We start from the raw sequence: 56081 nt of genomic DNA, 5'->3' as shown, positions 1-56081 counted from the left end.
CTGGTGCGCAGCCAACGGCTGGGAGTTGGAGAACTTCAGGTGCAGCCAGGCCGAGCTCAGGCTGCCCAGCGCCCATTTGCGCATCGACTTGCCGGTGTGGTTGTAGTCGGTGGACATCAGCGCATTGGCGCTGGCCCAGCTGCTCAGCCACTCCAGGGTGCAGTCGAGCTGCTGCGGGCGGCCATCGCGCATGTACTGCATGACCTGTTTGCTGACCCCGCGCTCAAGGGTGGTGATGCTCGCGGTGGAATCGCGAAAGGCTTGTTCCGAGGCCTTGTTCAGGGTCGCGCGGGCTTTGTCCGAGCCTTCGTACTTGCTGCGAAACTGCAGCTTGCCGGTGTAGGGACGGGGGATGGCTTCGCACTTGAAGTCGCTGCCGCCGCTCTTGAGTTTCTCGATCCCGGCGTAGTAACCCTGGGGAGGGACCAGCCCGGCGGCCTGCACGGCCGGGCCGAACAGGGCCAGGGCCAGCGCGAGCACCTTGAAGCCCGCGCCTACAGGGGATGTGCTGAATGTGTTCATAAGCACCTCACTTGCGTTTGCACAGCGTGGCTGCGACTTTCTGGCTGCCGCTCTGCGGCCCCTGAACTTCCACGGCGAGCAGGGTCTGGGCGGCCCAGTCCTCGTCCTCGCGCAGCTCGAAGGCAAAGCGGCCATCGGTGTCGGCGGTCTGCGGCTTCTCGATCTTCAGGTCCTCGTGGCGGCCGTTCATGTACCAGAGGGTGGCTTGCAGGGTCTTGACCGAGGTGTCCTCGAACTGGATGTCCAGTTGGTGACGGCCATTGGTCAGGTCCTTGATCACGCCGTTACGGCCGTTGACCATCAGCTCGTTCTTGCCTGGCTTGAGTGTGGTGCTGGCGCTCATCTGCGCGGGCTTGCCTGCGCAGCCGTTGTCGACCAGGGCGAGCATCTGCCGCCAGATGGTTTCCTGGTCCAGGCGGTACAGCGGCGAGAACTCCCAGATGAGGATCTTCGGTGGGTTTTTCTGGAACGCTTCGCTGCCCAGGTACTGGATCATCGAGCCTTCCAGGCCGCCGCCAGGGAAGGCGACGTTGAGCACGTCGGCGCCGATGTACTGTTCGAGAAAACCCGAGAAGTTGTAGTTCTTGCCGCTGTGGCTGGTGCCAACCAGGGTGATCTGCGGGTTGCCGGAATCGCCGAACAGGTCATCGCTGCCACTCTCGCCCTTGGGTTCGGTGACGAACTGGTCCATGTACTGCACCGCGTAGCTGGTGCCGCACAGTTGCCCGGCGACGTTGTGCAGGGTGCCGGTCTTGCCCATGCGCCCGGACTTGTGGCTTTCGAACTCACGCTTGGGCACCTCGGCGAAGGCTGCCATCTTGTGCACGCTGTCGGCGACGATCTTCGCCGCGCGCTCGGCGCCGTAGGGGGTCCAGTGCTGATCGCCGCGGAAGTAGAAATCCTTGCCCTGGTCGGCGGCGGCCAACTGTTCGTTGGTCAGCGGCGACAGGTCGGGCACGGTGTAGCCCATCTTGCTGAAGCGCCCGAGCATGGCCTGGTAGTTGTGCAGCGCCTTGGTGTAGTTGAAGGCGGCCTTGTCGGCGGGTTTGAGCATGTTGCGGTTCACCAGGCCACGGGTCGGCTGGTAGACGATCACCAGTTCCACGCCCCTGGCCTTGAACGCATCGTGCAACTGCTGCAGGCGGCGGTAGCCGGCCGGCGTGGTGTCGAACTCGGTGCGCAGGTCTTCGCGGGTGCGGAACAGCCAGTCGCCCTGGGCTTGTATCAGGGTGGTGAAGTTCTGCTGGTAGCGGGTGGTGTAGCGGCTGGCGTCGTGGGCCTGCGGGCACAGCTGGCAGCACGGTTCGGCGCTGAAGCGGGGTGCCTGGGCCTGCTCGGCCGACGCCTGGGCACTGATCGCCAACAGGGCGGCGGCAAGGCCGGAAAGGCTCAGCAGCTTGGTCAGTTGTGGTTGCATAAGATTGGCTTCCTCAGTCCAGCATTTCGGTCTGGCGCTCGACCGGATCGATCAGCACGGCTTTGCCCTGGCGCACCATCAGGTCGAGAATCTCGTCCTGGCGCTCGCCCAGTACCCCGGAAAAACTGATGCCGCTGGCCTTGCTCGGGGCCAGCATCGAGACCCGGTACAGTTCCACGCTCAGCGGCGAGTCGATCGACAGCGGGCCGCTGCCGTTGGCCGCCAGCTCACCGCCGACGACGATCAGCGAGACCTTGGTGTCGAACGGGTCGAGGGCGATGTCGCGGTCGGTTTCCGACAGGTCTTTGATGTGCCCGTACACGCCCACCAGGCCGTTGGCCATGGCGACGTTCTCGTACAGGCGGATGTTCACGCTGTTGCGCACGCGAATGCCGTGGCGGCGGTTGTTGATCAGCTTGTTGCCCCAGATCAGGTTGTCGCCGCTCTCGTACAGGGTGATGCCGTCGGTGTGGTTGCGGTAGATCTCGTTGTAGGCGATCAGGTTGTTGACGCTGTTACGGTCGATCACCACGCCCGAGAGTTTGTTGTCATAGCTCTTGTTGTTGATGATCCAGCTGTCGTTGACCTCGCGCGAGACGATGATGCCGTGCTTTTTCTTGGTCCCGTACACGGTGTTGCCGGCGATGATCAAGCGGTGCGAGCGGTCGTGGGGGTCGATGCCGTAGACGATGTTGTCGCGGTAGGTGCTGTCCTTGACCACGAAGTCGCTGGTTTCGTAGCAATAGAAGCCGTACCACATGTCGCTGAATTCTGAGCCGATGATCCAGCCGGTGGGTTCCGAACGGCCCATCTGTTTGGCCATGTTCGGCGTGTACTGGGAGATGCTCACGCCGTAGGACTTACTCTTGGCGTAGCCGAAGCTGGCCATCTTGCTGTTGACGATGTAGGTCTCGGTGCCGCCCCAGGACAGCAGGAACGGGCGAAACTCCTTGGGCGTGCGGAAGGTCGCCGGGCCGTTGTCCTGCTCGCGCCAGCCGGTCACCCGGGTATCGCTGACGAACAGCTTGCCGTCGTTGACGATGAACGCGCCGCCCTCCTGGGACAGGCGCAGTTCCTTGACCTTGGCGTCGATCTCGAGCACGCCTTTTGGCCCGACCACGATCGGCAGGCGCGCCAGGTACACGCCCGGTGCGGTTTCGCGCAGGTACTGGCTGGGCACCTGCTTGCTCAACTCGGTGAAGTCGACATGGCCGTCGTCGATGAAGATCGCCTGGGGGATGCCATGCTGGCGTGCCACCCACTCGGCCATCTTGTTGTCGCCGCCGATGAACTCCTTGAGGCTGTTTTCCTGGAGCATGCGCCGCACCGAAACCTTGCCCTTGTGGCTGCGGACGATCTTTTTCTGCACGGCATCAACGGTGTAGCCGGACAGGTCCGGCAGGGTCGGTGCCGGGATCTGCAGCGGCTCGATCGGCGCGCTGCTGACGGTGTAGGTCTTGGCCTGCTGCAGCTCCTTGGCCACCGGCGTCGGCGCCTGGCCGTTGGCCAGGGCGATGCTGCTGGCCAGCAGCAGGGTGCCGGCCAGCAGGGCATGGAGCGTGTTCGGAGGAAGGCTCATTTCATTGCACCCCAGGCGTCAGAAGCGCCAGATCACGTCGACGAAAGCGCGGTGCATGTAGGAGTCCGCTTCCTTGCCATAGGCATCACCGGGCTTGAACACGCCGCCACGAAAGCGCACCAGCGCCGACGGCTCGTCGATCGACTGGCTCAGCGAGGCCGGTAACAGGCCTTGCTTGAAGTACTTGGTGACCACCAGGTCCATCTCCTGGCCGAGGTCTTTCTCGCCCTGGACCAGCGGCCGGTTGATGCCGTTGTCCTCGACCACGGCATTGATGCCACTGCTGCCGATGTTCTGGTCGCCATCGACGCGCCAGAACTTGTGGTAGATCAGGCTGGCGTCGTAGTCGTCGCGCAGTTGCCAGGAGGTGAACAGGGTCGCCGCCTGTACGTTGCCCAGTTCGCCGCGGAAGGCTTCGCCAAAGCGATGGACCCGCGAGCGGGTGCCGGTGAAGTTGGAGCGGTTGCTCTCAAGGCCGGTCTGCTCGTAGTTGCCCGAGCCATCGCTGCCACCGCCGCCGCTGCCGCGGGCGTAGGCGGCACCGACCTGCCAGTTGGGATCCAGGCGCAGGCGGACACCGAGGTCGGTGGCCCAGGCATTGACGTCGCCACTCTGTTTGCCGCTGGCCACCTGCTCGCCGTTGACCGTGGTGGTGTTGAGGCTGTCGCGATCGCCGGTCAGCCAGGTCATGCTGCCCCAGTAGTTGACGCGGTTCTGGTTGCGCCAGTTGTAGGCGTCGCTGTTGGCTTCCAGGCCCAGCCAGGTGAGGTCGCCGGTGCGGGTCTTGTCCAGGGCATCGACGGTTTCGCCCGGGTTTTTCAGCTTGCCGTCGTCGTGGCTGTGGTGAGCGCGCAGGCCGACCCAGTGGCCGGGTGTCCACTGCGTGGCGACGTCGCCGTAAACGTGCAGGCGGTCCTTGTCTTCCGGGGCCAGCTCGGTGAGGTCGGTGCGGTACTCGCTGAAGCGCTCGGCCACGCCCAGGTTGGCGCGCAGCAGGGTGGTGTCGAAGGTCCAGTTCAGCGCTTCGATATTGGTGTCGCGCCACATGCCGTCGTCGTTGCGCAGGCGCTGGCGGCCGAAGCGCAGCTGCTCGCCGGGGTAGGCGGTCAGGCCGCTGTAGCCGACCCAGAACTCACGCATGGCCAGGTAGTTTTTGTCCGCTTCACGGCCATTGGTGCGGCCGCTGTCGGCCTCGGCCTGGTCGCCGGACTGGCGCAGGGTGTCGGTCTCGATGATGTCGGTAGCCGCCACCGCCTGGCCCATGGCGAAGGCGCTCCAGTTGCCGCGCTCGCCGTACACCCAGGGGCGCAGGTCCAGGCCCAGGCCGTTGACGTCGCCGCCGGAACGGGTGCCCAGGTCGCGGTCGTCTTCGGACTGGCCGGTGATCTTCACGTCCAGGCCGAAGTTCTTTTCAGCAGTCATCGCTGCCAGGGTCGGGCAGGACCAGAGCAGGGCAAAGCCCAGGCCTACGCCTGCTTTCATCCACGGATTGAGTGTCATAGGGAGTCCTCGCCTTGTTCGGGTTGCGCTTGCAGGGCCAGGGCAGCGGGGCCCATGGCGCCACGGGCCTGGCGTTCTTGTTGCAACAGGCGTTGAGCCTGGGCCTTCTGCGCCGGGGTGAGTTGCTGATCGAGTTGGGCTGCCAGCTCGCGTGACTGGTCGCTGGGATTGGCTTGTGCCAGTTGGCTGAACACCCAGGCGTTGACCAGGTCCTGGCGGATGCCGTGGCCTTCGCTGAACAGCTGGGCCAGGGCGTAGTCGGCACTGAGCTGGCCGCCGCGGGCGGCGCTGAGCAAATGATCGACGGCTTTTTGCGGGTCGACATTGCCCAGGTAGCCACGGCGGTACAGCTGGCCCAGGTAGTAATGGGCGCTGACTTCGCCGGCGTTGGCGGCGCTGAGCAGATGGGTTTCGGCTTTCTGCGCGTCGGCCGCTACAGTCTTGCCTTCGTAGTACAGGCGGCCCAGCAGCAACTCGGCACGCGGCTGTTCGGCGGCGCGGCCCTTGTCGATGTACTCCATCAGCTTGTCGGTGTCGCCAAGCTCGGGGAAGTCATAGAGCAATTGCGCCAGGCTGACCCAGGAGCCGGGGTTGACCGGCGCCACCTGCTCAAGCAGGGCCTGGGCGGTTTTCTCGTCGGTCTGGCCGAGGCTGCGGTCGGCCAGTACGCGGGCAACGCTGTCGACCCGGGTGGCGGGGATCGCGCCATGCTGGTAGGCACTTTTCAGCTGTTCGATCAGTGCCGCCCGTTGCTCGGGCTGGGCGCGTTTCTGGTAGACGGTGGCCAGTTCCACATAGCAGATGTCGGTGCTGCTCAGCGCGGTCTTGCAGATGCGCTCGACCTCGTCCAGGTGCTGGTCATAGGTGTTCTGGGTGCGGTACAGCAGGACCTGGGCCAGGCCGGCTTCGGGGTAACCGGCGGCACGCCACTTATCGATCTGCTGCTGGGCGTTGGTGCCGGGGAAGCTCTGCGGGTATTGCAGGTAAAGCATCGCCAGCGGGATCAGGGTATTGCCCTCGCCATTGGCGAAGGCTTTTTTCAGCAGGGTTTCGGCTTCCTGGCGCTCGGCTTCGGTAGCGTCCGGCTTGGCGGCCAGCAGGCGTCCGAGGCGGGCTTGGGCACGCGGCGAGATATCGGCGGCAGCGCGGTAGGTGGCCTCGGCCTCCTTGAGCTTGGCCGGGTCGCGGGTTTCGATCTGGATATCGGCCAGGCCTACCTGCGCTTCGCTGTAACCGAGGTCGGCGAGCTGGCGGTAGTTCTGCTCGGCCAGGGCGGTGTCACCGCGCTTGAGCGCCTCGTTGGCCAGGCGCTGGTCGGGCAGGCCGGCACAACCGGCCAGGCTGATGGCCAGGGCCAGGCCGCAAATTTTAAGGGCATCGCTGGCAAGCCAGCTCCCACAGGGGACTGTGGTGTTACCCGGATCATTGTGGGAGCGGGCTTGCCCGCGATCGAGTGCGTAGCACTCGCCGGCGTTTAGCATATTCACAGGCAGACCCTCATCAAAGCCCACGGGCCACGGCTTTATCGATCAGCCAGTCCAGCGACGGGCCACGGTTGCTGTCCACCGCCACCGGGCGGCCGGCCAGTTCGCTGGGCAGTGCACCCTCTGGCTTGATCTGCACGCGAATATCCGAAGACAGGTCTTCGCTGTTCAGGCTGGTGCTGCTGACGATCTCGCCCTTGCGCCAGTCGTCTTCACCGGCGATCTGGAAGTTGACGCGCGAGCCTGGTTTGACGTCGTCGAACTGGCGATAGCTGAAGCGCGCTTCAATGGTCGGATTGCTGGTGCGCGGAATCAGTTGGAAAATCACCTGACCCTTGCTCGCGTACTGGCCGTTATCCACCAGTTGGCGGGCGACCACGCAATCACAGGGGCTGGTCAGGGTGCCGCTCATCTGCTTGCCGAACAGCTCCTCGACCTTGGCCGGCTCCAGCTGCTGGTCATCCAGGTGGCCCTTGAGCATGTCCAGCATGCTGGTGCTGAACGAGGCCAGCGGCGCGCCCTTGACCACCTGGCCGCCGTTTTCCACCAGGCCCTGCACGGTGCCGTCGCGCGGCATGGTGACGTTGCTGGTCGGCACGCTGACCACCCCGGCCTGGGCATGGCTGACGAAGTACAGGCCATACACCGACTTGGCAATAAAGCCGAACGCCGCCACGCCGACCACGAACACGCCGAGGCTGAAGGTCACTGCGCGCAGGCGGCCGAACGCGCTCATGTCGCCGCTGGCATCCTTCTGTTTGCGCGCCTTGGTGAAGTTGTCGCGCTGCAGGGTGCTGAGCACATCACCGATGGTGATCAGCTCGCCGGACAGGTGCGAGGTGATGATGTGGCGCAGGGTGGCGATGTCACGCGGTTCGAGGTTCTGGAATTGCACGCCGGTGCGGCCGCTGGACGGGTCGAAAGAGCGCACCTGGATCTCGATGTCCATGGCCAGGCCGAGCTTGTCGACGGTGAACTGCAGGCGCCCGCGCAGCACTTCGCCAACCTTCAACGGGTGCTTGGCGTGGAAGCTCAGGCCGCCGGCGGAGAGGTCGTCGACCTTCACTTCCAGGGTTTCGCGGTTACCCCCCAGGTAGCGCAGCTTGGCCGGGATGCGCACCCGCGCGTGCTGACGCTGGGCTTCGGACTCATGCACGACATTGACGTTGACGGCGGTATTCATGGCGATTTGTTCCTGTTTAATCCAATCGGGTTCCGGCTCACACGACCATGAACAGCACAGCAATGAAGATGCTGGCCGCCGAGAAGGTCATGGTCCGGGAGGACCAGGTGTTGAACCATTGTTGAAAGCTGGCGAGGTCGCGCTTGAGGGCAGTGGGCTGGCGGGTCCAGGACTGCTTGTCGAGGCGGAAGAACACGTAGATCTTCATGATCGCGCCGACGATCTGGTTGTAATAAAGAATCAGCGGGTAGGCCGGGCCGATGTTGTGACCCGAGCACAGCAGCATGATCGTCAGGATCAGCCGGGTGATGCCGATCCACAGCAGGTACACCAGCAGGAACGCCGGGCCGAACTTGAGGCTGGCGATCACTGCGACGGTCAGGCCCAGCAGGCTGGTCCACATCGACACGCGCTGGTCGAACAGCACCACGCTGGTGAACAGGCCGAGGCGGCGGATACCCAGGCCCAGGGCCCGGGAGTTCTGCCGCAGGTTGTTGCCGTACCAGCGGTACATCAGTTTGCGGCTGGCCTTGATGAAGCTTTTTTCCGGCGGGTGCTCGACCGTGTTGATCGCCGCATCCGGCACGTAGAAGGTGTCGTAGCCCAGGCGCATGAGGCTGAACCAGCTGGACTTGTCGTCACCGGTGAGAAACTTGAAGCGGCCCAGGCGCCAGTGCTGCAGCGAGTCGTTCTCGACGTCGGCGATGAACTCGGGGTTGGTCACCACGGCGGCGCGGAACACCGACATGCGCCCGGTCATGGTCAGCACGCGCTTGGACAGGGCCATCGAGCACATGTTGATGTGGCGTTGGGCGAAGCGCAGCTTGTGCCATTCGCTCATGATGTAGCCGCCACGCACTTCACAGAATTCGTTGGTGGTCAGGCCGCCGACATTGCCGAACAGCTTGAACCAGGGCACGGTCTTGCGGACCACGCCTTCGCCGAGCACGGTGTCGCCATCGATCACCGCGACCACTGCGTTCTCATCCGGCAGGTGGCGGGAGATGGCACGAAAGCCGTAGGCCAGGCCGTCGCGTTTGCCGGTACCGGCGATGCGCACGAAGTCGAGGGTTACACGCTCCGGCGGGTTGTATTTTTCCCACAGGCTTTTCACCAGCAGCTCGTCGGACATTTCCACCAGTGAACAGACCACCGTCGTCGGGTAACCGCAGTCGATCGCCTCGCGGATCACCGAGCTGTAGACCTGGGCGGTAGTCAGGGCATCGATGCGAAAACTGGTGACCATCAGGTACACGTGGGACGGGTCGGCCGCGCTACCGAGCTTGCGCACTTTGCGCCGCAGGTAGGGGTAGACCACGTAGAGGAACAGCATGCCGCGCACAAAGTGCGTGGCTCCCATGGAATAGCGCCAGATGCCGACGGCGCCGACCAGGAAAATGAAGTCCTTCGAGTCGGGGTCGAAAATGGAGTTGGGCAAGGCCAGGGCGATCAACATGAGCAGGCTCACGTAGAACAGCCAACCGGCGACCTGTAACAGGCCGTGCTTGAGCCTTTGCATGTTCTGCATCCGTATCGAATGGAAAGGGCGTTGATGGCGCGCGGGGCCGGGTAGCCCCGCGCAGCCTGTGGTTACCAGCAAATACCTTCGGTACGGCTGGCCGGGCAGGATGGTTTGTTCATGAAACCGACCAGGTCGATGACCTGTTTGCCTTCCGGAGCCTGTTGGGCCAGGGCACGGAATTTCTCGTCGCGGTTGCCCAGGACGATCACGTCGGCGTGCTTGATCACCTGGTCGAAGTCGGCATTGAGCAGCGACGACACGTGCGGGATCTTCGACTCGATGTAGTCCTTGTTGGCGCCGTTGACCCGCGCATACTCGACGTTGCTGTCGTAGATGTTCAGGTCGTAGCCCTTGCCGATCAGGCGTTCGGCCAGTTCCACCAGCGGGCTTTCACGCAGGTCGTCGGTGCCGGCCTTGAAGCTCAGGCCGAGCAGGGCGATCTTGCGCTTGTCGTGGCTCTCGATGATGTCGAAGGCGTTCTGCACCTGCGATTCGTTGCTGGTCATCAGCGAGTTGAGCAGCGGTGCTTTGACGTCCAGGCTGCCGGCGCGGTAGGTCAGGGCGCGCACGTCCTTGGGCAGGCACGAGCCGCCGAAGGCAAAGCCCGGGCGCATGTAGTACTGCGACAGGTTCAGGGCCTTGTCCTGGCAGACCACGTCCATCACTTCACGGCCATCGACGCCGACAGCCTTGGCGATGTTGCCGATCTCGTTGGCGAAGGTGACCTTGGTGGCGTGCCAGACGTTGCAGGTGTACTTGATCATCTCGGCCACTTCGATGTCCTTGCGGATGATCGGTGCGTCGAGTTCTTCGTACAGCGATTGCAGAAGGTCGCCACTGGTCTTGTCCAGCTCGCCGATGACGGTCATTGGCGGTTGGTCGTAGTCTTTGATCGCGGTGCTTTCGCGCAGGAATTCCGGGTTGACCGCCACGCCGAAGTCGACGCCGGCCTTTTTCCCCGAACAGTCTTCGAGGATCGGGATGACCACGTTCTTCACTGTGCCCGGCAATACGGTGCTGCGCACCACGATGGTGTGGCGGCTGGATTTTTCCCGCAGCACGAAGCCGATTTCGCGGCACACCGACTCGATGTATTCCAGGCCCAGGTCGCCGTTCTTCTTGCTTGGCGTACCGACGCAGATCATCGACAGGTCGCTGTCGCGGATGGCGGCGGCAAAATCGATGGTGCCACGCAGGCGGCCATTGTCGATACCCTGTTGCAGCAGGGCTTCGAGGCCCGGTTCGACAATCGGCGATTTGCCTTGGTTGATCAGGTCGATCTTGGTGGTGGATACATCGACGCCAATCACTTCATGACCCCGTGCCGACAGGCAGCCAGCACAGACTGCACCCACATAACCCAAACCAAAGATGCTGATACGCATCGCATTCACCTCATGTGTTTATCACGCCGGCTCAATAAGAAGAGCCAGACCGGGTTGATTAACCAGCAGTTATCGGGCACACGGCGGCGTGGCAAAAAGATGTCACTTCGCCGTGTGCAGGCATATAAATATCAAGTGCAAAAGTCTTTGCACTTAAACTTGGCAGCCAAAGGCCAATAATTATGGGCGTGCCCTGTTATGCAGCCGTCTTTATTGCAGATCGGTTACCCGGAACTGCAGTGCTTGTTCTTTCAAGTGAATAAAATCCTTTGAAATCAACCACAAGGACGATTTATAGGGGCGCGTTTCTCCTGGGTTCAACTGTAGGTCGGGCGACCGACACTCAAGTCAAAGTTGTCTGGATGCACAATGGCTGTGCGCTCCAATCAGTGATGTAAGTCATCTCTCACCTGTCGCTCGAGAATCGTTACGGGTGGTATGAGCGACGGCTGAGGGGATAAGTTCCGGGGCGAGTTCAAAGGCCGTGAAAGATTTTTTAATATTTTATCTGATGGCCATACTTTCACTTTGATAGCACTTGGCAGTTTCATCCCTGTATATAAAGGGCGAACGCGAGGGGGGATGTTTTTGTGCCAGTACCGGAAATTATTTTTCGAAATTCGTCAAAAAATTACGAACGGTCTTATGGCATTTTGCAATAAAACTAGGTGGGTGGTTTTTTGACGTCAGGATTGTGGCGATTATTCAGGCGTCATCGCTGGCAAGCCAGTGCCCACAAAAACCTGTGGGAGCTGGCTTGCCAGCGATTGGGCTGTGAAGCGGCCCCAGAGGGTTACTCGTCCGGATGATCGCGCAGGAACACCAGGTTATCGGCCTTCGACAGCTCGGCACTGTAGTAGTAGCCCTGCACATCGAACTGCTTGAGCTGTTCGGGATCGTTGATGCGTTCCTGGATCACGAAACGGCTCATCATGCCGCGGGCCTTCTTGGCGTAGAAGCTGATGATCTTGTACTGGCCGTTCTTGAAGTCGCGAAATTCGGTATTGATCACCCGCGCCTTGAGGGCACTGCGCTTGACCGCGCTGAAGTACTCGTTGCTGGCCAGGTTCAGCAGCAGCTCGTCGCCTTGCTCGGCCAGGGCCTGGTTCAGCCATTCGCTGATGCGCGTGCCCCAGAAGGCATACAGGTCCTTGCCACGGGCGTTGGCGAGCTTGGTGCCCATTTCCAGGCGATAGGGCTGCATCAGGTCCAGCGGGCGCAGCAGGCCGTACAGGCCGGAGAGCATGCGCAGGTGATCCTGGGCGTAGCTGAAGTCGTCTTCGCTGAGGGTCTGGGCATCGAGACCGGTGTACACGTCACCCTTGAACGCCAGCAGCGCCTGTTTGGCGTTTTCCGGGGTGAAGGCCGGGGTCCAGCTGCCGAAGCGCGCGGCATTGAGACCTGCGAGCTTGTCGGAGAGGTGCATCAGTTCGCTGATCTGCGCAGGCGACAGTTCACGCAGTTGCACGATCAGTTCCTGGGAGTCGTCCAGGTACTGCGGCTGGGTGTAGCGTTGGGTCACCGGCGGGGTGTCGTAGTCGAGGGTCTTGGCGGGGGAAATCACCGTCAGCATCAGGTCGGCTCCTTTATTCGTGGCGCCGATTCTACGGGGCGGGGGCGGCGATCTCCAGCTATCAAGGTAATAGCCACAGACCATCCCGACACTTGGCGCTATAGTGCGCGGCGAGGAAAACGGAGAGCCCGATCGTGCGCATTGCCCTTCTCTTACTGGCCGGACTGTTCAGCGTTGCTGCTGGTGCAGCGCCTGCCCCGGTCGCCACCTTTGACCGCAGCCACTGGCCTGAGCCGCTCGACAGCCCGGCGTTGTTCGATGTCGCCTCGCGCGCCGAGATCCTCGGCTTCGCCCGGGTGCTGGGTGAAAGCGAGGTGCTTGATCAGGGCATCCTGGCGGCGCGGCTGAACCTGCGGCAGATCAACCTGGTGTCGATCAACAGCCTGCGCCAGCGCCTTTGGCAGCGCTTGTGGCGCAACTACGACCTGGCCCAGAAGAGCTGCGAGCAGGACGCCTCATTCTGCTATGCCATCGACGACCTGGCTGATTTTCGCAAACAGACGGCGAGCTTCGAGGTTGCCGCCGATTCCTTTTATGGCGGTTGGGCCGAGCCCGGCCGCGCTTTTCACGAGCGCTACCTGGACGAGTTGCTGCGCAAGGCCGCGCTGTTCCCGCAGACTGCCAGCGAGATCGAGCGCTTCTCCGACCTTGAGCGCAATGGCGACGAGCTCAACGACCGGCTGTTCATGCTGACCTTCGATGGCGGCCCGTCATTGGCGGGCGGTAGTACCGACGGCCTGGCCGAGTTCCTGCGCCGGCAACGGCTGTCTGCGACCTTTTTTGTGTTGGGCAACAGTCTGCAGAACCGGCGCGACAAGACCTCGCTGGCCGACCTGAGGGCGCTTTACCAGGACCAGTGCGTGGGCTTGCAAGGCTGGCAGTATCGCTCCCACGGGCAGTGGCAGGGCTGGCAGGACTCGGTACTGCGCAGCCAGGCGCGGGTGCAGGGCGACTTGCCACAGCAGTATGTGCCGTTGTTCCGGCCGCCTTACGGCCAGCGCCGTGCCGACAGCCAGGCATTCTTCGCCGGCCAGCATTTGCAGGTGGTGTTGTGGGATATCGACGCCCAGGATCAGGGCGCGTTGAACAGCGAGCAGTCGGCCCAGCGGGTGCTGACCTTGATGCTGCTGTGGCGCAAGGGGCTGATCCAGTTTCACGACGCCCAGCCCAAGGCGCAGGAAGCACTGGCCTGGTTGCTCAAGCAAACGGCGCAGAGTGGAATTGGCTGGGAAGATTGCCGGAATTTCGGCGAAAAGCTGTGAAGATGTGAGGATCGCTTGGCGCCCGGGAATAAAACGCCGCAGGCATTTCACATGACTGGATTTATGACTGTAGCGGTGCTTTGCCCCTGCGCCAAGGGCTAATTGGCCGATCGAAAAATAAACTTCAAAAAAACGTAAAAACGCTTTTTTCGGTCATGGGTTTTGCGGTATTACGAAGACAGACCGCCGAACCCTGCAGCACAGGTGGCGTCCTACGGCCCATTCTTTGTTCGCAGCTCCCTACCCGTAACGACGCGGGCCCGGGGAGAACCGGCGGCCACTTCGCGGCGCAGCACCGTTCAGGTATTGCGTCGTCTGGCTCCCACAAAGGTGACCGAGTATGGATGATCAAGGACGCACCACTTCCTCCAACCAGCCAATCCTTTATGTGCTCGATACCAATGTACTGATTCACGATCCCAACGCATTGCTCAACTTCGAGGAGCATCACGTCGCCATCCCGATGACGGTGCTGGAGGAGCTCGACAAACTCAAGACCGGCAAACACACGATTGCCGCCGAATGTCGCCAGGCCATCCGCCTGATCGACCAGACCCTGGGCGATGCCACGCCGGCCGATGTCGAGCAGGGCGTGCCGATCCAGCGGGGCAAGAGTGGCCCCAAAGGCTTTTTGTCCATTCTCATGAGCCCGCGCAACGAGCCCAACCGCCTGCTGCCGGAAAACCTCGCAGACAACATCATCATCAACCAGTTGCTGGAGCTGCGTGGTCGACGCAAGGAAATGGACGTGGTGCTGGTCACCAAAGATATCAACATGCGCCTCAAGGCCCGCGCCTGTGGGATCGCGGCCGAGGACTACAGCACCGACCAGTTGGTTGACGACGTTTCCCTGCTGTCCAAGGGCTATCACAGCGTCACCGGCTCGTTCTGGGACCGCGTCAGCAAGGTCGAGACCCGCCAGGACCATGGCCGCACCTGGCACCGGGTGCAGATGATCGATAACCTGCCGGCCGTGCATATCAACGAGTTCATCATCGACGAACAGGGCTTCGTCGGCTGGATCAAGGGCATCAAGGATGGCGAGCTGGTGCTGCTCGACCTGCACCAGGAGCCACTGCTGCACCAGGAGGCCTGGGGCCTCAAGCCCCGGGACATTCATCAGAGCCTGGCGCTGTTCGCCTTGCTTGACCCGGACATTCACCTGGTCAACCTGACCGGCGCCGCCGGTTCCGGCAAGACCATCCTGGCCCTGGCTGCCGCCATCGAGCAGACCATGGTCAGCAAGCGCTACCGGCGCATCATCGCCACCCGCAGCGTGCAGGGGCTGGACCAGGAAATCGGCTTCCTGCCGGGTACCGAAGCAGAAAAAATGGAGCCTTGGCTCGGGGCAATCACCGACAACCTCGAAGCCTTGCACATGGATGACGAAAACACCCATGGCAGCGTCGAGTACATCCTCGAGCGTGTACCGCTGCAGTTCAAATCGCTGAACTACATTCGGGGCCGCAGCTTCCAGCAGAGCCTGATCCTGATCGACGAATGCCAGAACCTCACCCCGCACCAGATGAAAACCATCATCACCCGTGCCGGCACCGGTTCCAAGGTGATCTGCCTGGGCAACCTGGCGCAGATCGACACCCCTTACCTGTCCGCTACCAGCTCCGGCCTTACCTACCTGACCGAGCGCTTCAAGGACTTCCCCAACGGCGTGCACATCACCCTGCAGGGCGTGCCGCGCTCGATTCTGGCCGAATACGCCGAATCGCACCTGTAACCATCACGGAGGTTGTAAAAAAGCCCGCATCAGTCGATGCGGGCTTTTTCATTGCCGGTGACTTCATTTCCAGCCACGGCCAAAACCGCTCCAGCCGGTGAAAATCACGCTGATGATGGTGTCGTCCCCGTCGAGAATCAGCAGGTAAGGGCTTTGCCCGGTGTAACCAATGACCCCCGGCCGAATCTCGGTGACTTCACCCCCGCCTGCCGTTTCGCTGATCTGTTTGGCTAGCTGCTTGCTGAATGTTTTGCCAATGTATGGAGCAAAGACGGGTTGCAACTTTTCGTAGTCTTTCGCGTTAATGACCATAGCGGTGCCTCCTGGCGTCGGGTAATGGTGTCTTCAAGTGTGCAGCGTTGCCAGTTTCTACCTGCCCGAGCGCCAGCGTGTAATAGATGAATAACGCACATTAAAAGACGCTGGCATTGCCCGCGCTTGTCGCTAAGGCCTGACTCGAGGGTTTACAATCGGCTGTCCTGAAGCAGGAGTAACGCTGTGCTGACTCATCTCGATTCCCAAGGTCGCGCCAATATGGTCGACGTCACCGATAAAGCCGTGACTTCGCGTGAGGCCGTGGCCGAAGCGCGGGTGCGCATGCTCCCGCAAACCCTGCAGATGATCGTCGAAGGCGAGCACCCCAAGGGTGACGTGTTTGCCGTGGCGCGCATTGCTGGCATCCAGGCGGCAAAGAAAACCAGCGACCTGATTCCGTTGTGCCACCCGTTGCTGCTGACCAGCGTCAAGGTCGAGCTCAGCGCTGAAGGCAACGACACCGTTTACATCGTCGCCCGTTGCAAGCTGGCCGGGCAGACCGGCGTGGAAATGGAAGCCCTGACCGCTGCCAGCGTCGCGGCCCTGACCATCTACGACATGTGCAAGGCGGTCGACCGCGGCATGATCATCGATGGCGTGCGCGTGCTGGAGAAACTGGGCGGCAAGAGCGGCCATTACCAGGCGGATGAAGTCAAATGAACATTAAGGTGATGTATTTCGCCCGTTACCGGGAGGTTCTGGGTATCGACGTCGAGAAGCTCGACGGTTCGTTCGCTACCCTGGATGACGTACGCAAGGCACTGGTCGCAAAGGGCGGCAAGTATGAGGTGCTGAGCGAACAGAACCTGATGTGCGCGCGTAACGAAGAGCTGTGCAAGCTGGACGAGCCGCTCGAAGACGGTGACGAAGTAGCGTTCTTCCCGCCAGTGACCGGAGGCTGAGATGAGCGTTCGAGTCCAGGCCGAGGCCTTTGATCCGGGTGTCGAAGTCAACGCCATGCACGCGGCCAATGTTGGCGTGGGCGCGGTGGTGGGTTTTGTCGGCTACGTGCGCGACTTCAATGATGGCCAGGACGTGGCGGGGATGTTTCTGGAACACTACCCGGGCATGACCGAAAAGGCCCTGGGCAAGATCGTGGTTGAAGCCGAGCAGCGCTGGCCACTGCTCAAGGTCGAGGTGCTGCACCGTATCGGCGGCCTTGAACCGGGTGAGCCGATCGTCTTCGTCGGTGTCGCCAGTGCTCATCGCCAGGCCGCGTTCGACGCCTGCAATTTCATCATGGACTACCTCAAGACCCGTGCGCCGTTCTGGAAGAAGGAACAGACCGGGGACGGCCCGCGTTGGGTCGAAGGCAAGCAGAGTGATGAGGACGCTGCCGGGCGCTGGTAACCCTGTGGGAGCTGGCTTGCCAGCTCCCACAATGCTTTTGCTTGTTGAGTTTTAATACGAAAAAGTCCAGTATGGAATTATGAGTACAAAATAGTTCCAGGCCGCCCCTTGCCTGCCCGCCTTTCCCTCTGTCTTGCAACACACCTCCAACAACGAGCGAGAGAGACCCGTCATGAACAAGTTCACCCTGATCAGCGGTCTGGCCATGAGCCTGTTGGCCAGCAGCAGTCTGTACGCCGCTGGGGATACCCTGCGCATCGGCATCGAAGCCGCCTACCCACCCTTTGCCTCGAAGAATGACAAAGGCCAGATCGTCGGTTTCGACTACGACATCGGCAACGCCCTGTGCGCGCAGATGCAGGTCAAGTGTGAATGGAAAGAAGTCGAGTTCGACGGCCTGATCCCTTCACTGAAAGTGAAGAAAATCGACGCCGCGCTGTCGTCGATGACCATCAGCGAAGAGCGCAAGAAGTCCGTGGACTTCACCCACAAGTACTACTTCACCTCATCGCGGCTGGTGATGAAAAAAGGTGCGGTGGTCGATGACCAGTACGAAAGCCTCAAGGGCAAGACCGTCGGCGTGCAGCGGGCGACCACCACTGATCGCTACGCCACCGAAGTGTTCGAACCCAAGGGCATCAAGGTCCAGCGTTACGGCAACAACGAAGAAATCTACATGGACCTGGCATCCGGTCGGGTCGATGCGATTTTTGCCGACACCATTCCCCTGGAAGACTTCCTGTCCATGCCCCGCGGCGCGGACTACGCCTTTACCGGCCCAGAGCTCAAAGATCCGAAATACGTCGGTGAGGGCGCGGGGATTGCCGTGCGCAAGGGCAATGGCGAGCTGGTCAGCCAGCTCAACCAGGCCATCGACGCTATCCGCGCCAACGGCGAATACCAGAAGATCCAGGCCAAGTACTTCAAGTCGGACATCTACGGCGACTGATCGCCGACTCACTCAAGGCCTGGAGCCAGTCAGGCCTTGAGTTCCTTCAGGTGTTTGTACACCGTCGCCCGTCCCATCCCCAGCACATTGGCCACATAGTTGGCCGCACTCTTGCCTTTGAACGCGCCTTCGGCGTGCAGGGCCAGCACCAGTTCGCGCTTGTGGTCGCGGCTGAGCAGGTTGAGGCTCAGTTGCCGTTGACGCAGCCAGCTGTTGAGGAAGGTGTTGATGCGTTCTTGCCAGTCATCGCGAAACAGCGCATCGGGCTGCGGGATCAACTTGCTTGGCGAGAGGAACAGGTCCAGCGCCGCCTTGGCGTTCTCGAACAGAGAGATATTCAGGTTGATGCACAGCACCGCCAGCGGCTTGCCGGCCGGGTCGCGCAGCACGGTGCTCAGCGAGCGGATCTTCTGCCCGTCCCAATTGAGTTTTTCGTAGGGGCCGATGTTGGTCTCGTCGGTGCCTGCCTCGAGCATGTCCTCCAGGGCCGCCTCATCGCCAATCTCGCGCTTGGACAGGTTGTTGGCGATGTAATCGATCTTCTGGCTGCGCAGATCGTGCAGCACTACTTCGGCGTGGGGGAAGAACAGGGTGGCGATGGCGTCGGCGATGGCCCGGTAGTTTTGCAGGGCGGGATCGGGGCGGGGTGTGGGCATTCGGGCAGGCTCCAGGCGGTGTCAGCGCCCTTGGCGAAAGGGCGCTGGGAGTGTGCCGCAATCGCGGCCGGGCGTCACCCTTGCAGGCGGCGCGGCGACAGCATTGCGGCGTTCAGGCCAAAGCCCTTGAGTGCTTCGGGCAAGTCCTCGCCACGCACCAGGGCGGCGCTGGCCTGGCCCATGGCCGGCGAGGTCTGGATGCCATAGCCGCCTTGCGCGGCAACCCAGAACAGGCCCGGTACCTGTGGATCGAAGCCGGCTACCAGGTCGCCGTCGGCAACGAAGCTGCGCAACCCGGCCCAGGTGCGGGTCGGGCGGCGAATGCTCAGGGTGGTGGCTTCTTCGATCTGGTAGATGCCCATGGCGATGTCCAGTTCTTCGGCCTGCACATCATGGGGCTCGACCGGGTCGGCATTGGCCGGAGAGCCGAGCAGCATGCCGGCGTCGGGTTTCATGTAGAACGATTCATCGAGGCTGACCAGCATTGGCCAGGCTTGGCTGTCGATACCTTCGGGGCCGGCGAAGATGAACGCGGCGCGGCGCTTGGGCTGCAAGCCCAGCGGCTGGGCGCCGGCCAGTTCAGCGATCTTGTCGGCCCAGGCACCGGCGGCGTTGATCAGCACGGGGGCGCTGAAGCTGCCACGGCTGGTCTGCACCTGCCAGAGACCGTCGGCGTCGCGGCGCAGTTGCTGAACCTCGCAGTCGCTGTGCACCTCGCCCTGCTGGCGGCGAATGCCGCGCAGATAGCCCTGATGCAGGGCGTCGGTGTCGATGTCGCTGGCGCTCGGGTCATACAGGGCGCCATGCACCTTGTCGCGGCGCAGCACCGGCAGGCGCGCGCAGGCCTGCTCGGCGCTGAGCAGCTCGACTTCCGGCACGCAGGCCTTGGCGCTCTGGTACTGGCGCTGCAACTCTTCAGGGTCGCCGTTGAGGTCGACTGTCATTTCCCCGCGCGGGCTGAGCAGCGGGTGCTCGGCGAAGCCTGCTGGCGGGTGGTCGAAAAACGCGCGGCTGGCCAGGGTCAGCGCGCGCACTTGTGGCGTGCCATAGGCGGCGGTGTACAGCGCCGCCGAGCGGCCGGTGGAGTGGTAGCCCGGCTGCGACTCGCGCTCAAGCAGCAGCACCCGGCCGTGGCCGGCCAGCCAGTAGCCGGTGGAGGCGCCGGCAATACCGGCGCCGATGATGATGAAATCAGCCTGTTGCATGGAGGTTTCCTCAGTCGGCGCGTGGCAGGCGGTACAGGGCGTTGGCCAGGGCGATGTCTTCAAGGCCCAGGCCGATGGAGCGGAAGAAGGCGTGGCGCTGGTAGGTCGGTTTTTGCGCTGCGCCACTGATCAATTGCGCCAGATCGCCGACGATCGCTTCGGCTTGCCAGCCATGTTGCTCGGAGGCGATGCGCATCTCACCGGCGCTGCCCGGGGTGGTCACCCGGTAATCGCAGTAGACGTCCATCTCGTTCAAGCTCGCTGGCGGCACTTCATGGGCGCGGACGGCATTGGTACTGATCGAGGTGATCAACGCGGGCTTGCTCAACTGGCGTGGGTCGAGCACCGGGCTGGCCGAGGAGGTGCACAGCAGGATCACGTCGGCATCCGCCACGGCCTGCTCCAGGCTCGCGCAGAGCACCAGACGTGGATCAAGATCGGTCAGGGCCTGGCGCTGCCCGGCCGACTGTTCGCTAAGGCTTGGCGAGTACAGGCGGATATCCTGCCACTCGCGCAGGCCGCGGGCGTAATGCAGGTGCGCGCGGGCAATCGGGCCGCTGCCGACCAGGGTCAGGCGCCGGGCGTCAGTGGCCGCCAGGGCGTCGACGGCCACGGCGGTGGTGGCGGCGGTGCGCGCGGTGGTCAGCTCGCCGGCATCGCACAGGAGCAGGGGTTGGCCGCTGTCCATGGACATCAGCAGGGTCCAGGCGGTGACCAGCGGGCCTTGCTCACGGACGATGTAGGGCGAGGTCTTGACCCCGTAGACGCGCTCCTGGGCCAGTACGCCGCCATAGTTGATGAAGTCGCCTTTGCCTGCCGGAAACTCCACCAGTTGCTGGGGCGGTTGCACCGCTTGCCCGGCTGCCAGGTCACGGAACAGGTTGCGCAGGATCTGCGGGACATCCACCTGGGCGAGCAGTTGGCGAGCGTGCTGTTGATCGATGACGAGAGGCGCAGACATGCGAAGCTCCAAATGAACTATTTTGTCTATTATGGACTTTTTGTTTATTTGGGCAATATCGGAAGGATTAAATGGACGAAAAGCATCGCGGGGCAAGCCCGCTCCTACAGGTTGGTGTAGGAGCGGGCTTGCCCCGCGATAGGTTCAGCGTTATCAGTGATGCTTGCGCGGTACCGGCTTGAGCAGCTCGGTTGGCGGCATCTCGCAGCTGATCTTGCGTCCCAGCAGCGCTTCGATGGCCGGCAGCTGGTAGGAGTCGTCTTCACCAGCGAAGCTGATTGACACGCCGCTGGTGCCGGCACGGCCGGTACGGCCGATACGGTGCACGTAGTCGTCCGGGTCTTCCGGCAGGGTGAAGTTGATCACATGGCTGATGCCGTCGATATGGATACCGCGGCCAGCCACATCGGTGGCCACCAGCACGGTGATGCGCCCTTCGCGGAAGCTCTCCAGGGTCTTGATCCGCTTGTGCTGCGGCACGTCGCCCGACAGTTGGGCGGCGTTGACGCCGTCGCGCACCAGGCGCTCCTCGATGCGCCGCACTTCGTCCTTGCGGTTGGCAAAGACCATCACCCGTTCCCACTTGTTCTCGGTCACCAGGTTGTACAGCAGCTTGTACTTGTCACTGCCGGCCACGGCATAGACGTGCTGCTCGACGGTTTCGCTGGCGACATTCTCCGGTTCGATCTCGACGATTGCCGGGTCCGTGGTCCACTGCTTGGCCAGGTTCATCACGTCTTCGGTGAAGGTAGCCGAGAACAGCAGGGTCTGGCGCTCGCTCTTGGGTGGGGTCTGGCGGATGATCTGCCGAACCTGGGGGATGAAGCCCATGTCGAGCATGCGGTCGGCTTCGTCCAGGACCAGCACTTCGACCATGTCCAGGTGCGCTTCGCCGCGCTGGTTGAAGTCCAGCAGACGGCCCGGGGTGGCCACCAGGATGTCGCAGTGGCGGGCTTCGAGGGCCTTGAGCTGCTTGTCGAAGTCCATGCCACCGACGAAGGTCATGACGTTCAGGCCGGTGTATTTGGTCAGTGCCGCGGCGTCTTTGGCGATCTGTACGACCAGTTCGCGGGTCGGGGCAATGATCAGCGCCCGAGGCTCGCCCATGTAGCGCTCTTTTGGCGGCGGGGTCTGCTGCAGCTGGGTAATGATCGAAATCAGGAAGGCTGCGGTCTTGCCGGTGCCGGTCTGGGCCCGGCCGATGGCGTCTTTGCCACGCAGGGTGTAACCCAGGACCTGGGCCTGGATCGGCGTGCAATACGGGAAGCCGAGGTCGTGGATCGCATGCATCAGCTCGGGCGAGAGCTTGAAGTCATGGAAGCGGGTCTTGCCTTCCTGCGGCTCGACGGCGAAGTCTTCCAGCTTCCAGGTGGAGGCTGCGGGTTTTGGCTTGCGCTCACGGCGCGGCTTGGCCTCAGCCGGTTTTTCGGCGCGAACCGGGGCAGGGGCCTCGGTCTTGAGCGGTGCCGACGGGGCAGGGGCCTGGGGTGCTGCGGGCGGCTGCTTCACGGGGGCAGCGGTTTCGGTGGCGAGTTGCTCAACCTCGCTCTTGCCGAACATCTTCTTGAGTGCTTTGAGCACGGTCATCTCATCAATTGGTTAAGGAATGTACGCCGGGCAGTGTAATGCAAGATTCGGGCGCGGCGTAGTGGATTGCACTGACAACTACAGGGAAGTCTGCTTTTAGCGCAGGCGTTCGCTCAGCCATTGGCCGATATCGTGGATCTCCTTGGGCAGCACCTCGTGCTCCATCGGGTATTCCTTCCACTCGGCGTCGACACCCCAATGCTGGAGGTGCTCAAAGGCGGTACGGCCCATCGCCGGCAGCACCACAGGATCATAAACACCGTGCAGGCACAGGGCCGGGGTCCGTTGCTGGCAGGCGCTCAGTTCGCGTTCCTGGGCGAAGGTCGGGGCATAGGTCGACAGGGCGATAACGCCACCCAATGCTTCCTGCCACTTTATATAGGCAGTGTGCAGCACCACCGCGCCGCCCTGGGAGAAACCGGCGAGGATGATGCGCGCCAGATCCACCCCCTTAGCCTGTTCGGCCTTGATCAGTTCGATCACCTGGTCGGCTGACGCCTGCAGTTGCTCTTCATCGATGGCCCGTGCCGGGGTCATGGCCTTGATGTCGTACCAACTGGGCATTTCATAGCCACCGTTGATGGTTACCGGGCGGGTGGGCGCCTGGGGCATGACGAAGCGGGTGGTCAGCAGCACTTCCTGCAAGGCCTCGGCGACCGGCATGAAGTCGTAACGATCGGCCCCCAGGCCGTGCAACCAGATCACACAGGCATCAGCGTTTTTTTGTGGTTCGAGAATCAGCGGGTGGGTCATGACTGCTCCGAAAGTGTGCGCGCGCTCTTGTTTGCGTGCATGAAATGAAGGCGCGTCGGGTAAATCCGGGAAAAACCTGTCGCAACGCTGCAAGTTTCCCTCTTGACGTGAACTGAAACGCTTTAGCCCCTCAGTGTGGTACGCGCTTTGCTATGAAACTCCTGATGCGAGGTTACACGTTTTGGACGGTAACACCCGTTAGCGGTCCCCAAGGCTGTCACAGAACAGCGCATTGCGCCAATTGACCCAAAAACAAGCCAACACGGGTCGGATGCGCCTCATAAGGGTGCGGTGCAATCCCGGCTCACACAACAAGAGCAAAACTGGAGGTTTGAATGAAGATGTTGAAATCCACACTGGCAGTGGTTACCGCTGCTACCGCGTTGAGTATCAGCGGTTTCGCACAGGCAGGTGCGACCCTGGACGCAGTACAGAAGAAGGGATTCGTTCAATGTGGTGTCAGTGACGGTTTGCCGGGCTTCTCGGTGCCGGATGCCAAGGGCAACATCGTCGGGATCGACGCCGACGTCTGCCGCGCGGTGGCCGCTGCGGTGTTCGGTGACGCCAAGAAGGTCAAGTTCAGCCAGCTCAACGCCAAGGAACGCTTCACCGCGCTGCAGTCCGGCGAAGTCGATGTGCTGTCGCGTAACACTACCTGGACCAGCTCCCGTGACGCCGGCATGGGCCTGGTGTTCGCCGGTGTTACCTACTACGACGGCATTGGTTTCCTGGTCAACAAGAAGCTGGGTGTTTCCAGCGCCAAGGAACTGGACGGTGCAACCATCTGCATCCAGGCCGGCACCACCACTGAACTCAACGTCTCCGACTACTTCCGCGCCAATGGCCTGAAGTACACCCCGATCACCTTCGACACCTCCGACGAGAGCGCCAAGTCGCTGGAATCCGGCCGCTGCGACGTGCTGACCTCCGACAAGTCGCAGCTCTACGCACAGCGCTCCAAGCTGGCCGCCCCGGCCGATTACGTGGTACTGCCGGAGACCATCTCCAAGGAGCCGCTGGGCCCGGTGGTGCGCAAAGGCGATGAAGAGTGGTTCAGCATCGTCAAGTGGACCCTGTTCGCCATGCTCAATGCCGAAGAGATGGGGATCACCTCGAAGAACGTCGAGGCCGAAGCCAAGGCCACCAAGAACCCTGACGTGGCCCGTATGCTCGGCGCCGATGGCGAGTACGGCAAAGACCTGAAACTGCCGAAGGACTGGGTAGTGCAGATCGTCAAGCAGGTCGGCAACTACGGCGAAGTCTTCGAGAAAAACCTGGGCAAGGAAACCCCACTGCAAATCGACCGCGGTCTGAACGCCCTGTGGAACAACGGCGGCATCCAGTACGCGCCACCGGTGCGCTGACGGTTGCGGCCTGCGGCGGCATTCGGCCGCCGCAGGCTGTTCGGTTCCCTTCCTTTCGGGGCATTACATGCAAAATAATATCGGCGCACCCAAGGGACTATCCCTGAGCGATCCACGTGTGCGTGCGTGGCTGTTCCAGATCCTCACCGTGGTCGCGGTGGTTGGTCTGGGCTGGTACCTGTTTCACAATACCCAGACCAACCTGCAACACCGCGGGATCACCTCGGGCTTCGACTTTCTCGAACGCAGTGCCGGTTTCGGCATCGCCCAGCACCTGATCTCCTATACCGAACAGGACAGCTATGCGCGGGTTTTCGTCATCGGCCTGCTCAACACCCTGCTGGTAACCTTCATCGGCATCATTCTCGCGACCCTCTTGGGCTTCATCATCGGTGTGGCGCGACTGTCACCGAACTGGATGATCAGCAAGCTGGCCACGGTGTATGTCGAGACTTTCCGTAACATCCCACCGCTGTTGCAGATCCTGTTCTGGTACTTCGCGGTGTTTCTGACCCTGCCGGGACCGCGGGGTAGCATCAATCTCAACGACACCTTCTTTATCAGCAACCGCGGCCTGAACATGCCCGGTGCGTCCATGGCCGAGGGATTCTGGCCGTTCGTCGTCAGCCTGGCGCTGGCCATCGTCGCCATCGTGCTGATGGTGCGCCTGGCCAACCGGCGCTTTGAGGCCACCGGCGAGCCGTTCCACAAATTCTGGGTCGGCCTGTTCCTGTTCTTCGGCATTCCGGCACTGGGCGTGCTGCTGTTCGGCTCACCGCTGCACTGGGACATGCCGCAGCTCAAGGGCTTCAACTTCGTCGGCGGCTGGGTGCTGATCCCGGAACTGCTGGCCCTGACCCTGGCGCTGACCATCTACACCGCAGCCTTTATCGCCGAGATCGTGCGTTCGGGCATCCGCTCGGTGAGCTACGGCCAGACCGAAGCGGCCCGTTCCCTGGGCCTGCGCGAAGGGCCGACGCTGCGCAAGGTGATCATTCCCCAGGCCCTGCGGGTGATCATCCCACCGCTGACCAGCCAGTACCTGAACCTGGCGAAGAACTCGTCGCTGGCGGCCGGTATCGGCTACCCGGAAATGGTCTCGCTGTTCGCCGGTACCGTGCTCAACCAGACCGGCCAGGCCATCGAGGTGATCGCCATCACCATGAGCGTCTATCTGGCCATCAGCATCAGCATTTCCCTGCTGATGAACTGGTACAACAAGCGCATTGCGCTGATCGAGCGGTGAGGACAAGCGCATGAGTACCCATGTTTTCAAACCCGATATGCCGCCACCGGTCAAAGCCGTCGGCGTAGTCGCCTGGATGCGCAGCAACCTGTTCTCCAGCTGGCTCAACACCCTGCTGACGCTGTTTGCCGTGTACCTGGTATGGCTGATCGTGCCGCCGCTGCTGCAATGGTCGATCGTCGACGCCAACTGGGTCGGCACCACCCGCGCCGACTGCACCAAGGAGGGTGCCTGCTGGGTGTTCATCCAGCAGCGCTTCGGCCAGTTCATGTACGGCTACTACCCCAGTGAACTGCGCTGGCGTGTCGATCTGACTGTTTGGCTGGCGGTAATCGGCGCAGCGCCGCTGTTCATCTCGCGCTTCCCGCGCAAGGCGATCTACGGCCTGGGCTTCCTGGTGCTGTACCCGATCATCGCCTACACCCTTCTGCATGGCGGCTACCTGGGCCTGGCCACGGTACCGACCAGCCAGTGGGGCGGGCTGATGCTGACCCTGGTGATCGCCACCGTGGGCATCGTCGGCGCCTTGCCGCTGGGGATCTTGCTGGCGCTGGGGCGGCGTTCGAACATGCCGGCGGTGAAGGTGGTCTGCGTGACCTTCATCGAGTTCTGGCGCGGCGTGCCGCTGATCACCGTGCTGTTCATGTCTTCGGTGATGCTGCCGTTGTTCCTGCCCGAAGGCATGAGCTTCGACAAGCTGCTACGGGCCATGATCGGCGTGATCCTGTTCCAGTCGGCGTACATCGCCGAGGTGGTGCGCGGTGGCCTGCAGGCCATTCCCAAGGGCCAGTATGAAGCCGCCGCGGCCATGGGCCTGGGTTACTGGCGTTCGATGGGCCTGGTGATTCTGCCGCAAGCCCTGAAGCTGGTGATCCCCGGCATCGTCAACACCTTCATTGCCCTGTTCAAGGACACAAGCCTTGTGATCATCATCGGCCTCTTCGACCTGCTCAACAGCGTCAAGCAGGCCGCTGCCGACCCGACCTGGCTGGGCATGGCGACCGAGGGCTACGTATTCGCCGCCCTGGTTTTCTGGATTTTCTGTTTCGGTATGTCCCGCTACTCCATGCATCTGGAGCGCAAGCTGGACACAGGCCACAAGCGTTAGGAGTGTTCCCATGAGTGAAGCGATCAAACAGCCTGTGAGCCCTGAAGGCATTATTCAGATGCAGGGCGTGAACAAGTGGTACGGCCAGTTCCACGTGCTCAAGGACATCAACCTGAATGTGCGCCAGGGCGAGCGTATCGTGCTGTGCGGGCCGTCGGGTTCGGGCAAGTCGACCACCATCCGTTGCCTCAACCGCCTGGAAGAGCACCAGCAGGGGCGCATCGTCGTCGATGGCGTGGAGCTGACCAACGACCTCAAGCAGATCGAAGCGATCCGTCGCGAAGTCGGCATGGTGTTCCAGCATTTCAACCTGTTCCCGCACCTGACCATCTTGCAGAACTGCACCCTGGCACCGATGTGGGTACGCAAGATGCCCAAGCGCAAGGCCGAGGAAATCGCCATGCATTACCTTGAACGGGTGCGCATTCCGGAGCAGGCCAACAAGTTCCCGGGGCAGCTGTCCGGTGGTCAGCAGCAACGGGTAGCGATTGCCCGGGCGCTGTGCATGAAGCCGAAGATCATGTTGTTCGACGAACCGACCTCGGCGCTGGACCCGGAGATGGTCAAGGAAGTGCTCGATACCATGGTTGGCCTGGCGGAAGACGGCATGACCATGCTCTGCGTGACCCACGAGATGGGCTTTGCCCGTACCGTGGCGAACCGGGTGATCTTCATGGACAAGGGCGAGATTGTGGAGCAGGCAGCGCCGGACGACTTCTTCGACCGGCCGCAGAATGAGCGGACCAAGCTGTTCTTGAGCCAGATCCTGCACTGAGGCCATTGGGGCTGCCTTGCAGCCCATCGCTGGCCTTGCCGGCGATGGCTGTGCAACAGCCCCGCTTCTTGGCAGAAGGTCAGTTTTCTTCTTTGGCCGCCGGTGCCGGCGGTGGACGCAAGCCGATTTCGGCGGTCAGCTTGAGCTCCTTGCCATTGCGCATGACCTGGATCGCCACTTTGTCGTTGGGTTTGATCCGCGCCACCTGGTTCATCGAGCGACGGCCATCGCCAGCCGGCTCGCCGTTGATGCTCAGGATCACGTCACCCAGCTCCAGGCCGGCCTTCTGCGCCGGGCCATCACGGAAAATCCCCGCCACGACGATCCCCGGGCGCCCCTGCATGCCGAACGACTCTGCCAGTTCCTGGCTCAGCGGCTGCACCTCGATACCCAGCCAGCCACGGATCACCTGGCCGTGCTCGATGATCGACTTCATTACCTCCAGCGCCAGTTTGGTCGGGATGGCAAAGCCGATGCCTTGCGAACCGCCGGACTTGGAGAAGATTGCCGTGTTGATGCCGGTAAGGTTGCCGTTGGCATCGACCAGCGCGCCACCGGAGTTGCCCGGGTTGATCGCGGCGTCGGTCTGGATGAAATCTTCGTAGTTGTTCAGGCCCAGCTGGTTGCGCCCGGTGGCGCTGATGATGCCCATGGTCACGGTCTGGCCGACACCGAAGGGGTTGCCGATGGCCAGGGCGACGTCGCCAATATGGATGTTGTCGGAGCGGCCGATGGTGATCGACGGCAGGTTCTTCAGGTCGATCTTCAGTACCGCGAGGTCGGTTTCCGGGTCGCTGCCGATCACCCGCGCCAGGGTTTCACGGCCGTCCTTGAGCGCCACCACGATCTGGTCGGCACCGGAGGTCACGTGGTTGTTGGTCAGCAGGTAGCCTTCCGGGCTCATGATCACCGCCGAACCCAGGCTCGACTCCCAGCGGCGCTGCTTGGGCAGGTTGTCACCGAAGAAGCGGCGGAACTGCGGGTCTTCGAACAGCGGGTGGGCGGTCTTGTTGACCACCTTGGTGGTGTACAGGTTGGCCACTGCCGGGGCGGCGATGCTCACGGCGTCGGCGTAGGACACCGGCCCCTGCATGATCCGCGTGGTTTGCGGTGCCTGTTGCAGGTTGACGTCCTGGCTGGGCAGGCCGACCCATTGCGGAAAGCGCTGAATGACCAACAGGGCGATCAGCACGCCGACCAGCAGCGGCCAGCCAAAGTAACGCAAAGCCTTGAACATTGAACAAATCCTGGGAGTTGGCAGAGGGCCGATGACAGCTGGGAGCGTGAACGCGCGCGATCATACTGCGCTCGGGCGCGTGCAGGAACTGTTTAATCGTCACGAAAACCAACAACGCCAGCCCCCAGGCAACTGCCGTCGGTTTCCCCAAACCCGGCGACGGCCCATAATGACGCTCATTATACGAGGCCTTGGGCCGCGCTGAACTGCGAAATTGAGGAGTCTTTTCATGGCTGTTGCCCTGAGCACCCTGGTCGAGGAAGCCGAACGCTACCTCGGCAGCGCCAAAATCCAGGACTACTGCCCCAACGGCCTGCAGGTCGAGGGCCGCCCGCAGGTGACTCGCATCGTCAGCGGCGTTACCGCAAGCCAGGCCTTGCTCGATGCTGCGGTCGAAGCCGAAGCCGACCTGGTGCTGGTGCACCACGGCTACTTCTGGAAGGGCGAGAACCCGTGCATCACCGGCATGAAGCAGCGTCGGCTGAAAACCCTGCTCAAGAACGACCTGAGCCTGTTGTCCTACCACCTGCCGCTGGACCTGCACCCGGAAGTCGGCAACAACGTGCAGCTGGCGCGTCAGCTCGACATCACCGTCGAAGGCCCGCTGGACCCCGAGAACCCGCGGATCGTCGGCCTGGTCGGTTCGCTGGCCGAGCCGATGTCGGCACGCGATTTTGCCCGCAAGGTACAGGAGGTGATGGGGCGCGAGCCGCTGTTGATCGAAGGCGAGCAGATCATTCGCCGGGTCGGCTGGTGCACCGGTGGCGGTCAGGGCTACATCGACCAGGCGATTGCCGCCGGCGTCGACCTGTATTTGAGTGGCGAAGCCTCCGAGCAGACCTTCCACAGCGCCCGCGAGAACGGCATCAGTTTCATCGCCGCCGGCCACCATGCCACCGAGCGTTACGGTGTGCAGGCGTTGGGTGATTACCTGGCCCGGCGCTTTGCCCTGGAGCACCTGTTCATCGACTGTCCGAACCCGATCTGAGGCTAAAACGGCAGGGCATATTCTTATACTGTTTCGTTCTAGTTGGCCGCCTAAATAGAATCGGGCGCTGTGATAAAGTGGCTCGCTCGAACACGGCCCGCTGGCCGTCCATAAGATCGTATTTCCGTGAGTAACCATGGTCGACAAACTGACGCATTTGAAACAGTTGGAGGCGGAAAGCATCCACATCATTCGTGAGGTGGCCGCCGAGTTCGATAACCCGGTGATGCTGTACTCGATTGGCAAGGACTCGGCCGTGATGCTGCACCTGGCGCGCAAGGCCTTCTTCCCGGGCAAGCTGCCGTTTCCGGTGATGCACGTCGACACCCAGTGGAAATTCCAGGAGATGTACAGCTTCCGCGACAAGATGGTCGAGGAAATGGGCCTGGAGCTGATCACTCACGTCAACCCGGACGGCATCGCCCAGGGCATCAACCCGTTCACCCACGGCAGTGCCAAGCACACCGACATCATGAAGACCGAGGGCCTGAAACAGGCGCTCGATAAGTACGGCTTCGATGCCGCCTTCGGTGGTGCGCGCCGCGACGAAGAGAAGTCGCGGGCCAAGGAGCGCGTCTACTCGTTCCGCGACAGCAAGCACCGCTGGGACCCGAAGAACCAGCGTCCCGAGCTGTGGAACGTGTACAACGGCAAGGTCAACAAGGGCGAATCGATTCGCGTGTTCCCGCTGTCGAACTGGACCGAGCTGGACATCTGGCAGTACATCTACCTCGAAGGTATCCCGATCGTGCCGCTGTACTTCGCGGCCGAACGCGAAGTGATCGAGAAGAACGGCACTCTGATCATGATCGACGACCCGCGCATCCTCGAGCACCTCTCGGAGGAAGAAAAGGCCCGTATCGTCAAGAAGAAGGTGCGTTTCCGTACCCTTGGCTGCTACCCGTTGACGGGCGCGGTGGAGTCGGAGGCCGAAACCCTCACCGACATCATTCAGGAAATGCTCCTGACGCGCACTTCCGAGCGCCAGGGCCGCGTCATCGACCACGATGGCGCCGGCTCCATGGAAGACAAAAAACGGCAAGGGTACTTCTAAGCTTCAAGTTACAAGCGGCAAGCTGCAAGTTAGAAGCAAGATGCGTAGCTTCTGGATTTTGTCGGCTGCCGCCCCATTGTGGGCGCGTGAGAGTGCTCACAATGGACTTTGAGAAGCTTGCTGTTTGGCAGAGAAGCAAAGATTTGACGGTAGCGATTTACAGGCAGCAGAGGGTGTGCCGGGATCTTGGATTCAAGGATCAGATCACGCGGGCGGCACTTTCTATCCCGTCGAATATCGCTGAAGGCATGGAACGGAGAACGGCAAAAGAAAAGGTTCGTTATCTGTGTATTGCCAAGGCTTCCTGCGGTGAGTTGCGTACGCAGATCATCATCGGGGGAGAGGTAGGCTATCTGCCAAAGCCTTTGTCGAATGAGTGGATTACAGAGACTCGTGAGCTTTCAAGAATGCTGAGCGGGTTGATCAACAAAATTTCTGACTAGTTGTATGCCGACAAGCTTGCCGCTTGAAGCTTACAGCTTGGAGCTTGAATGTAATGAGCCACCAATCTGATCTGATCAGCGAGGACATCCTCGCTTACCTGGCCCAGCACGAACGTAAAGAGCTGCTGCGCTTCCTTACCTGCGGTAACGTCGATGACGGCAAGAGCACCCTGATCGGGCGCCTGCTGCACGACTCGAAGATGATCTACGAAGATCATCTGGAAGCCATCACCCGCGATTCGAAGAAAGTCGGCACCACCGGTGACGACATCGACCTGGCGTTGCTGGTCGACGGCCTGCAGGCCGAGCGCGAGCAGGGCATCACCATCGATGTGGCCTACCGCTACTTCTCTACCGCCAAGCGCAAGTTCATCATCGCCGACACCCCGGGCCATGAGCAGTACACCCGCAACATGGCCACCGGTGCGTCCACCTGCGACCTGGCGATCATCCTTGTCGATGCCCGCTACGGCGTGCAGACCCAGACCCGTCGGCACAGCTACATTGCCTCGTTGCTGGGCATCAAGCACATTGTCGTTGCGGTCAACAAGATGGACCTCAAGGGCTTCGACGAGGGCGTGTTCGACAGCATCAAGGCCGACTACCTGAAGTTTGCCGAGGCTATCAACATGACCCCGAGCAGCCTGCACTTCGTGCCGATGTCGGCGCTCAAGGGCGACAACGTGGTCAACCGCAGCGAGCGTTCGCCGTGGTACACGGGCCCGGCATTGATGGAAATCCTCGAAACCGTGGAAGTCGCGGCCGACCGCAACTTCACCGACCTGCGCTTCCCGGTGCAGTACGTCAACCGCCCGAACCTGAACTTCCGTGGCTTTGCCGGTACCCTGGCCAGCGGCGTGGTGCACAAGGGCGATGAAATCGTCGTGCTGCCGTCGGGCAAGAGCAGCCGGGTCAAGTCCATCGTCACCTTCGAGGGTGAGCTGGAAAACGCCGGCCCAGGGCAAGCCGTGACCCTGACCATGGAAGACGAAATCGACATCTCCCGTGGCGATTTGCTGGTACATGCCGACAACGTGCCGCCGGTGACCGACCAGTTCGACGCCATGCTGGTGTGGATGGCTGAAGAGCCGATGCTGCCGGGCAAGAAATACGACATCAAGCGCGCCACCAGCTATGTGCCGGGTTCGATTGCCAGCATCGCCCACAAGGTCGATGTGAACACCCTGGAGCAGGGCGCCGCCAGTGCCCTGCAGCTCAACGAGATCGGCAAGGTCAAGGTCAGCCTCGACGCCCCGATCGCGCTGGACGGCTATGACAGCAACCGCACCACCGGTGCCTTTATTGTCATCGACCGCCTGACCAACGGCACCGTCGGCGCCGGCATGATCATCGCGCCACCGGTTGTGCCTCATGGCACCGTCGGCCAGCACGGCAAACTGGCCCACGTGGACACTGCAGAGCGTGCCCTGCGCTTCGGCCAGCAGCCGGCCACCGTGCTGTTCAGCGGCCTCTCGGGCGCGGGCAAGAGCACCCTGGCCTACGCCGTGGAGCGCAAGCTGTTCGACATGGGCCGTGCGGTGTACGTGCTCGATGGCCAGAACCTGCGTCACGACCTGAACAAGGGCCTGCCGCAGGACCGTGCCGGGCGTACCGAGAACTGGCGCCGTGCCGCGCATGTTGCGCGTCAGTTCAACGAAGCCGGCCTGCTGACCCTGGCCGCCTTCGTCGCCCCGGATGCCGAAGGCCGCGAACAGGCCAAGGCGCTGATCGGCAAGGAGCGTTTGCTCACCGTCTACGTCCAGGCATCGCCTTTGGCTTGCCGTGAGCGTGACCCGCAGGGCCTGTATGCCGCCGGTGGCGACAACATTCCGGGCGAAAGCTTCCCGTATGACGTACCGCTGGATGCGGACCTGGTGATCGACACCCAGAACCTCAGCCTGGAAGACGGCGTCAAACAGGTGCTGGACCTGCTGCGCAAACGTGGCGCGATCTAAGCGTTAGCGCTGAACAAAAAACCCCACTCAGGTGGGGTTTTTTGTTGGTTGTAAACTCAGATGTGCTTTTCCGACACCGGAATCACCCGTTTCTCCTTCACCGCCTTGAACGAGAAACTCGAGTAAATCTCCTTCACCCCCGGCAAGGTCTGCAGCACTTCCCGCGCAAACTCACCGAATGACTCCAGGTCCCGGGCAAGGATTTCCAGGAGGAAGTCATAGCGCCCGGAGATATTGTGGCAGGCGACGATTTCGGGGATTTCCATCAGCCGCTGCTCGAAGGCGCGGGCCATTTCCTTGGTGTGCGAGTCCATCATGATGCTGACGAAAGCGGTCACGCCAAAACCCAGGGCCTTGGGCGAGAGGATGGCCTGGTAGCCGGTGATATAGCCGGACTCTTCCAGCAACTTCACCCGTCGCCAGCATGGCGAGGTGGTCAGCGAGACCTGGTCGGCCAGTTCGGACACCGTCAGCCGGGCGTTGCCTTGCAGGGCTGCGAGCAAGGCGCGGTCGGTGCGGTCGATGGCTGTAGGCATGTTTTACCCTCCGTGGTCTGGATTTGTTGTTTTTATGTCAATAACCACCCGCAGGGACGGCTACATTTGGAAAAAAATCAGCACCTCAGTGGCATAAGCTTATAACAAACCACTAGAGGCTGTTTGCCATGAGCGGCTCCAATAACAAAACAGGTTTTGCCACCCGCGCCATTCACCACGGTTACGATCCGCTGGAGCACAACGGGGCCCTTGTGCCACCGGTCTATCAGACGGCTACCTTCGCTTTTCCTACCGTCGAGTACGGCGCTGCTTGCTTCGCCGGGGAACAAGCCGGGTACTTCTACAGCCGTATCTCCAACCCGACCCTGGCCCTGCTGGAGCAACGCATGGCCTCACTGGAGGGCGGCGAAGCGGGGCTGGCACTGGCCTCGGGAATGGGCGCGATCACCGCCACGCTATGGACGCTGCTGCGTCCCGGCGATGAGGTGCTGGTAGGGCGGACACTGTACGGCTGCACCTTCGCCTTTTTGCACCACGGCATCGGCGAGTTCGGGGTCAAGGTCCGGCATGTCGACATGAGCGATTTACACGCGGTCGCTGCGGCGATCAGCGACAAGACCCGGGTTATCTACTTCGAAACCCCGGCCAACCCGAACATGCACATGACCGACATCGGCGCCGTGGCCAAGCTTGCGCACGCGCACGATATCAGCGTGGTGGTCGACAACACCTACTGCACCCCGTACCTGCAGCGGCCGCTGGAGCTGGGTGCCGACCTGGTGGTGCATTCGGCGACCAAGTACCTCAGTGGCCATGGCGATATCACTGCCGGCCTGGTGGTCGGGCGCAAGGCGCTGGTCGATCGGATTCGTCTGGAAGGCTTGAAGGACATGACCGGTGCGGTGATGTCGCCGCACGACGCCGCCTTGCTCATGCGCGGGATGAAAACCCTGACCCTGCGCATGGAACGCCACTGCAGTAACGCCCAGGCCATCGCCGAATACCTGCAGCAACAGCCGGAAGTCGAACTGATCAATTACCCCGGTTTGCCCGGTTTTGCCCAGTACGAGCTGGCCCAGCGGCAGATGCGCTTGCCTGGCGGCATGATCGCCTTCGAACTCAAGGGCGGCATTAGCGCCGGGCGGCGTTTCATGAACGCCCTGCAATTGTTCAGCCGTGCCGTCAGTCTCGGTGATGCCGAATCCCTGGCTCAGCACCCGGCAAGCATGACCCACTCCAGCTATACCCCAGAGGAGCGTGCCCAGTACGGCATCTCTGAAGGGCTGGTAAGGCTGTCGGTGGGGCTTGAGGACATCGACGATCTGCTGGCGGATATTCAACAGGCGCTCAAGGCCTGCGCCTGAACCCTTCACGGACGAGGTCAAATGCAATGGTGGCAATGATGACCCTTGTGCCTGGCGAAGGTATGCCGCGGCGTCCGGGCGATCCGCAGCTGGACAGTGACCCGGGAGAAACCGCCGAGTGGCTGGAGGCGCTGGATTCGACCCTGCTGCACTGCGGCCCGGAGCGTGCGCAGTTTCTGCTTGAGCAGTTGCAAACCCATGCCCGTGAGTTGGGGCTGGAGCGCGGCGTCCAGGCGTTTTCGGCTTATCGCAATACGCTGTCGGTGGAACAGCAGGGCGCCTATCCGGGCGATCTGGAGCTCGATGAACGCATCACCAGCATCCTGCGCTGGAATGCCCTGGCCATGGTGATGCGGGCCAACCATGCCTATGGTGACCTGGGTGGGCATATCGCCAGCTATGCGTCGGCCGCGGAGATTTTCGAAGTCGGTTTCCAGTATTTCTTTCGCGGTGAGGCGGGCGCTGAGCAGCGTACGGCTGACCTGGTGTTTTTCCAGCCGCATTCGGCTCCGGGCATTTACGCCCGGGCCTTTCTTGAAGGCCGCCTGAGCGAAGAGCAATTGGCCAGCTACCGTCAGGAAGTGGCCGGCAACGGCCTGTGCTCTTATCCGCATCCGTGGCTGATGCCCGACTTCTGGCAGTTTCCCACCGGCTCCATGGGCATCGGCCCGATCAACGCCATCTACCAGGCGCGCTTTATGCGCTACCTGCACAACCGCCAGTTGCTCGACACCAGCACCCGGCATGTCTGGGGGGTGTTTGGCGATGGCGAGATGGATGAGCCGGAATCCATTGCCGGTTTGACACTGGCTGCCCGCGAGCAACTGGATAACCTGACATTTGTGGTCAACTGCAACCTGCAGCGCCTCGACGGCCCGGTGCGTGGCAACGGCCAGATTATCCAGGAGCTTGAGGCACTGTTCAGTGGCGCTGGCTGGAACGTGATCAAGGTGCTCTGGGGCTCGGAGTGGGACCCACTGTTCGCGCGCGACACCGAGCACGTGTTGTTGCGCCAGTTGGCGGCGACACCGGACGGGCAGTTCCAGAACCTTGGGGCCAAGGATGGGGCCTACAACCTCGAGCACTTTTTCAATCAGCAGCCGGCCTTGCAGAAGCTGGTCGAGCACATGAGTTCGGCCGAGATCAACGCACTCAAGCGCGGTGGTCACGATTTTCGCAAGCTCTATGCCGCTTTCGCCGCCGCCAAGGCCTGCAAGGGCCGGCCAACGGTAATCCTGGCCAAGACCAAGAAAGGCTATGGCATGAGCGCTGCGGGCGAGTCGCGGATGACCGCGCACCAGGCCAAGAAACTCGACGTGCAGGCCTTGCTGGCGTTCCGTGACCGTTTCCATTTGCCGCTGTCGGATGCGCAGGTTGAGCAGTTGCAGTTCTATCGGCCGGCCGAGGGCAGCCCGGAGATGCGCTATCTGCGTGAGCGTCGCGCCGCTCTTGGTGGGCCGCTGCCTGCCCGGCGCAGCGATGTGCGTCCGGTGCCGGTACCGGCGCTGGAGGCCATGGGCGGCTTCGCCCTGCAGGCCGACGGCAAAGAAATGTCCACCACCATGGCTGCCGTGCGCATGCTCAGCGCCTGGCTCAAGGCGCCGCAGTTGGGGCCGCGTGTGGTGCCGATAGTGGCCGACGAAGCGCGCACCTTCGGTATGGCCAGCCTGTTCCGCCAGATCGGCATCTATTCACCCCAGGGGCAGTGCTACGAGCCGGAAGACGCAGGGTCGCTGCTGTCCTACAAGGAAGCGCGCGATGGCCAACTGCTGGAGGAAGGCATCACCGAGGCCGGCGCGATTTCTTCCTGGGTGGCCGCGGCGACGTCCTACGCAGTGCATGGCGAGCCGATGCTGCCGGTGTACATCTATTACTCGATGTTTGGCTTCCAGCGTGTCGGCGACCTGATCTGGGCCGCCGCCGACCAGCGTGCCCGTGGCCTGCTGCTGGGGGCCACAGCCGGGCGCACGACGCTGGGTGGGGAAGGGTTGCAGCACCAGGACGGTTCGAGCCTGGTGATGGCTTCGATGGTGCCCAACTGCCGCGCCTGGGAGCCGTGCTTTGCTGGTGAACTGGCGGTGATCCTCGAATACGCCGCGCGGCGCATGCTGGTCGAACAATGCGACGAATTTCACTATGTCGCGGTGATGAACGAAAACTATCCACAGCCGTCCCTGCCAGTGCAGGTGCATGAAGAGGTCTTGCGCGGCATGTACCGTTATGTCGAACAGCAGGTGGCCGATGCCCAGGGGCGCGTGCGCCTGCTCGGCTCCGGGGCGATCCTGCGTGAAGTCATTGCTGCCAGTGAATTGCTGGCCAGCGATTGGCAGGTTGCCAGTGAAGTGTTCAGTGTCACCAGTTTCAGCGAGCTGGCGCGGGAGGCGCGGGATGCTGATCGCGCCAGCCGCCTGGGGCAGGGCAGTGATGATATCAGCCATGTGCAACGCTGCCTGGACGGTGAGGCGCCGGTGATCGCCGCGACCGACTATGTGCGGGCCTGGCCGCAGCTGATTGCCGAGTATGTACAAGCACCTTATGTGACGCTTGGGACTGACGGATTTGGCCGCAGCGATACCCGCCAGCAGTTGCGGCGGTTCTTCGAGGTCGATCGCTTCAGTATCGTACTGGCCAGCTTGCACAGCCTGGTGCGCCAGGGCGGGGTGCAGCGGCGGGTGCTGGATGCGGCGCGGGAGAAGTATGGTTACCGGGAAGGGGAGGCGCCTTGGTACTGCTGACGCTGGCAGGGGCTGCTGCGTAGCCCATATGACCCTGTGGGCGCTGGCCTTGCCAGCGATCGAGCGCATAGCGCTCGCAACGCAGGCGACGCTTATAAAAAAGGCCCCTCACAGGGGCCTTTTATTTTGCTCAGCGCTTGAGCCCGTAATGCTCATCGAGCATGCCCGGCGCGTTGGGCGCTTTCGGTGCGTAGTCGCGCGGCACCTCGGTGTCCTTCGGCGGGGTCAGGCGATCACGCGGGGCCTGGGTGGCCTCGGAGTGCAGGGCGGCCAGCAGGCGTTGGCGGGTGAGTTCGTCCAGGGCCAGGCGGTTGGCGCCTTCGGCCAGGTGATCCTGGACGTCCTGGTAACTTTGGGTCAGTTTCTTGACCAGCGCAGCCGTACTGTTGAAGTGAGTAACCACCTCATTCTGGTAGCTGTCGAAACGTTCCTGGATATCATCCAGCTGACGCTGGGTGCTGCTCGGCGCAGCATTGGGCAGCAGGCGGGCGACCAGGAAACCAACGACGACACCCACGACGAGGGCCAGGGTCGGCAACAACCAAACTAAGAGCGAGAGTTCCACGAGTCCTTCCTCTATAAACGGCTTTGCTTTACGTTAACGGCTCGGACCTGCGCTGTATACCGCGAACGATCGCAAATATCTCAGACAGAATCATTCAGCTAGACGAGTCGACCCTTTCCGAGGTCACGGAGTTTATCCTTGCTTATCCGCGAAACCCCTGTATTCATCGATGGCCCGGTCGGCCAACTGGAAGCCTTGTACCTCGATGTCGCCGACGCCCGCGGCGTTGTGCTGCTGTGCCACCCCAACCCGGTGCAGGGTGGCACCATGATGAACAAGGTGGTGTCGATGCTCCAGCGCACCGCCCGCGATGCCGGCTACATCACCCTGCGCTTCAACTACCGCGGCGTTGGCCAGAGTGCCGGCAGCCATGACATGGGCAGCGGTGAAGTGGACGACGCCCAGGCGGCGGTAGACTGGCTGCGCGAGCAACACCCCGCGCTGCCACTGACGCTGATGGGCTTCTCCTTCGGCGGCTTCGTCGCCGCCAGCCTCGGCGGACGCCTGGAAGCCCGTGGCGTTGCGCTCAAGCACCTGTTCATGGTCGCTCCGGCGGTGATGCGCCTGGGTGATAACCCCTTGCCGCAGCAGGGCGAACTGAGCGTGATCCAGCCGGAAACCGACGAAGTGATCGATCCGCAGATCGTCTACGATTGGTCCGACGCACTGCCGCGCCCCCATGAGCTGCTGAAAGTGGCAGAATGCGGACACTTTTTTCATGGCAAGCTCACCGACCTCAAGGAACTGGTGCTGCCGCGCCTTTCGAACTGATACAAGCCTGATAAGCGATTACCCATGACTACGCGCATCCTTACCGGTATCACCACCACGGGCACGCCTCACCTGGGCAACTACGCCGGTGCCATCCGCCCGGCGATCCTCGCCAGCCGTGAACCGGGTGTCGACTCGTTCTACTTTCTGGCCGACTACCACGCCCTGATCAAGTGCGATGACCCGCAGCGCATCCAGCGCTCGCGCCTGGAAATCGCCGCGACCTGGCTGGCCGGTGGCCTGGACCCTGAGCGGGTGACGTTCTATCGCCAGTCCGACATCCCCGAGATTCCCGAGCTGACCTGGCTGCTGACCTGCGTCGCGGCCAAGGGCCTGCTCAACCGTGCGCATGCCTACAAGGCTTCGGTGGACAAGAACGTCGAGAACGGCGAAGACCCGGATGCCGGGATCAGCATGGGCCTGTACAGCTACCCGGTACTGATGGCCGCCGACATCCTGATGTTCAACGCCAACAAGGTGCCGGTCGGCCGCGACCAGATCCAGCATGTGGAGATGGCCCGCGACATCGGCCAGCGCTTCAACCACCTGTTCGGCCAGGGCAAGGAGTTCTTCGCCATGCCCGAGGCGCTGATCGAGGAAAGCGTGGCCACCCTGCCGGGCCTGGATGGGCGCAAGATGTCCAAGAGCTATGACAACACCATCCCGTTGTTCACCAGCGCCAAGGACATGAAGGATGCCATCTCGCGCATCGTCACCGACTCCCGGGCCCCGGGCGAAGCCAAGGACCCGGACAACGCACACCTGTTCACCCTGTTCCAGGCCTTCGCCACCCCGGCGCAAGCCGACGAGTTCCGTAGCGAACTGCTCCAGGGCCTGGGTTGGGGCGAGGCCAAGCAGCGTCTGTTCCAACTGCTCGATGGCCAGCTGAGTGAACCGCGCGAGCGTTATCACCAACTGATCGGCCGCCCGGCCGACCTGGAGGACATCCTCCTGGCCGGTGCGCAGAAAGCCCGCAAGGTGGCCACGCCGTTCCTCGAACAACTGCGTGAAGCGGTGGGCCTGCGCTCGTTCCGCAACATTGAGCAGGCGCCTGTTCAGGTCAAGAAGAAGGCGGCCAAGACGGCGCGTTTCGTCAGTTTTCGTGAAGACGACGGCAGCTTCCGCTTCCGCCTGCTGGCCGCTGATGGCGAGCAACTGCTGCTGTCGCGCAACTTCGCCGACGGCAAGACCGCAGGTGTGGTGAGCAAGCAACTGCAACAGGGCGGTGAGCTCGATGTGCGCCACGAAGGCCTGGGCTTCAGCCTGTGGCTGGAAGGCGAGTGCGTCGGCGACGGCCCGCAGTTCGCCGATGCCGCTGCCCGCGACGCGGCGATCGAAACCCTGCGAGCGGCCCTGGTGCCACAGCAGGACTGAACGGCTTATCGCAAGTCTGATTGCCATTATCCGGGGCCGTCGCTACAGTGACGGCCCGTTTTTGTTACCTTGCTAACGAATTATGACGCCCCTAGAACGATATCAAGCAGATCTGAAACGTCCCGAATTCTTCCATGACGCGGCGCAGGAAACTGCAGTGCGTCATCTGCAGCGCCTGTACGACGATCTGATCGCGGCGCAGAACAACAAGCCGGGTGTGTTCGGCAAGCTGTTTGGCAAGAAGGACCAGGCACCGGTCAAGGGCTTATACTTCTGGGGTGGGGTAGGCCGCGGCAAGACCTACCTGGTCGATACCTTCTTCGAGGCGCTGCCGTTCAAGCAGAAAGTGCGTACGCACTTCCACCGCTTCATGAAGCGCGTCCACGAGGAAATGAAAACCCTCAAGGGCGAGAAGAACCCGCTGACCATCATTGCCAAGCGCTTCTCGGAAGAGGCGCGGGTAATCTGCTTCGACGAGTTCTTCGTCTCCGACATCACCGACGCGATGATCCTCGGCACCCTGATGGAGGAGCTGTTCAAGAACGGCGTGACCCTGGTGGCGACCTCCAACATCGTCCCTGATGGCCTGTACAAGGACGGCCTGCAGCGTGCGCGCTTCCTGCCGGCGATCGCCCTGATCAAGCAGAACACCGAGATCGTCAACGTCGACAGCGGCGTCGACTATCGCCTGCGCCACCTGGAGCAAGCCGAGCTGTTCCACTTCCCGCTCGACGAAGCGGCCCACGAAAGCCTGCGCAAGAGCTTCCGCGCGCTGACGCCGGAATGCACCCAGGCGGTCGAGAACGATGTACTGGTGATCGAGAACCGTGAAATTCGTGCCCTGCGCACCTGCGACGACGTGGCCTGGTTCGAATTCCGCGAACTGTGCGACGGCCCGCGCAGCCAGAACGACTACATCGAACTGGGCAAGATCTTCCATGCCGTGCTGCTGAGCGACGTCGAGCAGATGAGCGTGGCGACCGATGACATCGCCCGGCGCTTCATCAACATGGTCGACGAATTCTATGACCGCAACGTCAAGCTGATCATCTCGGCCGAGGTTGAGCTCAAGGACCTGTACACCGGTGGTCGCCTGACCTTCGAATTCCAGCGGACCCTGAGCCGCTTGCTGGAAATGCAGTCCCACGAATTCCTGTCGCGGGCGCATAAGCCTTAAAAGCAGCTGCAAGTTTCAAGCTTCAAGCTGCAAGCAGGATCAAGAGCCGACCGCGCGCTGCTCTTGCTCTTGCTCTTGCTCTTGCTTGCCGCTTGAAGCTTGAAGCTGAGGAGGCCTTTCAGGCCTCCTGCATAAACTGCTGCCGATACTGATTCGGCGACAACTCCGTGTGCTGCCTGAACAACCGGGCAAAGAAACTCGCATCGTCGTAGCCAACTTCATAGCTGATGGTCTTGATGCTCTTGCGTGTGCCCGACAGCAAGCCCTTGGCCGTTTCGATCCGTAGCCGTTGCAGGTAGTGCAGCGGCTTGTCACCGGTGGCGCTCTGGAAGCGGCGCATGAAGTTGCGGATGCTCATGCCGTGGTTGCGGGCGACGTCCTCGAAGCGGAACTTGTCGGCGAAATGCTCCTCGAGCCAATGCTGGATCTGCAGGATGATCAGGTCCTGGTGCAGCTTCTGCCCGCCAAAGCCCATGCGCCCCGGGGTGTAGTTGCGCTGCACTTCGTAGAGGATGTCGCGGGCCACCGCTTGCGCCACGTTGGCCCCGCAGAAACGCTCGATCAGGTAGATGTACAGGTCGCAGGCCGAGGTGGTGCCGCCGGCGCAATAGAGGTTGTCGGCGTCGGTCAGGTGCTTGTCCTGGTTGAGGCTGACTTTGGGGAAGCGCTCGGCGAACTGGCTGAAAAAACGCCAGTAGGTGGTCGCCTCCTTGCCATCGAGCAGGCCAGCTTCGGCCAGCCAGAACACCCCGCTGGCCTCGCCGCACAGCACGGCACCGCGGGCATGCTGCTCGCGCAACCAGGGCAGTACCTGCGGGTAGCGCTGGCAAAGGGCATCGAAATCGTCCCAGAAGGCCGGCAGGATGATGATGTCGGCGGCTTCCAGGCCACTGTCGACCGGCAGTGTCACGTCGCTGAAGCTGCGCACCGGCAGGCCGTCAGGGCTTACCAGGCGGGTTTCGAACATCGATTGCAGGCCCAGCCCCAATTGCTTGCTGTAGCGCAGGCTGGCCAGGTGGAAGAAGTCCTTGGCCTGCATCAGGGTCGATGCAAAGACGTTGTCGATGGCCAGGATACTGACGCGCCGCAAGGACGCCGTGGGTTGGGTAAACATCATTTTCTTTATTCTTATAGGGTAGAGTGGTCAATCACCGGCTGGATCGTCTTATTTTTTGGCGATTGTGTCTACCCTCGGTTCCCACCTTGTTTGTGGGAACCGGGATCGCGTCTCAGGGCGCGGGGTTGGGCTGGTCCTGATGGATGGCCTCGATGCCCGCCAGCAGCTCGTCAGTGAGCTTCAGGTTGATGCTGGCCAGGTTGCTGTCCAGTTGCGCAAGCGTTGTCGCACCGATGATGTTGCTGGTCACGAACGGCTGGCGGGTGACGAAGGCCAGGGCCATCTGCGCCGGGTCCAGGCCATGGTCGCGGGCCAGCTTCACGTAGCGGCTGCAGGCGCTCACGGTCTGTGGGTTGGAATAGCGCGAGAAGCGGTTGAACAGGGTCAGGCGGCCATCGGCCGGGCGCGCACCGTCTTCATACTTGCCCGAGAGCATGCCGAAGGCCAGTGGCGAGTAGGCCAGCAGGCCGCACTGTTCGCGGATGGCGATCTCCGCCAGGCCGACCTCGAAGCTGCGGTTGAGCAGGTTGTAGGGGTTCTGGATTGAAACCGCACGGCTCCAGCCATGGCTTTCGGCCAGCTGCAGGAATTTCATGGTGCCCCACGGGGTTTCGTTGGACAGGCCGATGTGGCGGATCTTGCCGGCCTTGACCTGCTCGTCGAGCACTTCAAGGGTTTCTTCCAGCGGGGTGAACAGGTCCTGCGGCGCATGCTGGTAACCCAGCTTGCCGAAGAAGTTGGTGCTGCGCTCGGGCCAGTGCAACTGGTAGAGGTCGATCCAGTCGGTCTGCAGGCGCTTGAGGCTGTCGTCCAGGGCCGCGACGATGTGCTGGCGGTTGTGCTTGAGCAGGCCGTCGCGAATATGGTTGATGCCATTGCCGGGCCCGGCCACCTTGCTGGCCAGGATCCACTGGGCACGGTCGCCGCGCTGGCTGAACCAGTTGCCGATCATGCGCTCGGTGGCGGCGTAGGTTTCCGGGCGGGGAGGGACCGGGTACATCTCGGCAGTATCGATGAAGTTGATCCCGGCGGCCTTAGCCCGTTCGATCTGGGCGAAGGCCTGGGCCTGGTCGTTCTGCTCGCCCCAGGTCATGCTGCCCAGGCACAGGGCGCTGACGTTGAGGTCGGTTCGGCCCAGCTGGCGATAGTCCATTCGGCTGCTTCCTGTCTAAAAGAAGCATAAAAGCAGGTTGAATTTTTTTTCGCAATCTGGATAATTCAGCCCCTCTCCGTGCAGCGGAAGTGATGCCCCGCTCCATAGAAGAACCCTGCCGAATATTGGACGCGCTGACCCGAGCCCCCGATAGCGTCCGTGTGCGGCTGTGTCCTTGACTTGTCAAGGTGCGCACTATCCAGTAAGATCTGCCGTCTTATTTTCGCTGGGCGGCCCCTGAGGCTATAAAGAATGAAAACTTTTACTGCTAAACCGGAAACAGTAAAGCGCGACTGGTTCGTCGTTGACGCTGCTGGCAAGACCCTGGGTCGTCTGGCCACTGAGATCGCGAGCCGTCTGCGTGGCAAGCACAAGCCAGAGTACACTCCTCACGTTGACACCGGCGACTACATCGTCGTCATCAACGCCGAGCAGGTTCGTGTCACTGGTGCCAAGACTTCGGACAAAATGTACTACTCCCACTCCGGCTTCCCGGGCGGTATCAAGGAAATCAACTTCGAGAAGTTGATCGCCAAGGCCCCAGAGCGCGTGATCGAGACCGCGGTTAAAGGCATGCTGCCTAAGAACCCACTGGGTCGCGACATGTACCGTAAGCTGAAAGTCTATGCGGGCGCTACTCACCCTCATACTGCTCAGCAGCCCCAAGAACTGAAGATTTAACGGAATAGTTCATTATGTCGGCGACTCAAAATTACGGCACTGGCCGTCGCAAGACCGCAACCGCTCGCGTTTTCCTGCGTCCAGGTACCGGTAACATCTCCATCAACAACCGTTCTCTGGACGTGTTCTTCGGTCGTGAAACCGCGCGCATGGTAGTACGCCAGCCGCTGGAACTGACCGAGACCACCGAAAAGTTCGACATCTACGTCACCGTTATCGGTGGTGGTGTCAGCGGCCAGGCCGGTGCGATCCGTCACGGTATCACCCGTGCACTGATGGACTACGACGAAACCCTGCGTGGCGCTCTGCGTCGTGCTGGCTACGTCACCCGCGACGCTCGTGAAGTCGAGCGTAAGAAAGTGGGTCTGCGTAAAGCACGTAAGCGTCCTCAGTACTCCAAGCGTTAATTTCGCTTCGGTGTTCAAAAAAAGCCCGGTTCCTGGTGGAACCGGGCTTTTTTTATGTCTTGAATAACTATGCTGTTGTTTGCTGTGACAACTTGCCGCATAGACGCAAGTCAAGAGTTATAAGGGATAGCGGGGTGGCACAAGGCTAATCACCTTGTCAGAGAAGGGTCTTTTCATTACCATGCGGCAAATTTTTAGCAGTTCAGAAATTACTTAGTAGATGCCTGTTGCAACAGGCCATTAAAGCTGATGGGAGAGGACTGAATGAGCAATGACGGCGTCAATGCAGGCCGGCGTCGCTTCCTCGTAGCAGCCACGTCCGTGGTGGGTGCTGCAGGAGCGGTGGGGGCTGCGGTCCCGTTCGTAGGGTCATGGTTCCCCAGTGCCAAGGCGAAAGCCGCAGGTGCACCGGTGAAGGTCAATATCGCCAAGGTAGAGCCTGGTCAGCAGATGATTGCTGAGTGGCGCGGTCAACCGGTGTTCATCGTTCGTCGTACCGAAGAGATTCTCGGCAACCTCAAGAAGATCACCGGCGATCTCTCCGACCCTGAGTCCAAGGCATCGGTTCAACCCACCTACGTCGATCCGTCGAACCGCTCGATCAAGCCGGAAATCCTCGTGCTGGTCGGTCTGTGCACCCACCTGGGCTGCTCGCCGACCTTCCGGCCGGAAGTGGCACCTGTCGACCTGGGTCCGAAGTGGGTCGGTGGCTACTTCTGCCCGTGCCACGGTTCCCATTACGACCTGGCTGGCCGCGTCTACAAATCTCAGCCGGCGCCGCTCAATCTGCCAGTGCCGCCGCACTCTTATGAGTCGGACGACATCATTGTCGTCGGCGTCGATCAGGAGAACGCGTGATGAGTAAGTTCATGGATTGGGTTGACGCCCGCTTCCCCGCGACCAAGATGTGGGAAGACCATCTCAGCAAGTATTACGCACCGAAGAACTTCAACTTCTTCTACTTCTTCGGCTCCCTGGCCCTGTTGGTGCTGGTCAACCAGATCGTCACCGGTGTGTGGCTGACCATGAGCTTCACCCCTTCGGCCGAAGAGGCGTTCGCCTCGGTCGAATACATCATGCGTGACGTCGAGTACGGCTGGATCCTGCGCTACCTGCACTCCACCGGCGCGTCGGCGTTCTTCATCGTCGTCTACCTGCACATGTTCCGCGGCCTGCTGTACGGCTCGTACCAGAAGCCTCGCGAGCTGGTCTGGGTGTTCGGCATGCTGATCTACCTGGCGCTGATGGCCGAAGCCTTCATGGGTTACCTGCTGCCGTGGGGCCAGATGTCCTACTGGGGTGCCCAGGTGATCATCTCGCTGTTCGGTGCCATTCCGGTGATCGGCGACGACCTGACCCAGTGGATTCGCGGTGACTACCTGATCTCCGGGATCACCCTGAACCGCTTCTTCGCCCTGCACGTGGTGGCCCTGCCGATCGTCATTCTCGGCCTTGTGGTGCTGCACATCCTGGCGCTGCACGAAGTGGGTTCGAACAACCCTGATGGCGTCGACATCAAGAAGCTCAAGGACGAAAACGGCGTGCCGCTGGACGGCATCGCGTTCCACCCTTACTACACCGTGAAGGATATCGTCGGCGTCGTCGTGTTCCTCTTCGTGTTCTGCGCCATCGTGTTCTTCTTCCCGGAAATGGGCGGTTACTTCCTGGAAAAACCGAACTTCGAACAGGCCAACGCCTTCAAGACCCCTGAGCACATTGCCCCGGTCTGGTACTTCACTCCGTTCTACGCAATCTTGCGGGCGGTGCCGGACAAGCTCCTGGGCGTGATCGCCATGGGCGCTGCGATTGCCGTGCTGTTCGTCCTGCCGTGGCTGGATCGCAGCCCGGTCAAGTCCATGCGCTACAAGGGCTGGATGAGCAAGGTCTGGCTGCTGGTGTTCTGCATCTCGTTCGTGATCCTTGGTGTGCTCGGCGTTCTGGCGCCTACCCCGGGCCGTACGCTGCTGTCGCAGGTATGCACCTTCCTGTATTTCGCCTACTTCCTTCTGATGCCGTTCTACACCCGGCTCGAGAAGACCAAACCGGTTCCGGAAAGGGTGACTGGCTGATGAAAAAGCTATTTGCAGTATTGATTCTGGCAGTGATGCCCGCGTTCACCTTCGCCGCCGAACACGGCCTGGAGCTGGACAAGGTCGATATCGACCTGACCGACAAGGCCGCCATGCAGGACGGCGCACGCACCTTCGCCAACTATTGCATGGGTTGCCACAGCGCCAAGTTCCAGCGTTACGAGCGCGTGGCTGACGACCTGGGTATTCCTCACGAGCTGATGCTCGAGAAGCTGGTGTTCACCGGCGCCAAGATTGGCGACCACATGAAGATCGGCATGAAGCCTGAAGATGCCAAGACCTGGTTTGGTGCCGCGCCGCCCGACCTCACCCTGGTTGCCCGGGTCCGTGGTACCGATTGGCTGTACAGCTACCTGCGTAGCTTCTATGAAGACAAGTCGCGTCCGTACGGGGTGAACAACAAGGTTTTCCCCAACGTCGGCATGCCTAACGTGCTGGTTGGCCTGCAGGGCAACCAGGTGATTGGCTGCAAGCAAGTGCAGACCGTGGTCGATGGCAAGAAGCAATACGACCCGCTGACCGGCTCGCCGTTGACCCATGAAGCATGTGACCAGCTGACCGTGGAGCCGAAATCCGGTACCCTGACGCCAGAGCAGTTCGACGAGAAGGTCAAGAACCTGGTGACCTTCCTGGCCTACTCGGCTAACCCGGTCAAACTGGAAAGCCAGCGCATCGGCACCTATGTGCTGCTGTATCTGGCCTTCTTCTTCGTATTCGCTTACCTGCTCAAGCGCGAATACTGGAAGGACGTGCACTGATCACGCAGTAGTTTCTGGTAGTTGAACGCGCCCTGGGGCGCCTCTGGATTCACAGGGGCGCTCGCAGGGCGCGTTTGCATTTGCAGCATTTATAAATTCATACGCGAGGAGGACCACTATGGGCGTGACCAACCGGTTAGCCTGCTACTCCGACCCCGCTGACCATTATTCTCATCGGGTGCGCATCGTTCTCGCCGAGAAGGGTGTCAGCGTCGAGATCATCAACGTCGATCCTGGTCGCCTGCCGCCCAAGCTGGTTGAAGTGAACCCCTATGGCAGCGTGCCAACCCTGGTCGATCGCGACCTGGCGTTGTACGAGTCGACCGTGGTGATGGAATACCTCGATGAACGTTACCCGCATCCGCCGCTGTTGCCGGTGTATCCAGTGGCGCGGGCCAACAGCCGCCTGCTGATCCACCGCATCCAGCGCGACTGGTGTGCGCTGGTCGACCTGATACTCGACCCGCGTAGCAAGGAGCCTGCACGCGTCCAGGCGCGCAAGGAATTGCGCGAGAGCCTGACCGGGGTGTCGCCGTTGTTTGCCGACAAGCCTTGTTTCCTCAGTGAGGAGCAAAGTCTGGTCGATTGTTGTCTATTGCCCATACTCTGGCGTTTGCCAGTGTTGGGTATCGAACTGCCGCGGCCGGCCAAGCCGTTGCTCGATTACATGGAGCGACAGTTTGCCCGCGAAGCCTTCCAGGCAAGCCTGTCCGCTGCTGAACGTGAAATGCGCTAGGTTTTAAGGAGCTGTCGATGAACTCCAGTCGCCCCTATTTGGTACGTGCACTCTATGAGTGGATCGTGGACAACGACTGCACACCGCATATGCTGGTCAATGCCGAATACCCGGCCGTCCAGGTACCCCAGAGCTTCGCCAGTGACGGTCAGATCGTCCTGAACATCTCACCCAATGCCGTACGTCACCTGCACATGGATAACGAAGCAGTGAGCTTCGAGGGCCGCTTTGGCGGCGTCGCCCACACCCTGTTCGTGCCGGCCGGTGCGATTCTGGGTATTTATGCCCGGGAAAACGGCCAGGGCATGGTCTTCGAGCTCGAGCCGCCATTGCTCGACGATGAAGATGAAGAGGAAGACGACAACGTTGAGCCGGATGACGATGGTCCGCAGGGTGGTGGCCAGCCACCACGGCCCAGCGGGCGTCCGAGCCTGAAGGTGGTCAAGTAACGAAAAAGGCGATCCATGCGGATCGCCTTTTTTGTGTCTGCCGGCCTGGATTACAGGTCGGTGATGGTGCGGACCTGGTCCTTGTTGACCTTGATCACCTTGCCATCGAGCTGCTTGAACTCGTAGAAGCCGGCGGCGCGATCGTAGTACGGCGCGTCGACTGCCTGGAATTCGCGGCCGTCGTTGAGGGTGATCTGGCTTGGGGTGGAGCAGCCGGCCAGGGTGGCGAGGGCGCCAATCAGCAAGGTTGGCAGCAGGCCGTTTTTCATGGGGACTTCCTAGGTTCAGGTGGGTGTCAATCAGGTCCTCATCGCGGGGCAAGCCCGCTCCCACCGTGTAGGAGCGGGCTTGCCCCGCGATGGGTTCATCAGTCGATGTATTCGAACAATTTGACGATCTTCTGCACGCCCGACACACCCTGCACCAGGTTGGTGGCACGGGTGGCTTCCTGTTGGGTCAGCAGGCCGAGCAGGTAGACGATGCCGTTCTCGGTGATCACCTTGATGCGCGAACCGGGGATGCTGCTGTCGGTGAGCATCTGGGTCTTGATCTTGGTGGTCAGCCAGGCGTCATTGTTGCGCGCCAGGATCGAGGAGGGCGGCAGCACCTGCAGCTCGTTGTGCACCTTTTTCACTCGCTGGACCTGGCTGGCAGCCTGTTCGGCCAGGCTCTTGAGGTCGGCGCGCGGGGTCTGCCCGGCGAGCAGGACGATGCCGTTGTAGCTGCTGACGACGATGTGCGAACTCTTGTCCAGGTCAGGGCTGGCCTTGGCGACGTTGACCGATACTTTGGTTTCGATCAGCGAGTCATCAATTTTGCTGCCGAAGGTACGGGTGCCGCGATCGTCCTCGATTGGCGTATCGCGGGTGGCAGTGAGCACCGAGCTGCAACCGGTGAGGCTCAGGCACAGGGTCAGGGCCATCAGGCCGAGGCGGTTAGGGGTCATTCTTCACTCCCGAACAATTGGCTGTCGATCAAGTCGCAGAGGCAGTGGATCGCCAGCAGGTGGACTTCCTGGATACGTGCGGTGACGTTGGCCGGAACGCGAATCTCGACGTCTTCAGGCAGCAGCAGCGAGGCCATGCCGCCGCCATCGCGTCCGGTCAGAGCTACGACAATCATTTCGCGATCATGTGCGGCCTGGATCGCCTGAATAATGTTCGCCGAGTTACCGCTGGTCGAAATTGCCAGCAGTACATCGCCGGGTTGGCCCAGGGCGCGGATCTGCTTGGAGAAGATTTCGTTGTAGCTGTAGTCGTTGGCGATCGAGGTGATGGTCGAGCTGTCGGTGGTCAAGGCGATGGCCGGCAGGCTCGGGCGTTCGCGCTCGAAGCGGTTGAGCAGTTCGGAAGAGAAGTGCTGGGCATCGCCGGCCGAGCCGCCGTTGCCGCAGGCAAGCATCTTGCCCTCGTTGAGCAGCGCATTGACCATGACCTGACTGGCTTGCTCGATGTGTGGTGCAAGGACTTCCATCGCCTGTTGCTTGGTGTTGATACTGGCCTGAAAAAGCTGGCGAATTCGGGATTGCATGTCCATCAGTGTGACCTTAAGTAGGGCGGCTGGCCGGGCGCGTCGGGAGTATACAAAAAAGGTCCCGGCACATGACTGTGCAGCCCGTGAAGCAAAGAGCAAAAAAAGTTGTAGGGGTAATGGGGCGCAGCGATCGCGGGTTCAGCACTCGAAGGCATTTTTCAGCCAGTTCAGTGCTGGGCCCGAATGGCCTTTGCCTTGCAAGGCGATGACATCGAAACGGCAGGGGTGGTTGGCCCAGCGTGTTTCCTTTTGCAGAAAAGACTCGGCGGCTAGCACCAGTTTGTCCTGCTTGCGCCCGTCGATACTGGCCAGGGCACCGCCAAAGTCCGCGTGCAGCCGGTAGCGGACTTCGACGAATACTACTGTATCGCTGTCGAGCATGACCAGATCAAGCTCGCCGCGTTTGCATCGCCAGTTCTGCGCCAGTAGCTGCAGGCCTTGCCCCTGAAGGTATTCAAGGGCTTGCCGTTCGGCGGCCTGGCCGGCCTGTTGGCGCGAACTGGCGGGCATCAGCGTGGCGTATCGGGCAGGCGTTTGACCTGGCCGCCGGAGAACTCGGCCCAGGGCAGTTGCCGCTCGATGCGCTGGTTCTCGTTCATGCTCAGGCTGCCGGACAAGCCGTCGATGCGGTTTTCAGGCAGCGCGCGCAGCTGGCCCAGACGCGGTGCCAGGCTGAAGGCGTCGATGCCCATGGCGTACAGGCGGCCCAGGCTGCCGGCAGCTTGTGGCCACTGGCGCTCGACCTGCTGACGCAGCGGATTGCCGCTGTCGAGCAGCCACGGGGTATCGCAGAAGCGCACGCCGGTGAGGTCGTTGTACTGGTTGACGTCGCCGCTGGCGCTGTACACGTGCGAGGTGGCGTACACCGGAACGTCGCCGGCGTACTGGAAGTTCAGGGTCGGCTTGATCTGCTGGCCTTGCTGCGGGGTGGCGGCAAGGAAGATGAAGTCGATGTCCTGGCGGCGCGAAGGCTGGGCCGATACCGCACCGCCTACAGTGTTTTGCAGGCTCTTGGCGCGGCCTTCGCTCTGGCGCAGCTGGAACAGGTCAGCGATCTGCTGAGCCAGGGCCACTGGCTGATCGATGTGCTGGGCGGCCAGCAGGCTGCCGCCGTTGGCTTCCCAGTCCTGGCGGAAGGCCTTGAGCACGCGGTCGCCCCATTCGCCTTTTGGCACCAGGGCTACGGCGCGAACCATGCCGTCGGCGCGGGCGCGACGGGACACTTCACGGGCTTCGTCTTCGGCGGCGAGACCGAACTGATACAGCTGCTCCGGGCCTTTCTGGCCGGCGTCGCTGTAGTTCAGGGCCAGGGTGGTAATAGGCAGCTGCGGGTAGGCGGCGAGCTTTTTCACCAGCGGTTTTTCCAGCGGGCCAACCACCAGTTGCACGCCCGAGGCCTGGGCCTGGCGATAGAAGTCATCCAGCGAGGTCAGTCGCGAGCTGTCGAAGACTTCGATGGTTGGCGGCTTCTGCCCGGCTTGCTGGGCCTGGAAGTGCGCGGCCATGAAGCCGTCGCGCAGGGCGCGGGCGACGCCGGCCAGCTGGCCTTCCTGTGGCAGCAGCAGGGCAATCTTGGTCAGCGGCTGGCTGGTCAGTTCCATCAGCTTGATCAGCGATGGCGGCAGTTGGGCGGCGGCCGGGTGATCGGCATGCTGCGTGCGCCAGGCGTCGATGGCGGCTTGTTGCTGTTCGACAGTGCCGGCACCTTTGACCGCCAGGGCCAGGCTGGCCCAGCCAGCCATGGTGTCGGTACCGGCGCTCAAGCCTTTGAGCTGGTCGCGCGGAACTGCCGCCACCAGGTTCCAGATCGCGTCATTGTTGGCGTTGGCGGCATTGCCCTTGAGCAGCGGCGTCAGTTGCACGCGCTCCTGGGCAGCAGCCAGGGGCTGGCCGTTGGCTTCCAGTACCATGGCATGCACGTTGCGGGTGCGGATCTGTTGATCCTCCGGCAGTTCGTTCAGGCGCGCCAGGCTCGGGTGGCTCAGGGCGGTCAGGGCCAGCTTGGGCTGGTTGCGGCTCATGGCCAGTTCTGCCGCCAGGGTGCTGGCGAACATCTGCTGGGCCGGTTTGAGCTGCTCCAGCGGCACTTGCTCGAGGATGCGCGCGGCGCGGGCATTGTCCTTTTGCTTGTAGGCCAGGTCGGCGGCGCTCAGGCGCAGCAGTGCTGCTTGCTCCGGGGTCTTGCTGGTAGTGGCCTGTTCAAGCAGTTGCTCGATGCTGGCATCCGGTGTGCGCGGCAGTTCGCCGAGGCTCGACGAGGGCGAGCTGGCGCAGGCTGCCAGCAGGGCGGCGAGGCAAAGGGCTGTGAACAGCCGCAGGCAAGCGATCATGTAAGGGTCCTGTTACTCGATCAAATTAACGGGCGATTGTACCCAAGCGCTGGCCGGGGCGCGATCTTGCTGGCGTTAATCCTTCAATATAGGTGCTGGAACACCGGTTTGCGGTGATCCTGGTTGCCCAATGTTGCCGGGTCTCGGGCTACAATGGCGCTTTGATCATGACGACAGGTGTATGCAGTGACTGATGTTCCAGGGGCTTCCCAATCCACTTCGGGCACGCTTTACGTGGTGGCCACGCCAATCGGCAACCTGGATGACATGAGTGCCCGGGCGCTGAAAGTGCTCGGCGATGTGGCGTTGATTGCCGCTGAGGACACCCGTCACTCCATTCGTCTGTTGCAGCACTTCGGCATCAATACCCCCTTGGCCGCCTGCCATGAGCACAACGAGCGTGATGAGGGCAGCCGCTTTCTCACCCGCTTGCTGGCCGGGGATAACGTTGCGCTGATTTCCGATGCCGGCACGCCGCTGATTTCCGATCCTGGTTATCACCTGGTGCGTCAGGCCCGTGCCGCGGGCATTGCGGTGGTGCCGGTCCCGGGCGCCTGTGCCCTGATCGCGGCGCTGTCGGCCGCCGGCCTGCCATCGGACCGTTTTATCTTCGAAGGCTTCCTGCCGGCCAAGGCTGTAGGGCGTCGTGCGCGCCTGAGTCAGGTCAAGGAAGAGCCGCGTACGCTGATCTTCTACGAAGCGCCGCACCGGATCCTCGAGTGTCTGCAGGATATGGAAGAGGTGTTTGGTGGTGAGCGTCCGGCGCTGCTGGCCCGCGAGCTGACCAAGACCTTCGAGACCCTCAAGGGCTTGCCTCTGGCTGAACTGCGCGCTTTCGTCGAGGCCGACAGCAATCAGCAGCGTGGCGAGTGCGTGGTGCTGGTGGCGGGCTATAGCGCGCCGGAAGATGAGCAGGCGGTGAATAGCGAGGCGATGCGCATTCTCGACCTGCTGCTGGCGGAGATGCCGCTCAAGCGCGCGGCAGCCCTGGCGGCGGAAATTACCGGCGTACGCAAGAACCTGCTGTACCAGGTGGCGCTGGAAAAACAGAAAGCCCACTGATGTTATAGTGACATTATCGGTTTTATCGCTTGTTCTTGACGCTCGCTACCGTTAACCTTTGTGGCGGAGAGTCGATTGGACAGTCGCTGCCTTCTATTGTTTCGCAATAGAGGGGGGAGGAAAGTCCGGGCTCCATAGGGCAGAGTGCCAGGTAATGCCTGGGGGGCGCGAGCCTACGGAAAGTGCCACAGAAAATAACCGCCTAAGCACCTCGGTGCCGGTAAGGGTGAAAAGGTGCGGTAAGAGCGCACCGCATGACTGGCAACAGTTCATGGCTAGGTAAACCCCACTCGGAGCAAGACCAAATAGGGTTCCATATGGCGCGGCCCGCGTTGGAACCGGGTAGGTTGCTAAAGGCGTCCAGTGATGGCCGTCGTAGAGGAATGACTGTCCTCGACAGAACCCGGCTTACAGATCGACTCTCCACCTTTTCCCCTCCTGCTTGAATCGATAGCAGATGCGTCTTTGTAATACCAAAAAAATCTTACTCTTAATAAATCACTTTAAGTTCGCGCTCTATCCATCTGAGTGAGTTTGATTTTTTTCGTCAAAATCCCCTCCGATTTACCCTTTTGCCTTCTCCGTGTGCGCTAAATCTCCGATCTGTAAGGGATTTCCTTATAAGCGCGCCTTGACGGTGTGGTAGGCGGATTCCTATAGTGTGCGCAAGTGGCAGAAAGTGGCATGAAGTGGGTTTTCTGGCACAAAAACGCTAACATTGTGGGGAATCGCAGCCGTGTTCCGCGGAGCCAACGCCATCAACCTCGACGCAAAGGGCCGACTCGCAATGCCGAGCCGGTACCGTGACGAGCTCGATTCGCGTAGTTCCGGGCAGTTGATCGTGACCATCGATGCGGTTGATCCCTGTTTATGCGTGTATCCCCTCGATGAGTGGGAGCTGATTGAAGCCAAGTTGCGCGCCTTGCCGTCATTGCGTGAAGAGAACCGTCGCCTGCAGCGCTTGCTGATCGGCAATGCGGTGGATCTGGAGCTTGATGGCAGCGGGCGTTTCCTGGTGCCGCCGCGTTTGCGCGAGTACGCCAAGCTCGACAAGAAGGCAATGCTGGTGGGGCAACTGAACAAATTTCAGCTGTGGGACGAGGATGCCTGGAACGCGGTTTCGGCAGCCGACCTTGCAGCTATTCAACAACCGGGCGCCATGCCTGATGAACTGCGTGATTTGATCCTGTGACTATAGATAGCGGCTTTAACCACATCACCGTACTGCTTGACGAAGCCGTCGAGGCTCTCGCCGTACGCGCCGATGGCTGCTATCTGGATGGCACCTTCGGGCGCGGCGGGCATAGCCGCTTGATCCTCAGCAAGCTCGGGCCGCAGGGCCGGCTGCTGGGCTTTGACAAAGATCCTCAAGCGATTGCCACCGGGCAAGCGCTGGCGGCCGAAGACGGCCGCTTTGTCATTGTGCAGCGCAGTTTTGCCGAACTCGGCGCCGAAGTCGCCGAACGCGGCCTGGCCGGCAAGGTCAGCGGCATCCTGCTCGACCTGGGCGTGTCGTCGCCACAGCTGGACGATCCTGAGCGCGGCTTCAGTTTCCTCAACGATGGCCCGCTGGACATGCGCATGGACCCGACCCGCGGCGTCAGCGCTGCCGAGTTCATTGCCAGCGCCCCCGAAGAAGAAATCGCCCGGGTCTTCAAGGAATACGGCGAAGAGCGCTTTGCCAAACGCATGGCCCGTGCCGTGGTGCTGCGCCGCGAAGAAACCCCGTTCACCCGTACCGCCGACCTGGCTGAAGTGCTCAAGGTCGCCAACCCGGCCTGGGAAAAGGGCAAGAACCCGGCCACCCGTGCCTTCCAGGGCCTGCGCATTCACGTCAACAACGAACTCGGCGATCTTGAAGCCGGCCTTGAAGCGGCGCTCGATGCGCTGGAGGTCGGCGGGCGCCTGGTGGTGATCAGCTTCCATTCCCTGGAAGACCGCATCGTCAAGCTGTTCATGCGCAAGCTGGTCAAGGGCGAGGCCGACAACCTGCCGCGCAACCTGCCGGTCCAGCACAAGCATTTCGAGCCGAAGATCAAGGTCCACGGCAAGGCCCAGTTCGCCTCCGAGGCCGAGCTCAAGGCCAACCCACGTTCGCGTAGCGCCGTCATGCGCGTTGCCGAGAAGCTGCGGTGAGCCGCTTGTTCGCCAAGCCTTTGCCAGGCGGAAGCTTC

At 61.7% G+C, this 56081-nt stretch carries 55 protein-coding genes and 1 other RNA gene (2 of these 56 only partly in view); 31 read left to right on the top strand and 25 right to left on the bottom strand.

Annotated elements, in window-relative coordinates:
* The 9 genes from BV82_RS22405 to yaaA all read right to left on the bottom strand — a co-directional run.
* Nucleotides 1-522 carry the 5' end (the start) of a mannuronate-specific alginate lyase gene (locus tag BV82_RS22405; RefSeq protein ID WP_010220705.1) on the bottom strand. 600 nt of this gene lie to the left of the window's left edge, so only the first 522 of its 1122 coding nucleotides appear in the window; the start codon lies at nt 520-522; its stop codon lies beyond the left edge, outside the window.
* 7 nt (nt 523-529) lie between these two features.
* Entirely contained in the window at nt 530-1939 is a 1410-nt protein-coding gene (locus BV82_RS22400) for an alginate O-acetyltransferase (RefSeq protein ID WP_010220707.1), read from the bottom strand.
* 13 nt (nt 1940-1952) lie between these two features.
* Nucleotides 1953-3518 (bottom strand): mannuronan 5-epimerase AlgG, encoded by a 1566-nt coding sequence (algG, locus tag BV82_RS22395; RefSeq protein ID WP_036996826.1) that lies wholly within the window; start codon nt 3516-3518, stop codon nt 1953-1955.
* 18 nt (nt 3519-3536) lie between these two features.
* The gene (locus tag BV82_RS22390) at nt 3537-5018 is read right to left on the bottom strand and encodes an alginate export family protein (protein ID WP_010220710.1); all 1482 of its coding nucleotides are present in this window, start codon (nt 5016-5018) and stop codon (nt 3537-3539) included.
* Entirely contained in the window at nt 5015-6499 is a 1485-nt protein-coding gene (gene algK / locus BV82_RS22385; RefSeq protein ID WP_244993550.1) for an alginate biosynthesis TPR repeat lipoprotein AlgK, read from the bottom strand. Before algK ends, BV82_RS22390 begins: the two co-directional genes overlap by 4 nt.
* Before the next feature lie 19 nt (nt 6500-6518).
* Nucleotides 6519-7685: an alginate biosynthesis protein Alg44 gene (locus BV82_RS22380; protein WP_036996823.1), complete on the bottom strand. Its 1167-nt coding sequence runs from the start codon at nt 7683-7685 to the stop codon at nt 6519-6521.
* Nucleotides 7686-7722: 37 nt separating this feature from the next.
* Nucleotides 7723-9213, bottom strand: coding sequence for a mannuronan synthase (alg8, locus tag BV82_RS22375; protein WP_026001177.1), 1491 nt, complete (start codon nt 9211-9213; stop codon nt 7723-7725).
* A gap of 62 nt (nt 9214-9275) precedes the next feature.
* Nucleotides 9276-10592 carry a nucleotide sugar dehydrogenase gene (locus BV82_RS22370; protein ID WP_036996822.1) on the bottom strand — a complete coding sequence of 439 codons (1317 nt, stop codon included), beginning with the start codon at nt 10590-10592 and terminating at the stop codon, nt 9276-9278.
* A 793-nt stretch (nt 10593-11385) separates the two neighbouring features.
* A complete protein-coding gene (yaaA, locus tag BV82_RS22365) occupies nt 11386-12165 on the bottom strand; it encodes a peroxide stress protein YaaA (protein ID WP_036996821.1) in 780 nt (259 codons plus the stop codon).
* A 134-nt stretch (nt 12166-12299) separates the two neighbouring features.
* Here yaaA and BV82_RS22360 point away from each other — a divergent pair, with 134 nt between their 5' ends.
* Both BV82_RS22360 and BV82_RS22355 read left to right on the top strand, forming a co-directional pair.
* A complete protein-coding gene (locus tag BV82_RS22360; protein WP_036996819.1) occupies nt 12300-13427 on the top strand; it encodes a polysaccharide deacetylase family protein in 1128 nt (375 codons plus the stop codon).
* A gap of 340 nt (nt 13428-13767) precedes the next feature.
* The gene (locus BV82_RS22355) at nt 13768-15162 is read left to right on the top strand and encodes a PhoH family protein (RefSeq protein WP_010220720.1); all 1395 of its coding nucleotides are present in this window, start codon (nt 13768-13770) and stop codon (nt 15160-15162) included.
* A gap of 63 nt (nt 15163-15225) precedes the next feature.
* Here the strand turns inward: BV82_RS22355 and BV82_RS22350 are convergent, their stop codons facing one another.
* Complete coding sequence (locus BV82_RS22350) at nt 15226-15474, bottom strand: hypothetical protein (RefSeq protein ID WP_010220721.1); 249 nt, start codon at nt 15472-15474, stop codon at nt 15226-15228.
* A 186-nt stretch (nt 15475-15660) separates the two neighbouring features.
* On the opposite strand from BV82_RS22350, the gene moaC reads away from it, so the two are divergent.
* The 4 genes from moaC to BV82_RS22330 all read left to right on the top strand — a co-directional run bounded on the left by moaC (nt 15661) and on the right by BV82_RS22330 (nt 17776).
* Entirely contained in the window at nt 15661-16137 is a 477-nt protein-coding gene (gene moaC / locus BV82_RS22345; protein ID WP_010220726.1) for a cyclic pyranopterin monophosphate synthase MoaC, read from the top strand.
* The gene (locus BV82_RS22340) at nt 16134-16379 is read left to right on the top strand and encodes a MoaD family protein (protein WP_010220727.1); all 246 of its coding nucleotides are present in this window, start codon (nt 16134-16136) and stop codon (nt 16377-16379) included. The genes moaC and BV82_RS22340 overlap by 4 nt, the downstream gene beginning before the upstream one ends.
* A 1-nt stretch (nt 16380) precedes the next feature.
* Entirely contained in the window at nt 16381-16827 is a 447-nt protein-coding gene (gene moaE / locus BV82_RS22335) for a molybdopterin synthase catalytic subunit MoaE (RefSeq protein WP_010220728.1), read from the top strand.
* Nucleotides 16828-16999: 172 nt separating this feature from the next.
* The gene (locus BV82_RS22330; RefSeq protein WP_010220729.1) at nt 17000-17776 is read left to right on the top strand and encodes an ABC transporter substrate-binding protein; all 777 of its coding nucleotides are present in this window, start codon (nt 17000-17002) and stop codon (nt 17774-17776) included.
* A gap of 29 nt (nt 17777-17805) precedes the next feature.
* Here the strand turns inward: BV82_RS22330 and BV82_RS22325 are convergent, their stop codons facing one another.
* The 5 genes from BV82_RS22325 to BV82_RS22305 all read right to left on the bottom strand — a co-directional run bounded on the left by BV82_RS22325 (nt 17806) and on the right by BV82_RS22305 (nt 22938).
* Nucleotides 17806-18432, bottom strand: a complete 627-nt coding sequence (locus tag BV82_RS22325; protein WP_010220730.1) for a helix-turn-helix transcriptional regulator — start codon at nt 18430-18432, stop codon at nt 17806-17808.
* A gap of 74 nt (nt 18433-18506) precedes the next feature.
* Entirely contained in the window at nt 18507-19637 is a 1131-nt protein-coding gene (locus tag BV82_RS22320; RefSeq protein WP_036996817.1) for an NAD(P)/FAD-dependent oxidoreductase, read from the bottom strand.
* A 10-nt stretch (nt 19638-19647) separates the two neighbouring features.
* Complete coding sequence (locus BV82_RS22315; RefSeq protein ID WP_159389132.1) at nt 19648-20598, bottom strand: ornithine cyclodeaminase family protein; 951 nt, start codon at nt 20596-20598, stop codon at nt 19648-19650.
* Nucleotides 20599-20751: 153 nt separating this feature from the next.
* Nucleotides 20752-22179: an ATP-dependent RNA helicase RhlB gene (rhlB, locus tag BV82_RS22310; RefSeq protein ID WP_232531776.1), complete on the bottom strand. Its 1428-nt coding sequence runs from the start codon at nt 22177-22179 to the stop codon at nt 20752-20754.
* Nucleotides 22180-22281: 102 nt separating this feature from the next.
* Nucleotides 22282-22938 (bottom strand): alpha/beta hydrolase, encoded by a 657-nt coding sequence (locus BV82_RS22305; protein WP_010220734.1) that lies wholly within the window; start codon nt 22936-22938, stop codon nt 22282-22284.
* A gap of 335 nt (nt 22939-23273) precedes the next feature.
* Here BV82_RS22305 and BV82_RS22300 point away from each other — a divergent pair, with 335 nt between their 5' ends.
* The 4 genes from BV82_RS22300 to BV82_RS22285 all read left to right on the top strand — a co-directional run bounded on the left by BV82_RS22300 (nt 23274) and on the right by BV82_RS22285 (nt 27431).
* Complete coding sequence (locus BV82_RS22300) at nt 23274-24302, top strand: amino acid ABC transporter substrate-binding protein (protein ID WP_010220735.1); 1029 nt, start codon at nt 23274-23276, stop codon at nt 24300-24302.
* Nucleotides 24303-24369: 67 nt separating this feature from the next.
* Nucleotides 24370-25548, top strand: coding sequence for an amino acid ABC transporter permease (locus BV82_RS22295; protein WP_036996802.1), 1179 nt, complete (start codon nt 24370-24372; stop codon nt 25546-25548).
* Between the two features lie 10 nt (nt 25549-25558).
* Complete coding sequence (locus tag BV82_RS22290) at nt 25559-26656, top strand: amino acid ABC transporter permease (RefSeq protein WP_010220737.1); 1098 nt, start codon at nt 25559-25561, stop codon at nt 26654-26656.
* A gap of 10 nt (nt 26657-26666) precedes the next feature.
* Entirely contained in the window at nt 26667-27431 is a 765-nt protein-coding gene (locus BV82_RS22285; protein ID WP_010220739.1) for an amino acid ABC transporter ATP-binding protein, read from the top strand.
* 79 nt (nt 27432-27510) lie between these two features.
* On the opposite strand, the gene algW is transcribed toward BV82_RS22285, so the two are convergent.
* A complete protein-coding gene (algW, locus tag BV82_RS22280; protein WP_010220741.1) occupies nt 27511-28668 on the bottom strand; it encodes a Do family serine endopeptidase AlgW in 1158 nt (385 codons plus the stop codon).
* Between the two features lie 229 nt (nt 28669-28897).
* Between algW and BV82_RS22275 the strand changes: the two genes are divergently transcribed.
* The 4 genes from BV82_RS22275 (at nt 28898) to cysN (ending at nt 33108) form a co-directional block, all read left to right on the top strand.
* Nucleotides 28898-29656 carry a Nif3-like dinuclear metal center hexameric protein gene (locus BV82_RS22275; RefSeq protein WP_010220743.1) on the top strand — a complete coding sequence of 253 codons (759 nt, stop codon included), beginning with the start codon at nt 28898-28900 and terminating at the stop codon, nt 29654-29656.
* Between the two features lie 136 nt (nt 29657-29792).
* Nucleotides 29793-30710 (top strand): sulfate adenylyltransferase subunit CysD, encoded by a 918-nt coding sequence (gene cysD, locus BV82_RS22270; RefSeq protein WP_010220744.1) that lies wholly within the window; start codon nt 29793-29795, stop codon nt 30708-30710.
* A 101-nt stretch (nt 30711-30811) separates the two neighbouring features.
* Nucleotides 30812-31153 carry a four helix bundle protein gene (locus tag BV82_RS22265; protein WP_010220745.1) on the top strand — a complete coding sequence of 114 codons (342 nt, stop codon included), beginning with the start codon at nt 30812-30814 and terminating at the stop codon, nt 31151-31153.
* Between the two features lie 53 nt (nt 31154-31206).
* Nucleotides 31207-33108, top strand: coding sequence for a sulfate adenylyltransferase subunit CysN (cysN, locus tag BV82_RS22260; protein WP_010220746.1), 1902 nt, complete (start codon nt 31207-31209; stop codon nt 33106-33108).
* A 56-nt stretch (nt 33109-33164) separates the two neighbouring features.
* Here the strand turns inward: cysN and BV82_RS22255 are convergent, their stop codons facing one another.
* Nucleotides 33165-33644, bottom strand: coding sequence for an Lrp/AsnC family transcriptional regulator (locus tag BV82_RS22255; protein ID WP_010220747.1), 480 nt, complete (start codon nt 33642-33644; stop codon nt 33165-33167).
* Between the two features lie 128 nt (nt 33645-33772).
* On the opposite strand from BV82_RS22255, the gene BV82_RS22250 reads away from it, so the two are divergent.
* A complete protein-coding gene (locus BV82_RS22250) occupies nt 33773-34969 on the top strand; it encodes a methionine gamma-lyase (protein WP_010220748.1) in 1197 nt (398 codons plus the stop codon).
* Between the two features lie 38 nt (nt 34970-35007).
* Nucleotides 35008-37704 (top strand): alpha-ketoglutarate dehydrogenase, encoded by a 2697-nt coding sequence (gene mdeB / locus BV82_RS22245; protein ID WP_051636810.1) that lies wholly within the window; start codon nt 35008-35010, stop codon nt 37702-37704.
* Nucleotides 37705-37834: 130 nt separating this feature from the next.
* Here mdeB and BV82_RS22240 read toward each other — a convergent pair whose 3' ends face one another.
* Nucleotides 37835-38269: a Z-ring associated ZapG family protein gene (locus BV82_RS22240; protein ID WP_010220751.1), complete on the bottom strand. Its 435-nt coding sequence runs from the start codon at nt 38267-38269 to the stop codon at nt 37835-37837.
* A 138-nt stretch (nt 38270-38407) separates the two neighbouring features.
* Here BV82_RS22240 and BV82_RS22235 point away from each other — a divergent pair, with 138 nt between their 5' ends.
* From BV82_RS22235 to zapE, 3 genes are all read left to right on the top strand, one after another.
* Nucleotides 38408-39040: an alpha/beta hydrolase gene (locus BV82_RS22235; protein WP_010220752.1), complete on the top strand. Its 633-nt coding sequence runs from the start codon at nt 38408-38410 to the stop codon at nt 39038-39040.
* A gap of 24 nt (nt 39041-39064) precedes the next feature.
* Nucleotides 39065-40414 carry a tryptophan--tRNA ligase gene (locus BV82_RS22230; RefSeq protein ID WP_010220753.1) on the top strand — a complete coding sequence of 450 codons (1350 nt, stop codon included), beginning with the start codon at nt 39065-39067 and terminating at the stop codon, nt 40412-40414.
* An 82-nt stretch (nt 40415-40496) separates the two neighbouring features.
* Nucleotides 40497-41591, top strand: coding sequence for a cell division protein ZapE (gene zapE / locus BV82_RS22225; protein WP_010220754.1), 1095 nt, complete (start codon nt 40497-40499; stop codon nt 41589-41591).
* Between the two features lie 118 nt (nt 41592-41709).
* On the opposite strand, the gene BV82_RS22220 is transcribed toward zapE, so the two are convergent.
* Together BV82_RS22220 and BV82_RS22215 are read right to left on the bottom strand one after the other, a co-directional pair.
* On the bottom strand, nt 41710-42606 hold the full coding sequence (locus tag BV82_RS22220; RefSeq protein ID WP_162835469.1) for a GlxA family transcriptional regulator: 897 nt from the start codon (nt 42604-42606) through the stop codon (nt 41710-41712).
* A gap of 214 nt (nt 42607-42820) precedes the next feature.
* Nucleotides 42821-43861: an NADP(H)-dependent aldo-keto reductase gene (locus tag BV82_RS22215; RefSeq protein ID WP_036996801.1), complete on the bottom strand. Its 1041-nt coding sequence runs from the start codon at nt 43859-43861 to the stop codon at nt 42821-42823.
* Between the two features lie 252 nt (nt 43862-44113).
* Here BV82_RS22215 and rplM point away from each other — a divergent pair, with 252 nt between their 5' ends.
* The 7 genes from rplM (at nt 44114) to BV82_RS22180 (ending at nt 48982) form a co-directional block, all read left to right on the top strand.
* Nucleotides 44114-44542: a 50S ribosomal protein L13 gene (rplM, locus tag BV82_RS22210; protein ID WP_010220758.1), complete on the top strand. Its 429-nt coding sequence runs from the start codon at nt 44114-44116 to the stop codon at nt 44540-44542.
* Nucleotides 44543-44556: 14 nt separating this feature from the next.
* Nucleotides 44557-44949, top strand: a complete 393-nt coding sequence (rpsI, locus tag BV82_RS22205) for a 30S ribosomal protein S9 (RefSeq protein WP_036996798.1) — start codon at nt 44557-44559, stop codon at nt 44947-44949.
* Between the two features lie 264 nt (nt 44950-45213).
* Nucleotides 45214-45807 (top strand): ubiquinol-cytochrome c reductase iron-sulfur subunit, encoded by a 594-nt coding sequence (gene petA, locus BV82_RS22200; RefSeq protein WP_010220763.1) that lies wholly within the window; start codon nt 45214-45216, stop codon nt 45805-45807.
* A complete protein-coding gene (locus tag BV82_RS22195; protein ID WP_010220764.1) occupies nt 45807-47018 on the top strand; it encodes a cytochrome b in 1212 nt (403 codons plus the stop codon). Before petA ends, BV82_RS22195 begins: the two co-directional genes overlap by 1 nt.
* Complete coding sequence (locus BV82_RS22190) at nt 47018-47797, top strand: cytochrome c1 (protein WP_010220765.1); 780 nt, start codon at nt 47018-47020, stop codon at nt 47795-47797. The genes BV82_RS22195 and BV82_RS22190 overlap by 1 nt, the downstream gene beginning before the upstream one ends.
* A 118-nt stretch (nt 47798-47915) precedes the next feature.
* A complete protein-coding gene (locus tag BV82_RS22185) occupies nt 47916-48533 on the top strand; it encodes a glutathione S-transferase N-terminal domain-containing protein (RefSeq protein ID WP_010220766.1) in 618 nt (205 codons plus the stop codon).
* Nucleotides 48534-48550: 17 nt separating this feature from the next.
* Entirely contained in the window at nt 48551-48982 is a 432-nt protein-coding gene (locus tag BV82_RS22180; protein WP_010220768.1) for a ClpXP protease specificity-enhancing factor, read from the top strand.
* Between the two features lie 50 nt (nt 48983-49032).
* On the opposite strand, the gene BV82_RS22175 is transcribed toward BV82_RS22180, so the two are convergent.
* The 5 genes from BV82_RS22175 to BV82_RS22155 all read right to left on the bottom strand — a co-directional run bounded on the left by BV82_RS22175 (nt 49033) and on the right by BV82_RS22155 (nt 52845).
* Complete coding sequence (locus tag BV82_RS22175; protein WP_010220769.1) at nt 49033-49251, bottom strand: YgdI/YgdR family lipoprotein; 219 nt, start codon at nt 49249-49251, stop codon at nt 49033-49035.
* A 98-nt stretch (nt 49252-49349) separates the two neighbouring features.
* A complete protein-coding gene (locus tag BV82_RS22170; RefSeq protein ID WP_010220770.1) occupies nt 49350-49928 on the bottom strand; it encodes a BON domain-containing protein in 579 nt (192 codons plus the stop codon).
* Nucleotides 49925-50518, bottom strand: a complete 594-nt coding sequence (locus BV82_RS22165; RefSeq protein ID WP_026001179.1) for a phosphoheptose isomerase — start codon at nt 50516-50518, stop codon at nt 49925-49927. Before BV82_RS22165 ends, BV82_RS22170 begins: the two co-directional genes overlap by 4 nt.
* A 135-nt stretch (nt 50519-50653) precedes the next feature.
* Nucleotides 50654-51025 carry a YraN family protein gene (locus BV82_RS22160; RefSeq protein WP_010220772.1) on the bottom strand — a complete coding sequence of 124 codons (372 nt, stop codon included), beginning with the start codon at nt 51023-51025 and terminating at the stop codon, nt 50654-50656.
* Nucleotides 51025-52845, bottom strand: a complete 1821-nt coding sequence (locus tag BV82_RS22155; protein ID WP_036996797.1) for a penicillin-binding protein activator — start codon at nt 52843-52845, stop codon at nt 51025-51027. Before BV82_RS22155 ends, BV82_RS22160 begins: the two co-directional genes overlap by 1 nt.
* 186 nt (nt 52846-53031) lie before the next feature.
* Between BV82_RS22155 and rsmI the strand changes: the two genes are divergently transcribed.
* The 5 genes from rsmI to ftsL form a co-directional block, all read left to right on the top strand.
* Nucleotides 53032-53907: a 16S rRNA (cytidine(1402)-2'-O)-methyltransferase gene (rsmI, locus tag BV82_RS22150; protein ID WP_026001180.1), complete on the top strand. Its 876-nt coding sequence runs from the start codon at nt 53032-53034 to the stop codon at nt 53905-53907.
* Nucleotides 53908-53974: 67 nt separating this feature from the next.
* An RNA gene (rnpB, locus tag BV82_RS22145) (RNase P RNA component class A) lies at nt 53975-54334 on the top strand.
* Between the two features lie 309 nt (nt 54335-54643).
* Nucleotides 54644-55099 (top strand): division/cell wall cluster transcriptional repressor MraZ, encoded by a 456-nt coding sequence (gene mraZ, locus BV82_RS22140; protein WP_010220775.1) that lies wholly within the window; start codon nt 54644-54646, stop codon nt 55097-55099.
* Nucleotides 55096-56043, top strand: coding sequence for a 16S rRNA (cytosine(1402)-N(4))-methyltransferase RsmH (gene rsmH, locus BV82_RS22135; protein ID WP_010220777.1), 948 nt, complete (start codon nt 55096-55098; stop codon nt 56041-56043). The genes mraZ and rsmH overlap by 4 nt, the downstream gene beginning before the upstream one ends.
* A protein-coding gene (ftsL, locus tag BV82_RS22130) for a cell division protein FtsL (protein WP_036996796.1) crosses the window boundary here: on the top strand, nt 56040-56081 show its start. The gene runs 252 nt beyond the window's last position; 42 of the gene's 294 nt are visible here — the first part of the coding sequence; its start codon is at nt 56040-56042; its stop codon lies off the right edge, out of view. The genes rsmH and ftsL overlap by 4 nt, the downstream gene beginning before the upstream one ends.

The sequence above is a fragment of the Pseudomonas donghuensis genome (assembly GCF_000696345.2).
Lineage (GTDB): Bacteria > Pseudomonadota > Gammaproteobacteria > Pseudomonadales > Pseudomonadaceae > Aquipseudomonas > Aquipseudomonas donghuensis.
The sequence above is the reverse complement of the archived record's forward strand: the minus strand, read 5'-3'. Positions and strand labels throughout refer to the sequence as shown.

Excerpts from the sequence above, each read along its gene's own strand:
- BV82_RS22400 (WP_010220707.1), bottom strand. The coding sequence starts at position 1,939 with ATGCAACCACAACTGACCAAGCTGCTGAGCCTTTCCGGCCTTGCCGCC.
- algG (WP_036996826.1), bottom strand. The coding sequence starts at position 3,518 with ATGAGCCTTCCTCCGAACACGCTCCATGCCCTGCTGGCCGGCACCCTG.
- BV82_RS22390 (WP_010220710.1), bottom strand. The coding sequence starts at position 5,018 with ATGACACTCAATCCGTGGATGAAAGCAGGCGTAGGCCTGGGCTTTGCC.
- algK (WP_244993550.1), bottom strand. The coding sequence starts at position 6,499 with ATGCTAAACGCCGGCGAGTGCTACGCACTCGATCGCGGGCAAGCCCGC.
- BV82_RS22380 (WP_036996823.1), bottom strand. The coding sequence starts at position 7,685 with ATGAATACCGCCGTCAACGTCAATGTCGTGCATGAGTCCGAAGCCCAG.
- alg8 (WP_026001177.1), bottom strand. The coding sequence starts at position 9,213 with ATGCAGAACATGCAAAGGCTCAAGCACGGCCTGTTACAGGTCGCCGGT.
- BV82_RS22370 (WP_036996822.1), bottom strand. The coding sequence starts at position 10,592 with ATGCGTATCAGCATCTTTGGTTTGGGTTATGTGGGTGCAGTCTGTGCT.
- yaaA (WP_036996821.1), bottom strand. The coding sequence starts at position 12,165 with ATGCTGACGGTGATTTCCCCCGCCAAGACCCTCGACTACGACACCCCG.
- BV82_RS22355 (WP_010220720.1), top strand. The coding sequence starts at position 13,768 with ATGGATGATCAAGGACGCACCACTTCCTCCAACCAGCCAATCCTTTAT.
- BV82_RS22350 (WP_010220721.1), bottom strand. The coding sequence starts at position 15,474 with ATGGTCATTAACGCGAAAGACTACGAAAAGTTGCAACCCGTCTTTGCT.
- BV82_RS22340 (WP_010220727.1), top strand. The coding sequence starts at position 16,134 with ATGAACATTAAGGTGATGTATTTCGCCCGTTACCGGGAGGTTCTGGGT.
- moaE (WP_010220728.1), top strand. The coding sequence starts at position 16,381 with ATGAGCGTTCGAGTCCAGGCCGAGGCCTTTGATCCGGGTGTCGAAGTC.
- BV82_RS22330 (WP_010220729.1), top strand. The coding sequence starts at position 17,000 with ATGAACAAGTTCACCCTGATCAGCGGTCTGGCCATGAGCCTGTTGGCC.
- BV82_RS22325 (WP_010220730.1), bottom strand. The coding sequence starts at position 18,432 with ATGCCCACACCCCGCCCCGATCCCGCCCTGCAAAACTACCGGGCCATC.
- BV82_RS22320 (WP_036996817.1), bottom strand. The coding sequence starts at position 19,637 with ATGCAACAGGCTGATTTCATCATCATCGGCGCCGGTATTGCCGGCGCC.
- BV82_RS22315 (WP_159389132.1), bottom strand. The coding sequence starts at position 20,598 with ATGTCTGCGCCTCTCGTCATCGATCAACAGCACGCTCGCCAACTGCTC.
- BV82_RS22305 (WP_010220734.1), bottom strand. The coding sequence starts at position 22,938 with ATGACCCACCCGCTGATTCTCGAACCACAAAAAAACGCTGATGCCTGT.
- BV82_RS22300 (WP_010220735.1), top strand. The coding sequence starts at position 23,274 with ATGAAGATGTTGAAATCCACACTGGCAGTGGTTACCGCTGCTACCGCG.
- BV82_RS22295 (WP_036996802.1), top strand. The coding sequence starts at position 24,370 with ATGCAAAATAATATCGGCGCACCCAAGGGACTATCCCTGAGCGATCCA.
- BV82_RS22290 (WP_010220737.1), top strand. The coding sequence starts at position 25,559 with ATGAGTACCCATGTTTTCAAACCCGATATGCCGCCACCGGTCAAAGCC.
- BV82_RS22285 (WP_010220739.1), top strand. The coding sequence starts at position 26,667 with ATGAGTGAAGCGATCAAACAGCCTGTGAGCCCTGAAGGCATTATTCAG.
- algW (WP_010220741.1), bottom strand. The coding sequence starts at position 28,668 with ATGTTCAAGGCTTTGCGTTACTTTGGCTGGCCGCTGCTGGTCGGCGTG.
- BV82_RS22275 (WP_010220743.1), top strand. The coding sequence starts at position 28,898 with ATGGCTGTTGCCCTGAGCACCCTGGTCGAGGAAGCCGAACGCTACCTC.
- cysD (WP_010220744.1), top strand. The coding sequence starts at position 29,793 with ATGGTCGACAAACTGACGCATTTGAAACAGTTGGAGGCGGAAAGCATC.
- BV82_RS22265 (WP_010220745.1), top strand. The coding sequence starts at position 30,812 with ATGGACTTTGAGAAGCTTGCTGTTTGGCAGAGAAGCAAAGATTTGACG.
- cysN (WP_010220746.1), top strand. The coding sequence starts at position 31,207 with ATGAGCCACCAATCTGATCTGATCAGCGAGGACATCCTCGCTTACCTG.
- BV82_RS22255 (WP_010220747.1), bottom strand. The coding sequence starts at position 33,644 with ATGCCTACAGCCATCGACCGCACCGACCGCGCCTTGCTCGCAGCCCTG.
- BV82_RS22250 (WP_010220748.1), top strand. The coding sequence starts at position 33,773 with ATGAGCGGCTCCAATAACAAAACAGGTTTTGCCACCCGCGCCATTCAC.
- mdeB (WP_051636810.1), top strand. The coding sequence starts at position 35,008 with ATGACCCTTGTGCCTGGCGAAGGTATGCCGCGGCGTCCGGGCGATCCG.
- BV82_RS22230 (WP_010220753.1), top strand. The coding sequence starts at position 39,065 with ATGACTACGCGCATCCTTACCGGTATCACCACCACGGGCACGCCTCAC.
- zapE (WP_010220754.1), top strand. The coding sequence starts at position 40,497 with ATGACGCCCCTAGAACGATATCAAGCAGATCTGAAACGTCCCGAATTC.
- BV82_RS22215 (WP_036996801.1), bottom strand. The coding sequence starts at position 43,861 with ATGGACTATCGCCAGCTGGGCCGAACCGACCTCAACGTCAGCGCCCTG.
- rplM (WP_010220758.1), top strand. The coding sequence starts at position 44,114 with ATGAAAACTTTTACTGCTAAACCGGAAACAGTAAAGCGCGACTGGTTC.
- rpsI (WP_036996798.1), top strand. The coding sequence starts at position 44,557 with ATGTCGGCGACTCAAAATTACGGCACTGGCCGTCGCAAGACCGCAACC.
- petA (WP_010220763.1), top strand. The coding sequence starts at position 45,214 with ATGAGCAATGACGGCGTCAATGCAGGCCGGCGTCGCTTCCTCGTAGCA.
- BV82_RS22195 (WP_010220764.1), top strand. The coding sequence starts at position 45,807 with ATGAGTAAGTTCATGGATTGGGTTGACGCCCGCTTCCCCGCGACCAAG.
- BV82_RS22190 (WP_010220765.1), top strand. The coding sequence starts at position 47,018 with ATGAAAAAGCTATTTGCAGTATTGATTCTGGCAGTGATGCCCGCGTTC.
- BV82_RS22185 (WP_010220766.1), top strand. The coding sequence starts at position 47,916 with ATGGGCGTGACCAACCGGTTAGCCTGCTACTCCGACCCCGCTGACCAT.
- BV82_RS22180 (WP_010220768.1), top strand. The coding sequence starts at position 48,551 with ATGAACTCCAGTCGCCCCTATTTGGTACGTGCACTCTATGAGTGGATC.
- BV82_RS22175 (WP_010220769.1), bottom strand. The coding sequence starts at position 49,251 with ATGAAAAACGGCCTGCTGCCAACCTTGCTGATTGGCGCCCTCGCCACC.
- BV82_RS22170 (WP_010220770.1), bottom strand. The coding sequence starts at position 49,928 with ATGACCCCTAACCGCCTCGGCCTGATGGCCCTGACCCTGTGCCTGAGC.
- BV82_RS22165 (WP_026001179.1), bottom strand. The coding sequence starts at position 50,518 with ATGGACATGCAATCCCGAATTCGCCAGCTTTTTCAGGCCAGTATCAAC.
- BV82_RS22160 (WP_010220772.1), bottom strand. The coding sequence starts at position 51,025 with ATGCCCGCCAGTTCGCGCCAACAGGCCGGCCAGGCCGCCGAACGGCAA.
- BV82_RS22155 (WP_036996797.1), bottom strand. The coding sequence starts at position 52,845 with ATGATCGCTTGCCTGCGGCTGTTCACAGCCCTTTGCCTCGCCGCCCTG.